This is a genomic window from Hydrogenophaga sp., assembly GCF_031426985.1.
GTDB lineage: Bacteria > Pseudomonadota > Gammaproteobacteria > Burkholderiales > Burkholderiaceae_C > Hydrogenophaga.
In genome coordinates, this window is sequence record NZ_JASJOY010000009.1 from 1 (window position 1) to 57,671 (window position 57,671).

Genomic DNA, 57,671 nt, shown 5'->3' on the forward strand with positions numbered 1-57,671 from the left:
CGTGGGCGATTCGCCGGTGGTGCCGACCACGCCGATGCAGTCGGTGCCTTCGGCGATGTGCCAGTCGATCAGCTTGCGCAGGGTCGGGTAGTCCACGCTGCCGTCGGGGAGGAAGGGCGTGACGAGGGCAACGATGCTGCCGGTGATGGTCTTCATGTGTTCGGACTCGGTTCAGGAGCGCCGCTCGGCGGCGCGATATGCGGGGACGATCCGGCGCGCAGGCGCGAATCGCACATTCTACCCAGCGGCACCCAGCGCAAACCGGGCCGGCAGGGCGTCGTCGGCCGGGCGTTTTCGCACCGCCGCGATGCGCTGCACGAAGCGCTCCGGGGTGTCGAGAAAGCCGTTTTCGTAGGCCACGGTGTGCAGGTCGGCGCAGGCCTGCAGCAGTTCGCCCGGGCGCAACAGAAAGTCGGGCCGCGCGGGCCGGCCCACCGTTTCGTTGCCGGCGGCAAAGGTTTCGTAGATCAGCACGCCACCTTCGGCCACGCTGTCCACCAGGGTGGGCAGCAGCGCCCGCCAGAGGTAGTTGGTGACCACCACGGCGTCAAAGCGCTGGCCCGCAAAGGGCCAGGGACCGTTCTCGATGTCGGCCCGCACCACCAGCGCGCCGCCTGTGGCCTCGGCGGCGATCGGGTCGCGATCCACGCCGACCACGGCGTGGCCGCGCGCGGCGAACCAGCGCAGGTGGCGGCCCTGGCCGCAGGCCACGTCCAGCACCGTGCCGTGCGCGGGCACGAGGGGCGTCCAGCGCTGTACCCAGAGGGAGGCAGTTTCGGTTCGGTGCATGTCAAACAGGCGAGACGGTGGAGGCGTGCATCCAGGGCACCCGTGGAAACGGCTTGGCCGGGCCACTGGGTGCGTCCCCCCTCCGGAACGGGAGGGGGGACGACGCGAAGCGGCGCAGGGGGGTGTTCAAAAACAGCTCCAGAGCTGGTCGGTCAGGTTGACCAGGAAGTCGGGGCGTGTGTACATCGACCAGGCGCCGGCCAGCGCCAGCAGCACCGCTGCCCAGACCAGGCCCTTGACCACCAGCGTCTTCATCACGCCGCCGCGCCCACGCGTTGGGGCCCACGTGCGATGGGCGATTCGCGCACCGGCAGGTTGATCAGCGCCGCGAACACGCCCAGCGCGATCGAGATGTACCAGACGATGTCGTAGCTGCCGGTCTGGTCGTACAGCACGCCGCCCAGCCACACGCCCATGAAGCTGCCGATCTGGTGGCTGAAGAACACGAAGCCGCCCAGCATGGACATGTGGGCCACGCCGAAGATCTGCGCCAGCACCGCGTTGGTGGGCGGCACGGTCGACAGCCACAGCACGCCCATGACGGCGGCGAACACATAGACGCTGGCCGGCGACAGCGGCACGGCCAGGAAGATGCCGATGGCGATCGCGCGGGCCAGGTAGATGAAGGCCAGGATGTGGCGCTTGGCCAGCCGCTGGCCCAGCGTGCCGGCGGCGTAGGTGCCGAACACGTTGAACAGGCCGATCAGCGCCAGCGCGGTGCTCGCCACCTGGGGCGAGAGGCCGTTGTCCTTGAGGTAGCTGGGCATGTGCACACCGATGAACACCACCTGGAAGCCGCAGACGAAGTAGCCGGCCATCAGCAGCTGGAAGCTGCGGTAGCCGAAGGCCTCGCGCAGCGCCTGCAGGATGGTCTGTTCGCGCCGGGGCGCCGCGCCACCCACAAAACCCGGTTCGCGCAAAAACAGGGCCAGCGGCATGATCAGCAGCACCGCGGCGCCGAGGAACAGCAAGGCTTCCTGCCAGCCAAAAGAGCTGATCAGCCAGCCTTCGACCGGCACCATGAGGAACTGGCCGAACGAGCCCGCCGCCGCGGCCACGCCCATGGCCCAGGAGCGTTTTTCGGCCGGAATCTGCCGCCCGATCACGCCGTAGACCACGGCGTAGGTGGTGCCGGCCTGGGCGGCGCCGATCAGCACGCCCGCCGTCAGCGCGAACAGGCCCGGCGTGGGTGAGAGCGCCATGCCCGTCAGACCCAGCGCATACAGCAGGGCGCCCACCAGCAGCACGCGGAAGGCGCCAAAGCGGTCGGCCGCCATGCCGGCGAAGATGCCGAACAGGCCCCAGGACAGGTTCTGGATGGCCAGCGCAAAGGCGAAGTTCTCGCGCGTCCAGCCCATTTGCTGCGTGATGGGCTGCAGCCAGAGGCCGAAGCCGTGGCGCACGCCCATGGACAGGGTCACGATGGCGGCGCCGCAGGCGAGCACCTGCAGGGCCGAGAGGCGGGGGGGCTGGGCAGAAGACATCGGTCGACTGTAGCCAATCCGGCCCGCCGGTGCAGGCGCGGGGGCGACCCGTGGCGATGAATTCGGCGCCCGCCACTGATGCGGCGCGCGCATCAGCTGGTCGGCATCTGTTCATTCATACAGTCTTTGTGCACTGCACCCTACAATCCGCCGCCATGGCTACCCAAACAAACGACTATTCCGAAGGTTCGATCCGCGTCCTCAAGGGGCTGGAGCCGGTCAAGCAGCGGCCGGGCATGTACACCCGCACCGACAACCCGCTGCACATCATCCAGGAAGTGCTGGACAACGCCGCCGACGAGGCGCTGGCGGGGTTCGGCAAAAAAATCAAGGTCACGCTGCACACCGACGGATCGGTGAGCGTGGAAGACGACGGCCGTGGCATCCCCTTCGGCCTGCACCCCGAAGAGAAGGCGCCGGTGGTCGAGCTGGTGTTCACCCGCCTGCACGCCGGCGGCAAGTTCGACAAGGGCAAGGGCGGTGCCTACAGCTTCTCGGGCGGCCTGCACGGCGTGGGCGTGAGCGTGACCAACGCGCTGTCGACCCGGCTGGAAGTGACCTGCTTCCGCGACGGCCAGGTGGCCCGACTGGCCTTCGGCGCCGGTGACGTGATCGAGCAACTGGTGATCGCGCCCAAGGGCGAAGGCGACCGCAAGCAGGGCACCACAGTGCGGGCCTGGCCCGACGCCAAATACTTCGATTCGGCCGTGCTGCCGCTGGGCGAGCTGACGCACCTGCTGCGCAGCAAGGCGGTGCTGATGCCGGGTGTGCAGGTCACGCTGCTCAATGAAAAAACCAAGGACACCCAGGTCTGGCAATACAAGGGCGGGCTGCGCGACTACCTGGCGCAGACGCTGAGCGGCGACCCGGTGATCCCGCTGTTCGAGGGCGAGGGTTACGCCGACGCCAAGGACGACAGCTTTGCCGACGGCGAGGGCGCAGGCTGGGCCGTGGCCTTCACCGAAGACGGCGCGCCGGTGCGCGAGAGCTACGTCAACCTGATCCCCACCAGCGCCGGCGGCACGCACGACAGCGGGCTGCGCGACGGTCTGTTCCAGGCGGTCAAGGCGTTCATCGAGATGCACGCGCTGCTGCCCAAGGGCGTGAAGCTGCTGCCCGAAGACGTGTTCGCCCGCGCCAGCTATGTGCTCAGCGCCAAGGTGCTGGACCCGCAGTTCCAGGGCCAGGTGAAAGAGCGGCTGAACTCGCGCGACGCGGTGCGCCTGGTCGGCGGCTTCGTGCGCCCGGCGCTGGAACTCTGGCTCAACCAGCACGTGGACTACGGCAAGAAGCTGGCCGAACTCGCCATCAAGGCCGCGCAGAGCCGCCAGAAGGCGGGCCAGAAGGTCGAGAAACGCAAGGGTTCGGGCGTGGCCGTGCTGCCCGGCAAGTTGACCGATTGCGAGAGCCGCGACATCGCGCACAATGAGGTCTTCCTGGTCGAGGGCGACTCGGCCGGCGGCAGCGCCAAGATGGGCCGCGACAAGGAGAGCCAGGCCGTGCTGCCGCTGCGCGGCAAGGTGCTCAACACCTGGGAGGTGGAGCGCGACCGCCTGTTCGCCAACACCGAAATCCACGACATCTCGGTCGCCATCGGCGTCGACCCGCACGGCCCGCTGGACACGCCGGACCTGTCCGGCCTGCGCTACGGCAAGGTCTGCATCCTGTCGGACGCCGACGTGGACGGCTCGCACATCCAGGTGCTGTTGCTCACGCTGTTCTTCCGCCACTTCCCCAAGCTGATCGAAGCCGGCCATGTGTACGTGGCACGGCCGCCGCTGTTCCGCGTGGACGTGCCGGCACGCGGCAAGAAGCCCGCGAGCAAGCAGTACGCGCTGGACGACGGCGAGCTGCACGCGATCCTGGATAAGGCCGAAAAAGACGGCGTGGCGCGCGAGAAGTGCCAGATCAGCCGCTTCAAAGGCCTGGGCGAGATGAACGCCGAGCAGCTGTGGGACACCACGCTCAACCCCGACACGCGCCGCCTCATGCCGGTGATGCTGGGCGGTCTGGACTTTGCCGGCACCGAAGCGCTGATCACCAAGCTCATGGGCAAGGGCGAAGCCGCCGCGCGCCGCGAGCTGATGGAGCTGCACGGCGACTCGGTGGAAGTGGATGTGTGACCCATTTCACGGATGCAGGGCTGTCGGATTTCTTGGCATGTATGTGGTTTTTGTCACGCGAGGAAGAGCAACTCTATTGATTTGAAAGCATTTTTTTACTTGGCATGTTTGGTGCTTTGAATCGTTTCGAATTGTTTCGGGTTTACAAACATTCGAGGAGAAGCGTCATGTCATTCAAGAAAAATCTGCTGGCCGGCCTGGTCGTTTTGGGCGCAATGGGCCTTCACGTGCAGGCCCACGCGGCTGCCACCATCATCAATACGAGCGGCACCGTCGCCTTGGGCGTCAACGATCTCGGAAACCTCAACACTTCTGTGGGAAGTGTTGCCGTAAACAGTTCCCTGACCGGGTTGGCCTACAAGTTTCCCGATGGCTCGTTTCGTGATGCCACCTCGCCGGGGTGTTTTTGCGAGGGGTGGGGTGTTTCGGTGAACGGTTCGGTGAGCGGTTACGCCAATGTGACTACCGGTTCCGGCGGGTTGACTCTTTCGAGTTTCTCCTCGACGGGCAACAGCGCCACCTCCATCGTGACGCTGACGTCATTGCCGGGCCTCCAGATCACGCAGGCTTATTCCGAGGCCAACAATGCGCCTGGCGCGCTCTTCAAGGATGTGGTCACCATCACCAACAACACGGGTGCAACGGTGAACGATCTGAAGTTTGTCCGTGTGATGGACTGGGACGTTCCGCTGACCGAGTTTTCGGAGTACGTGACGATCAAGGGTGTCGGGTCGACCACCCTTCTGGAGCGTTCGCACGACAATGGCTTCAATACGGCGGATCCTTTGGGTGGTGATGCTGCGATCAATGGTGCTACTGTCGATGTTGATTTCACGGATGTGGGGCCTGTTGACCACGGTGCCTATTTCCGTTTCAACTTCGGCACGCTGGCGGACGGTGAGAGCTACACCTTCACCACCTTCTACGGTGCAACGGGCAACGAGGCGTCGGCTTTGGCCGCCATTGGCGCCGAAGGCATTGAGTTGTATTCGCTGGGGCAGTCCAACGGGGGTGAGGTTACCGGCGAGCCTGCGACCTTCATCTTTGGTTTCTCTGGCGTTGGGGGCACGCCGGTGGAGCCGGATCCCAATGATGTGCCGGAGCCCGCTTCCTTGGCTCTGCTCGGTGTTGCCCTGGCGGGCTTGGCGGTGTCTCGTCGCCGTCGGGTGGTCTGACCAGGCCTCACGGTTTCCCGGTGTCCTGGACGCCGGGGCCTTTAGACTGATGACTCCTTGCGCCTTGGCGCAGGGAGTTTTTTTTTGGAGAACGTTTCCATGTGCCGTTTCCGCTGGTCGCGTCAGGGCTGGGCTGGGTTGGTTTTGACGCTGTGCATGTCCCCGTCGTTTGCCTTGCCTCGCGTGATCGATCCCTTTCCACGGTCGGCGGACGCTGACACGGTGGTGCCGAAGCAGAAAGCCGGCGCCATCAATGCCTACAACCGGGGTCTCAAGACGTTGTCGTCGGGCGACCTCGGCGCTGCCGAGGCAGCCTTCCGTGAAGTTCTGAGCGTGTATCCGCGCCAGTCCGCGGCCATGCTGGGTCTCGCGGAAGTGGCCTTCAAGCGCCAGCAAGTCGATGCGGCGGGTGACTGGATCGGCAAGGCGCTGGAAGCGGACCCGCAGGATCCGCATGCGTACGCATCCAGTGGGCGTTTCTGGGCGCTCAAGGGGCAGGTGGCCAAGGCCCAAGGTGCTTTCAGGCGGGCGGCGGATCTCGATCCGCAAGCGTTCCGACCGCGCATGGATCTGGCCGATCTGTTGCTGTCGACCGGCAACCCCCAGGACGCGCTCAAGTACTACCTGGAGGCGGTTTCGCTTCAACCAGCGCATGCAGGCGCTCGCTACGGTCTGGGCATGGCTCATCTGCAACTGGGCAGGTTGTCAGAGGCAAAGTCCGAACTGGAGCGCTGCACGCAGATAGAGCCCCGAAACCCGCTGGGTTGGCTGGGATTGGCCCGCGTTCTCGGTGCGCAGGGTTCTCATGATCAGGCGTTGGCGACAGTGGACAAGGCATTGGCCTTGCAGCCAGGGCTGGTGGACGCCTTGGTGGTCAAGGCGGACCTGCTCGTCGCGACCAAGCGAAAGAGCCAGGCCCTGGTTGTGCTGGAGCAGGCCGTGGCGTTGGCCCCCAAGCGAACGGCACTGCTCTTGCAGCTTGCCATGTTGCAGCACAGTGAAGGGGTGCTCGATAAGGCCGAGACCACCTACCGAAAAATCATCGAGCTGGCCCCCAGCCATCCGGTGGCTTACAACAACCTCGCCGATCTGCTCGGCGTGCGCAGTGATCGACAGGCCGAGGCGCTGCGGCTGGCCCAGCGCGCGGTGGATCTGTCGCCCAAGGACGCCAATTTTCTGGATACCAAGGGGTGGGTCCAAAGGTCTACCGGAGATCTGAGGGGTGCACAGAAGACCCTTGAGGCGGCCCATGCCATGAGCCAAGACGATGGGGGCATCCTTTACCACTTGGCGGTGGTGAACGTCGACTTGGGGTTCAAGCAGCAGGCGCGCATGTTGCTGGAAAAAGCGCTGTCGGCCAAGAAGCCGCTCCCGAACCCTGAACTCGCAAGGAAGTTGCTGCTCGATCTCAAATCTTGAGCAGCGCCAGCGGGGGGGCGAGGTGGCCGTTACCGTGGCTCTCTCGCCGCCTTTTTCGGGCCAGGGCCTGACAAGGACCTCAACGCGACGCTCGGGTCTTGCTTGTGATCCGATCCGACGGCCACAGTGTGTTCTTCTGGATCAACACTGGCCTCATCGGCGCCTGTGCCGAGATCCGCAATCGTCTGGGGCCGTTCGATCTGGTGATGCTGGCGATCGATGTCGTCCATCCCGCCTGGGGCGACCTCCACATCGGGCCCGACAACGGTCTGGCGCCGTGCTCAAGGCCAGGTGCCAGATTACCCAGAAACCATCGCCTACGTGCGCAAGGTCACCGACCTGCACCAGCGCCTCAAGCCGGTACGCGCGGTCGACCAGGCCCGCGCCAGGGTGATGCCCGCGGCCGCGCCACCGCCAGCGCCCATTCCCGGACGCGGCTGAGGGAGCGGGCGCCTTCGCGGCCGCTGCCGCCGCTACAGCGACTGGGTGTAGTCCTGAAACCGGCGCGCGATCAGCTCGACCGCCGGCAGCACCGGCACTTCGGCCAGCGTGGCGAAGACCATGGTCGTGGCCGGAAAATCCACTTCCATGGGCAGGATGCGCACCGCCGATGAGCGCTGCTGGCAGGCGGACGCCGGTACCGCGGCCAGCAGCCGGCTGTCCGCGACCAGGGACAGGCCGATGTGAAAGGAACTGGTTTCGATAAAGGGCTCGGGCGGGGTCAGGCCGGCTTGCAGGAATTGGCGCTCCAGTGCCCGGCGGGTTGAACTGGTCGGGGGCAGCAGGACCCAGTCGGCATCGCGGGCCCGTGCCAGCGGCACCTTCTTGAGGCTGGCCAGTGGGTGGTCTCGGGCGGCCACGATCACCAGATGCTCGTCCCACAGTGGTCTCACCGCCAGCCTGGCGATGTCGCGCAGGACCGAGGCGTCTTCCAGAAACCCGACCACCGCGTCCACCCGGCCTTCGCTCAGGTCCCGCAGCAGGCTCTCGACAGTGCCCAGCTCGATCTGAAGCCTGGGCAGGCTGCGGTCGGCGTGCATCGCGCCCACCACAGGGCCCAGGGCGTGAATGCCGACCAGGGGAATGATCCCCAGGCGCACCAGGGGCAGCTCCTTGCGGGCATCGATCGATGCGTGCGCCCTGTCGAGTGCATGCAGGGCGATGCGCAGGCGCTCCAGCACATGCGTGCCAGCAGTGGTCAGCGCGCCACCCTTGGCCGAGCGTTCGATCAGCCTGCAGCCAAAGGCGTGTTCGAGTTCCTGCAGCATCTTGGTGGCACCGGGCTGGCTCATGCCAATGGCTGCTGCGGCGCCGCTCAGGGAGCCGCTGCGCGCCACGCCATCGAGCAGCCGAAGGTGGCGCAGGCGCAAGCGGTCCACGCGGCTGACGAAGACCTCATCCAAGCGCTGTCTGTCGGTGGGGGGCGATTCGAGGGTGGAGGTTTTTGACATATGAATTTGTGATGGATTCATATCAATTCAATAGTTGATCAGTATAGGTGTCGGGCATACGATGCGTTGCATCCTTCGGTCTTGAGGCTGTGGTCCTCCGCCCCAAGACCTCCCTTCAGGACCCACCCAGGAAGCGCCACCATGAACGACCGTCTCATCGTCAACCGCCGCGACATGATCGGCCTCATCGGCGCCGCGGGCATGGGGTCGGTCCTGCCGGCGCAGGCCCAGTCGGACTTTCCCAACCGTCCCTTGCGCCTCGTGATCGGCCTGCCGGCCGGCGGCGCCGCCGACGTGGTGATGCGGGCGCTCGCGGTGGAGATGGAGCGCACGCTCAAGCAGCCGATCGTGATCGAAAACAAGCCCGGTGCCCTGTTCCAGCTGGCGGTGAACGACGTCGCCTCGGCCCCGGCCGACGGCTATACCCTGCTCCATGTCTTTTCCAGTTTTGCGACCGTGCAGGCGGTGCAGAAGCGCTTCGATCTCACCAAGCAGTTCCAGCCCCTGACCGTCCTGGGAGAGACGCCCAGCGTGCTGCTGGTCAATGCCAATTCCCCCTTCAAGACCATGAAAGATCTGGTGGACTACGGGCGTGCAAACCCCGACAAGCTGACCTACGGTACCTTGGGCGTCGGCTCGCTGGAGCACCTCAAGAGCGCCAAGCTGGCCGAAGAGGCCGGCTTCAAGGCACGGGCGATTCCCTACAAGGGCGGGCCGGCCATGGTCAATGCCGTGCTGTCGGGCGAGATCGACTACACCGGGGTCAACATCTTCACCGCCAAGCCGTTTGTCGATTCCGGCCGGATGCGGGCGCTGGCCGCGCTGGACAAGGAGCGGCTCAAGGCCCTGCCGGATGTGCCATCGGTCGTGGAGGTCGGGGTCGGCGTCACCACCACCACCCACATCTGGAGTGGCTTCATGGTGCGCGCCGGGACGCCGGCGCCGATCGTGCAGCGGCTGTACACCGAGACGGTGGCCGCCATGAACACCCCCGCCATGGTGAGCAAGCTCGCACCGCTGGGCATTCAGAACACCACCAGCAAGTCGCCCGCGGAGTTCGGCAAGTTCATCGATTCCGAGGTCGAATGGATGGCGGCCATGAGCAAGAAGCTCGACCTGGACGGCAAGTGATGAGCGCCCGCCAGGACCGGGCGCTGCTGCCGCCCACCACCGCCGCCCTGCACGGCATCGTCGTGCTGGACTTTTCGCACGTCATTGCCGGGCCGTTCGCGACCTACTACCTGGCCGCCCTGGGGGCCCGGGTGATCAAGGTCGAAAACCCCCACCGGGGGGATTCGATGCGCGGCAAGCCGCAGGCGTTCGAGTCGCTCAACCACGGCAAGGAAGTGGTGCAGATCGATCTGGGCACGGAAGAAGGCCGGGCGCGGGCCTGGGCCCTGTTCGAAGCGGCCGACGTGTTCGTGGACAACATGCGCCCCGGCGTGCTGGAGGGCTTCGGCTTCGGCGAAGCGGCGCTGCGGAAAGAGAAGCCCGGTCTCATCCACTGTTCGATCAGTGGCTACGGGCGGCGTGGCGAATGGGCGCATCGCCCGACCTTCGACCACGTGGTCCAGGCCGCCTCGGGCATGACCCTGCTGGCGGGCACGGGCGACGACGGCCCGATCAAGGTCGGGTTTCCGGTGGTCGACAGCGCCTCGGGCATCCTGGCGGCGCTGGCCATCGTCGCCGCGATCCGCCGCCGCGACCTGACCGGCGAGGGCGAGTCCGTGGACGTGTCGATGCTGGGCGCGGCCCTGCAGCTGATGTACCCGATGACGGTGGACGCCATGGCCACAGGCAAGGCGCCGCCGCGGGTCGGCAACGTGGGCTACTCCGGCAGTCCGGGGGCCGAGACCTTCCAGTGCCGTGACGGGCTGCTGGCGCTGGGCGCCAACACGCCACAGCAGATGGTGGCGCTGGCCCGGGTGCTCGGCATCCAGGACCAGGTCGAACCCCTGCTCGCGGGACAGGACAAGGGTTTCGTGTCCGGGCAGAACGGCGTCCAGCTGCGTGCCCTGCTGGTCGAAGCGCTGGCGTCTGCGTCCGCGCCCGAGCTGGAGCAGTCGCTCAATGCGGCCAAAGTTCCGGCGGCCTGGGTCCGTGACCTCGGTCAGGCCGTTCGTGCGGTCGACGAGAACCACCTGCTCGAACCCTGGACCTTGGCCGGTGAGACCACGGTCCGGGTGCCAGGGCTGGGTTTTCAGGCCGACACCCTGTTCGCCGGACGCAGCGCGCCCTATGGCCCGACGGCCGCGCAGGACGCCGCTTCCGCCGCGGCCGCGCTGGCGCCACAACGCAGGAGTGCATGAATGGCTTCGCTGATTGCCCCCAGCCAGGACGGTCTGATGGTCGGCTTCCCGCCGCCGCCGGACAAGCGCATCACCACCGCCAACAGCCACCTGCCCGCGCACCTGGGCTGGCTGGTGCAGAACCCGGGGCGCCTGTTCCCCATCGCGCCGGTTTCGCGTGGCGAAGGGCCTGTCACGCCCCTGCCAGCGGGCGAGTCGGCGGCGTTGGACGCGCTGACGGTGGACGACGGCCAAGGCGCGCGTCTGCCGATGACGGAGATCTGGCAGCGCACCGGCGTGGACGCGATGCTGGTCCTGCACAAGGGCAAGATCGTCTTCGAGCGCTATTTCGGCGACATGACCTCTACCCGCCAGCACGCCTTTTACTCGTGCACCAAGAGCGTGGTGGGCCTGCTGGTCGAGGCCCTGATCCACGAGGGCGCCGTGGACCCCGGCTTGGCTGCTGCGCACTATGTGCCCGAGCTGCAGGATTCGCCGGCCGGCAGTGCAACGGTGCGGCAGTTGCTCGACATGCAGGCGCACTTCATGTTCTCGGACCGGCCCAAGGTCGACGGACAGGTGCAGGTCGACTACCTCATGGGACTGGGGTTCATGCCCCGCCCCCCGGGCTATGCCGGTCCGAACGGGGCCTACGAGCTGCTGATCGGTGCGCGCCCCATGGGCCCGCACGGTGGTGCGTTCCGCTACGACAACGGCAGCACCGACACGCTGGGCTGGATCCTGCGGCGCGTGCGCCAATCCAGCCTGGACGCGCTGGTCGGCCAGGCCATCTGGTCCCGGCTCGGCTGCGAACAGAACGCCGGCTTCACCCTCGATGCCGCCGGCACCGAATGGGCGGGCGGCGGCCTGAGCGCCTGTCTGCGCGACTTCGCCCGGCTGGGCGAGATGCTGCGCGGCCAGGGCCATTTCAACGGCCAGCAGATCCTGCCGCAGGCCATCTTCGAGGCCATCCAGGCGGGCGGCGACCGTGAAGCCTTTGCCGACGGCGCCGGGGTGCCGACCGGAGGCTCCTACCGCAGCCAGTTCTGGATCACCCACGACCGGCACGACTCCTATGCGGCCCGGGGCCAGTTCGGTCAACGCCTCTGGGTGGCGCCCAAGGCCGACCTGGTGATCGCCCAGTTCGCCGCCGATCCGAACCTGGCGGCCCTGGAGCCGCTGCGGCTGCGCGGGTTCCAGGCCATTGCCGACCTGTACCGATAACCGCGGCCCGGCCGCCGGCGTCCGGCGGCCGCTTGCGGTCCGGCGTCCGGTATAAACGCCCGCATGCCCAACGACCTGCTTTTTCCCCCCGGCGACCTGCCCCCCGAACCTGCGACCGAACCCGGCGACGACAGCCTGGCCGCCTACGCGCAACGCGCTTACCTCGAATACGCCCTGTCCGTCGTCAAGGGCCGGGCCCTGCCCGACGTGTGCGACGGCCAGAAGCCGGTGCAGCGCCGCATCCTCTATGCCATGGACCGCATGGGTCTGGGCTTTTCCGGCAACACCGCCGCCAAGCCGGTCAAGAGCGCCCGCGTGGTCGGCGACGTGCTGGGCAAGTACCACCCGCACGGCGACAGCGCGGCCTACGACGCGCTGGTGCGCATGGCGCAGGATTTCAGCCAGCGCTACCCGCTGATCGACGGCCAGGGCAACTTCGGCAGCCGCGACGGCGACGGCGCGGCGGCGATGCGTTACACCGAGGCGCGGCTGGCCAAGATCACCGGCCTGCTGCTCGACGAGATCGACCAGGGCACGGTGGACTTCATCCCGACCTACGACGGCTCGTTCGAAGAACCCAAGCAACTGCCGGCCCGCCTGCCGTTCAACCTGCTCAACGGTGCCAGCGGCATCGCCGTCGGTCTGGCGACCGAGATCCCGAGCCACAACCTGCGCGAAGTGGCCGACGCCTGCGTGGCCCTGATCAGGAACCCGAAGCTGGCCGACGAGGAGCTGCTGACCCTCCTGCCCGGCCCGGACTACCCCGGTGGCGGCCAGATCATCAGCGCCGCCAGCGACATCGCCGACGCCTACCGCACCGGCCGCGGCAGCCTCAAGGTGCGCGCGCGCTGGAAGATCGAAGACCTGGCGCGCGGCCAGTGGCAGCTGGTGGTGAACGAACTGCCGCCGGGTGTGAGCAGCCAGCGCGTGCTCGAAGAGATCGAGGAGATCACCAACCCCAAGGTCAAGGCCGGCAAGAAGGCGCTGAGCCAGGACCAGACCCAGCTCAAGGCCAGCATGCTGATGGTGCTGGACACCGTGCGCGACGAGTCCAGCAAGGACGCGCCGGTGCGCCTGGTGTTCGAGCCCAAGAGCAGCCGCATCGAGCAGGCCGAACTGATCACTGCGCTGCTGGCCCACACCAGCCTGGAAAGCTCGGCGCCGATCAACCTGACCATGATCGGGCTCGATGGCCGGCCGACGCAGAAGAGCCTGCGCCAGATGCTCGAAGAGTGGGTGGCGTTCCGCCAGACCACCATCACCCGCCGCAGCCAGTACAAGTTGCAGAAGGTGCTGGATCGCATCCACATCCTCGAAGGCCGGCAGCTGGTGCTGCTGAACATCGACGAGGTGATCCGCATCATCCGCCACAGCGACGAGCCCAAGCCCGCGCTGATCGAAGCCTTCAAGCTGAGCGACCGCCAGGCCGAGGACATTCTTGAGATTCGCCTGCGCCAGCTGGCCCGGCTCGAAGCGATCAAGATCGAGCAGGAGCTGAAAGAGCTGCGCGAAGAGCAGGGCAAGCTCGAAGACATCCTGGCCAACCCGGCCAGCTTGAAGCGCCTGATGGTCAAGGAGATCGAGGCCGACGCCAAGACCTTCGCCGACCCGCGCCGCACGCTGATCCAGGCCGAGAAGAAGGCCGTGGCCGAAATCAAGGTGGTGGACGAGCCGGTCACCGTGGTCATCTCCAGCAAGGGCTGGGTGCGTGCCCGCACCGGCCACGGCCACGAAGCCGCCAGCTTCGCTTTCAAGGCCGGCGACGGCCTGTACGGCACCTTCGAATGCCGCACCGTCGACACCATGATCGTGTTCGGCAGCAACGGCCGCGTCTACAGCGTGCCGGTCGCCAGCCTGCCCGGCGCGCGCGGCGACGGCCAGCCGATCACGACGCTGATCGAACTGGAAAGCGGCACGCAGCCGCTGCACTATTTCGCCGGCCCCGCCAATGCCACGCTGCTGCTCAGCGGCACCGGTGGTTACGGTTTCCTGGCCACGGTCGAGAACCTGGTTTCGCGCCAGAAGGCCGGCAAGGCCTTCATCAGTGTGGGCGAGGGCGAGACCATCTGTGCGCCCTCGCACGCGATCCATACCTCCGGCGGCCAGCCGCTGCTGCCCGCCACCCACGTGGCCTGTGCGTCCACGGGCGGGCGCATCCTGACCTTCGAGATCGGCGAACTCAAGCTGATGGAGAAGGGCGGTCGCGGCCTGATGCTGATCGACCTGGAAGACAAAGACCAGCTCGCCGGCGCGGCGGCCTACACCCGCAGCATCCGCATCGACGGCATCGGCCGCGGCGGCAAGGAACGCGACGAGACGCTGGAGATCCGCAGCCTCAACAACGCCAAGGCCGCGCGCGGCCGCAAAGGCAAGGCGGCCGACCTGGGCTTCAAACCGGCCCGCGTCACGCGGGTGGAATGATGAGCGCAGACGGCACCGGTCTGTTTCTGATGCTGGCGAGCTTCGCGCTCACCTTCTTTGTCGCGCGCGGCCTGGGCAAGCGCCTCAAGGCCAAACGCGAGGCCGAGCGCGCGAAACAGGCCGAGCGCGATCTGGCCAAACAGAGCCGGCAGGTGCGCCGCGCGGCGACACGCCAGCACAAGTCCTGAGCGGCCAAGCCCCCATGGCGCCCGGGCCGGCGCGCGGCCGCCAGAATGGCGGCTTCTGGAAAGGAATGCCATGAAATCGATGGGCAAACGGGCCGAAGGCCCGCGGCTGGAGCGCATGCAGGCCTCGGCCCAGTGGCGCGGCCAGGGCTTTCACAACGTCTACCCGGTGGCGCCGGGCCTGCGCGACCCGAACGCCGCGTTCCCCAGCCTGAAAGACTTTCTCTGCGGTGGCGAACGGCGCGTGCCCACGTCGCCGCTGCCCGCGACCGATCCGCGCGAAGGCTGGCGCCGGGCGCCGCAGAGCGGCCTGCGCGCCACCTGGCTGGGCCATTCGACGGTGCTGATCGAGATCGGCGGCAAACGCCTGCTGACCGACCCGGTCTGGGGCCCGCGCGCCTCGCCGTCCACCCTGGTCGGCCCCAAGCGCTTCCAGCCCGTGCCGCTCAAGGTCAAGGAGCTGCCAGCGGTGGACGTGGCCCTGGTCTCGCACGACCACTACGACCACCTCGACTACCCGACGGTGCGCGAGCTCAACCAGCGCGAGGTGCCCTTCGTCACCTCGCTGGGCGTGGGCGCGCACCTGCAGGCCTGGGGTGTGCCGGCCGAACGCATCACCGAACTCGACTGGTGGGAAACACACCGCCTGCCGGGCAGCGAGGTCACCGTGACCGCCGCGCCCTCGCAGCATTTTTCCGGCCGTGGCCTGAAGGACCGCAACGCCACGCTCTGGTCCTCGCTGGTGATCCGCTCCGACAAACACAGCGTCTTCTTCAGCGGCGACACCGGCCTGACCGACGCCTACACGGAGATCCGCAATCGCCTCGGCCCTTTCGATCTGGTGATGCTGGAGATCGGCGCTTTCCATCCCGCCTGGGGCGACATCCACCTCGGGCCCGACAACGCGATGAAGGCGCACGCGCTGCTGGGCGGCGGCGTGCTGCTGCCGGTGCACTGGGGCACCTTCAGCCTGGCCATGCACGCCTGGGACCAGCCGGCCGAGGTGCTGCACGCGCTGGCCGAAAAGAGCGGCTCGCCGCTGCTCATGCCCACCCTGGGGCAGGCGGTGGAACCGGCCCATGTGGAGCGCACCGACCCCTGGTGGCGGCGCGTGGAAACGCAGGCCCACCCGGCGGCACCAGCGGCCGAACCCGATCACCCACCGAAGCACCTGCCGAAGGCCCTGCAGTGGCCGCTGGACTGAACTGCCCATGACCAACACCACCGTTTTCGGCCCCCATCTCAAAGGTTTTCCCGCTGGTGGCGCGTCGCTCACGCGCGAACAGATCCCGGCCCAGGGCTGGCAGCTGCTGCGCGGCGACCTGGCGCTGCCGCTGGCGGTGCTCAAGCACAGCGCCCTGCAGCACAACCTGCACTGGATGCGCGACTTCTGCGCGCAGCGCGGGCTGCACCTGGCGCCCCACGGCAAGACCAGCATGTCGCCCGAGCTCTGGCAGCTGCAGCTGGACGCCGGGGCATGGGGCATCAGCTTCGCCACGGTGTTTCAGGCGGCGGTCGGGGCGCGCCACGGCGTGCCGGTGCTGCTGATCGCCAACCAGGTGATCCAGCGCGCGGAGCTGGACGCGCTGGCGTTGCTGCACGCCGAGCGCCCGGCGCTGCGCTCGATGTTCCTGGTGGACTCGGTCGGGCAGGTGGATGCCATCGAGGCCTGGGCCGCCGACCGCGGGTTCAACGGCCGCTTCGAGGTGCTGCTGGAACTGGGCCTCGCCGGACAACGCACGGGCACCCGAACGGCGGACGAAGCCCGGCAGACGGCGGCGCGCATCGCCGCCAGCCCGGTGTTGCAACTGACGGGCATCGAGTGCTACGAAGGCACGACCGCCTACTGCGACCATGCGAAAGACCGCGCCACGGTGCAGGGCCTGATGGATCGCGTGGACGCCATCGCCCGCGAAGCCATCGCCCAGGGCTGGTTCGCGCACGAAGAGATCGTCCTCACCGCTGGCGGCTCGGCCATCTTTGATCTGGTGGCAGAACGCCTGTTGCCCGACCTCGGCCGCCCGGTGCGCGGCGTGCTGCGTTCGGGCTGCTACCTCACGCACGACCACCAGCGCTACACGCGCTACCTGTGCTGCGTCGGCGAACGCCTGAACCTGCGCGAAACCCTCAGGCCCGCGCTGGAGGTGCTGGCCTGCGTGCAGAGCCAGCCCGAGCCGGGCCTGGCGCTGCTGAGCATGGGCAAACGCGACGTCGCCTACGACCTGGACCTGCCGCAGCCCGTGTGGCGCTCGCATCCACCGCACATGGGGCAGGGCGGGGCGCCGCAGCCCGTGCCGGCCCACTGGCGCATCGACGCGCTCAACGACCAGCACGCCTACCTGCGCTTCGACGCCGCGGCGCCCCGGGCCGAATGGCCGCAACTGGGCGACACCGTGGCCAGCGGCATCTCGCACCCCTGCACCACCTTCGACAAGTGGCGCTGGCTGCCGGTGGTGGACGACGGCTACCGCGTGGTGGACGCGGTCTCGACCTGGTTCTGATCCCGCTGCCACGGGGCGCGCAGCCTGCGCGGGGCCCGTGTCGGGCAGCCGGTTTTGAGGCGTCACCTCTAAAAATGCTGCAGCGCAGCAAAAACGCTTGCCATCCTCGGGATAACCCGTAGAATCGCGGTCATGCTGCACTGCAACATAAACCGGTCACCCGGGATGTGTTCAAGGGGCGGCTCTCTCAACCCTCCATTCAAGGAAACCGTCATGAGCAACCCCGCTGAACAATTCGCCGCCGTCCAACAAGCCAACCTGGAAGCCTTCGAAGGCGCCATCGGCAAGGCCTTCACCGGCGCTGAAAAGCTGGTCGAACTGAACATCGCCGCCTCCAAGGCCGCCCTGGGCGAGTCCTTCAACCACGCCAAGGCCGTGCTGTCCGTGAAGACCCCGCAGGAATTCATGAACCTGCAGACCGCCTTCTTCCAGCCCATGGCCGAGAAGTCGACCGCTTACTTCCAGCACGTGCAGAGCATCGCCGCCGAAGGCAGCGCCGACTTCACCAAGCAGTTCGAAGCCACCGTGGCCGACGCCCAGAAGGCCTTCGGCGCTTCGATCGAGCAGCTGAGCAAGAACGCCCCCGCCGGCTCCGAAGCCGCTGTGGCCGCCTTCCAGAACGTCGTGACCCAGGGCCAGAAGGCCGTGGAGCAGACCCAGGCTGCGATCAAGAAGGCCACTGCCCAGGCGCAAGCCAACTTCGCCGCCGCTTCCAAGCAGACCACCGACATGGTCAAGAAGGCTTCCAAGGTCTGATCGACCCTGGTTTGAACGGCCTTCGGGCTGTTCGCCCCCACAAAAGAGGCTCCTTCGGGAGCCTCTTTTGCGTGGGTGCTCCAGAACCGGGTCGGCTCAGATCGCCATCCGGATCGGGGTGTGCGGCGTTGGGCAGGCCAAAGGCAAGACCTGCAGACCCGCAATCACCTGGGGCGTGTTGCTGCCGATGTTCCCTCTGCCGCGCTGCCTCCTGGGGCGCACCTGTACCGGCGCGAGGGGCGGGCGCGGGTTGTTCCGTTCGCGCACACCCGCTGTTGCATCGACCATCCGGGGCCGCGGCGCGCGGGGTGGCCGCCCGCCCGCGCCTGCGAACAAAAGCCAATCAAATCAGCGGCCCTCTCAAAATGAGATTTTCTGAACCGGCGTGGCATGGATATTGACTCGTTGCTCGCGTCCCGGCTTTTTTAGGCGGGACGTTTTCACATCCCATCAACGAGGAGACATTCATGAGTTTGTTGTTTGCACTGGCCATTTCCATTGGTCTGCTGGCGGTGGTTGCCACCTGGCTGTTCCTGGGGCCGCTGGCCGCGTTTCAGATGCAGATCTGGCAGGCCTTTGTGGCTTGGGCGAGCTTTTTCCACAACGGGGGCAAGACCGACGGCCTGGTCAAGACGGTGGTCTGCATGTCGTTTGGCGCGGTGGTGGGCATGGTCTCGGTGATGCTGATCGGGCCACTGGGCGCGCTCGGTGGCCTGGCCGCGCCGGTGGCCGTGGGCATCGGTGCCGCGGTCATCGTGCTGGCCGCGCACCTGCCTGTGCTCTCGACCATCCCGTCCAGCGTGTACGGCTTCGCCACCGTGGCGGGCCTGATTCTGCTGGGCAAGGACATGACGCCGACGGCAGCGATCGTGCCCACCATCCTGTCCATCGTGGTGGGTGCAGCGTTTGGCTGGGTGTCTGAACAAGTGGCCGGCAAACTGGCCAAGCCAGCGGCCTGATTCCGGGCCACAACGCAAAAGAGGCTCCCGTGGGGAGCCTCTTTTGTTGATGCTGTCCGCCGCTGATGGTCGGTTGCTGGCGACCGCAGGCGGTTCACCGACCCTGTGCTCAGGCCAGTGCGGCCGGTGCGGTCTCGATGTCGTGTTCAGCGAAGTGGCCGGTGGGTTCGCGCACCGAGGCCAGGGCCTGCCGTTCGGCGTCGTTGAGCACATCCATCGGTCTGGCGTGGGTCGGTGCGTGGGTGACGACACCCATGCCCATGTGTGGCCGGAAGCTGTGCTGCGCTTGCTGCTCGCCCACCACGGTCAGCGGCTCGTTCCCCACCGCGCGCAGGCGCCTGATGGTGTCTGCCACCGGTGCGTCGTGCTTGTCGCTCGAGATCACCACCACGAAGCAGCGCGGATGGTAGAGCCCCACAACGCAGCGAAAACCGGCCGCGCGGCGTATGCGGGCCGCCATCGTCACCAGGATCTGGTGCTCCAGACCCGGCCCGGCCGATTCCGCCAGTTCGTACAGATTGCTCAGCAGCAGGCACACCACCGTGCATTCGCCGTGCAGCTGGGCGGTGCGCCAGAACGCGTGTTCGATCTGGGCCAGCAGCGCCGAACCGGTGGGCAGGCCGGTGGCGGGTTCCAGTTCCCGGTGCAGGCGCGACAGGCGTGCGAGCTGCCGGCTGGCCCGGTTGCGCTGCAGCACCAGCACGGTCGAGATGAGAAAAAAGGTCACCGTCACCATAGCCGTGAGCAGCCAGGTGCCCAGGCCAAAGCCCGACACCTCGAGCCCGCGCAGGTACATGCCGATGACCATGGCGGCCAGGCAGCCCACGGCCAGCACCATCCAGCGCGCGAGCGGGTCCCCGCGCCTGGCCGAGCGGATCACCGCCACCAGCCCCAGCAGCACGGGCACCATGTTCACGACCGCTGCCACCATGAGCAGGGTGCGGAAGTTTTCGGGGGCCACCAGGCTGCCCAGCACCGCCAGGACCAGGGCCGCCACCAGCACCGCAGCGCCGCCCCAGGCCGTGAGCCGGTGCACCTGTGCGTCTTCGCGAGCCCCGCCCAGCCAGTTGCCCAGGTAATACAGGGCCATGGCGCCCGCCAGCGGCCCCAGGCTGGCCTTGAGCACCATCAGCAGGCGCGCCGGCAGAGCGGGGAACAGCACCTCCGGCAGGCCGGACATCACCACGCAGCTGGCACCGGTGACCAGCACAAAGACCAGGTTGCGCACCGAGGCGAGGTTGCGGTGGCCCGGCACGTCGCCCAGCGCCAGCGCCGCGAGGGTCAGCAGGCCGCCGAGCATGGCCGACCAGACGGCAATTTCAGGACTGGACATGCCGCGATTATGGGTGGGTGCCCTGTAGCCGTCCTGCGCAAGGGTTCCCGCTCCCGCCCTCACACCCACCTCGCGCGAGATCACCGCCACCACCGCGCGCTCCGCTGGTGCCTTGAAGTGAAGAGGCTCCTTCGGGGCCTCTTTGTTTGGGTGGGGCTGCCGCTACTCGTAGTGCGACCACATGCGCAGCACCTTCACGGTGTGCTCATCCTCCAGCACCTGGTACACCAGCCGGTGCTGGATGTTGATGCGGCGGGAATACGCGCCGGCCAGGTCGCCCACCAGTTTTTCGTAAGGCGGCGGGTTCTGGAACGGGTTCTCTGTGATCACCGCCAGCAACTCCTGCGCTTTGGTCTTCAAGCCACTGGCGGCGAGCTTTTGAGCGTCCTTCTGCGCGTGCTTCGCAAAGACGACCGACCAGCTCACCAGTCCAGCTCCGTGGCGCAGCCGTCCACCGGCTCGGCCATGCCTTCCTTGATCGACTCGCGCATGCCCGGCACCGACAGCAGGGTCAGCGTCTCCTGAATCGCCTGCCAGTCTTCGGCCGACACCAGCACCGCGTCGTTGCGCTTGCCCACGATGGTCACCGGCTGATGCGACTCCGCCGCCTGGTCCATCAGGCGGTAGAGATTGGCGCGGGCTTCGCTGGCGGTGAGGGTTGTGGTGGGCATGGTGATCTCCAGATGCTGTGGAGCGTACGTTTTTAGGTACGACTGGTCAAGCTGGAAGTTTTGAGGGCAAAAGGCAAGACCTGACCCTCATGCCCCACTGCCCCACGAAGCCAACGACCATCAGCGGCCCCGCCCGATCTTGTTGTATCTCCAAAAGTCCAACCGAATCCAGCCCGCCCGCGTCCACGATGACTTAACGGCCCAATCCCCCATTTTGGGGGGTATACCTACCCCTTGCCACTGGCGTGATCGTCGCTCCTAGGCCGTTCTACGAGGTCGATTTTCGATCACTGCGGAGAATAGGCTCAATAGATGAATGCACTAGCGGCATTGATGACAGACACGTTGTGCCTACAAGTCCAAAAGTGAAAGCTTCGTTTCGATAGCTTGAAAAAGTGAATAGACAAAATCCCTTCTGGGGCTGCCACTCTTGCACTCGCCGTAGGCGCGAGGCTCACTGTAACGCCGCCCCTGATACCTGAAAATCTGTAGCTCCTCCAACCCTTTCAAGTCGTGCAGTTGAAAATCCACTCTTGATAGCATTACTGGAATAGAAGTGGCCCTTCCTTCTCCGACATAACGAGGGAGTTCATTTTCGCCAATGAATCCGGAACTGAGAAATGCTGGACTGACAAGAAGCAGCCCCAAAGTGCATCTATCGCGAGCGTCCAAAATTTGCTTCTGCCATTGATCGCCAACCACAATAGCTGAATCCATCCACTTGACATATTCGTATGTCTTTGAGGGGCGAAGCATATCCATCAACTCATCGACAAAGCTCTCCGCAAGCTGCTGGTTCTTGTGTGCATAGGAAACAAAAAACTCAACACGCTTCCTATTCGAATTGGAACCTTTCGCCACATCAATCCTTATTGACTTGCGGGCTTGTCTTCTGACTTCATTTCAACTTTTGGCTCAGGCCGCCCAAAAGAATCCGGAATTCGAGCGAAGATTTCACCTGTAACTCCCGAGTAGAAGATTATTCCCAAGATATTTCCTGTCAAATACTTGCCTTGAATTGATATGTCATTCGGCTTATCGCGTGTCGGCTCTGAGTAGAAAAAGTCATACACGATATAGGGGTCTGCCAACCGCATGACCACAAGAGCCTTCAACGCGGGCAGTTCCTTGGCAGCACGCGCATTTTCTAAGTTGAACTGCGCTGCGGGCACGGGATTTGAGTAAAACAGATCCCGTTCGAAAGTCAAAAACGGTATCCGATTTACTGCAATACCTAGTCGCGTGGAGCTGGTTTTTTCCACCGTCACCTTTGCGCCATATGCATTGCTGCCCTCATAAGTGCTTTTGGAGTCAATTTTGAAATCCAAATCAAACCGATCCAAGTCTCTGCTCTCGCGCCTATTGGTTTGGTAGTCTGGGGCACCAATCCCATTCATTCGTGACTCCTTAGGGAGTGCAAATAGGCGAACTTCGCTGGTATCCGCATTGAAGTCATATCCCAGCCCGTCCCTATATCGCCCGCCCTTGGGAACCGGAACAACAAATGCAAACGTGTCTTCTACGCTTGAATCACCTAAAAACTTGGCCGTAAGTGCCGCTGCCTTTCTGGCGTTGTAGTCAGCAGTAGACTCAAACTCGCTTTTTTTCGCGCCAGTCATCTTTTCTATTGAGTCAACAACTTTCGCCACCGGGAAACCCACATACCCTGGATCAATGCGACCACTTTCCAACATACTCATCGAAAACTTGATGGCAGGAGGTTTCGGCGGGGCCGGTTTCACCAATGCGACCGGTGCTGACGCCGGTTTCGCGGCCTCTTCTTTTTTCTGCTCCTGCTTCACTGGCGGCTTCTTCTTTGCCGCAGGCTCCGTTTGTGCCAGCGTCGATCCAGCCAGCGAAGCGAGTATCGTCAATACAACCCATTTCATCATTTGCACTCTCCCGTTAGTTTGAGGTTCTTTTCCAAAAGCGCAGACTCCCTGCGACCATCAAGCGACCAAGCAAATCGGTAGCCTATTTTACACCAAGCCCTAGGCAAATCTCATCGCCCTCGTCCATTGAGTTCCTACGTGCCGCCTCATGGCGTGCATCGGCCATTCAACGTTCAATAAGTTGGTAATAAGTTGGGGTCAAATAAGTTGGGGTCAAGTCTTGCCTTTTGCCTCAGGCTGCAATGGGGAACCAATCGCGTAGAAGAATCCACCCGCCACATGGTGCAGGCTTCGCAGTGCATCGGATGCGCTCTCGAAATGCCAGCGCCCGCCGGAAAACACCCGGTCATCGGCACAGGCGCTGACCACCTCGGCCAGGATCAAATCGTGCGGTCCGGCCACATGCGCGGTGGCGGGCAGCACGCGGCACTCCATCCAGACGATGGCGCCCTGCACCAGCGGGCAGCCGGTTTCAGGGCCAGACTCGAACGCCACGCCGCAGCGTTGCAGCTTGTCCGGATGGTCCTTGCCGCTTTCGCCGCCGACGGCGCGGGTCAGGTCGGCCTGGGCGACGCAGGGCACGCAGACGCTGAGCACGCCGCTGGCGTCGATGAGTTCGCGGGTGAGCGTGGCTTTGTCGATGACGACCGCCAGCTTGGGCGGGTCGAAGTCCAGCGGCATGGCCCAGGCCGCGGCCATGACGTTGATGCGGCCGCCGTGCGCGCCGCCCACCAGTACGGTGGGGCCGTGGTTGAGCAGGCGGCTGGCCTTGTCGAGCGGGACGGGTTGCATGGCCATGTCCTCGCTCCTCCCTGAAAGACGGTGGGTTTACGCCAGTTCGGCGATCAGTTCGATTTCGACACAGGCGCCCAGCGGGATCTGCGCGACGCCGAAGGCGCTGCGGGCGTGGGCGCCGGCGTGCGGGCCGAAGACTTCACCCAGCAGTTCACTCGCGCCGTTGGTGACCAGGTGCTGTTCGGTGAACGTGCCGGTGCTGTTGACCAGGCTCATGAGCTTGACGATGCGCTTGACGTCGTCCAGCGTTTTGCCGGCGGCTTTGCAGGCGGCGTCCAGTGTGCCCATGAGGTCGATGGCGATGGCGCGGGCGGCCAGCTTGCCTTCTTCGGTGGCCATGGTCAGGCCGAGCTGGCCGACCCAGGGCTTGCCGTCTTTCTTGGCGATGTGGCCGCTCAAGAAAACGAGGTTGCCGGTCTGCACGAAGGGCACGTAGGCGGCGGCGGGCACGGCGACGGGGGGCAGGGCGATGCCCAGTTGGTTCAGCTTGTCATAGACGCTCATGAGGGGCTCCGGTGAGGGGGTGAAACGGGTGCGGGCCATTCTATCGACGGGGTGCGCGTCGGCCTGCGGCGAACGGGCCTGCATCAGCGGGATTCATGGCGACGATGCGGTGCTGTCCAGGGCACCGCCGGGCCGGCTTTGCCGGACGGCCAGTGCCGCCCCCTGGAAGGGGGTAGCGCGAAGCGCTGCGGGGGTGGGTCAAGCCAGCGAAGCCAGTTCGCCCGGCGGCGCGACGGTGACGGCCACCGAGAGGCGGTGGTTCGCGCCGCCCTGGATGACGCCGCGCATGGGCGAGACGTCGGAGAAATCGCGGCCGGTGGCCAGCTGCACGTAGTCCTCGCCCGGGCTGCCCCAGCCGCAGCGGTCGTTGGTGGGGTCGAAGTGGAACCAGGCGCCGGCGTCGCGGTCGTCGTCTGCCTCAGCGCCTGCGGGCAGCGGTGCATAGACCGACACCCAGGCGTGCGAGGCGTCGGCGCCGATCAGGCGCGGCTTGCCCGGCGGCGGCTGGGTGAGCAGGTAACCGCTCACATAACGCGCGGGCAGGCCCAGGCTGCGCAGGCAGCCAATCATGATGTGGGCGAAGTCCTGGCAGACGCCCTTGCCCTGTTCCAGCGCGGTGAGCGCCGGGGTGTTGACCTCGGTGCTGGCGCTTTCGTATGTCAGCTCGGTGTGGATGCGCGTCATGAGCGCACGGGCGGCTTCGAGCACCGGCAGGCCGGTGGCAAAGGCCGGGCGGGCGAAGGCGGCGAAGGCGTCGTCGCGCGGCACGTGTGGGGAGGCGAAGAGGAATTCGCACGCCGCGTCGTAGGGCGCGCCCTTGCGGTAGTGGACGTGGTTGCGCACCCTCTCCCAGCTCTGGGTCCGCCAGGCGGGGCTGTCGGGCAGGGACGCAGGGGCGCGGGTCTCGACCAGGCTGTCGGCGTCGACGCGCAGGGTGTCGTGGGGCGCCTGCAGCGAGAAGAAGGTGCGCTGGTTGCCGAACACGTCGGTGGTCTGGCTGCGGGCCGCGGGCTCGGGCGTGACGCGCAGCGTGTGCGCGAGCACGCGCTGGCAGGGTGTGTCCACCGGCGAGACGTGCACCATGTGCTGCGCCATGTTCACGCTGCTCTGGTAGCCGTAGGTGGTGGTGTGCAGAACCCTGAGCAACATGATCAGCCGCCCACGGTTTTGTTGGCGCGGTCCGCGTGGCTGAAGTGCAGGCGGGTGATCTCTTCGGAGAGCTGAACCGACGCGGCCTCGCAGTCGTCCAGCAGCGCTTCCAGATCGCCCCAGTGGCGTTCGCCGTTGGCGTGGCGCTGCCAGTTGCTCAGCTCGGCCAGCACCCAGGTGTCGGGGTCGGGCAGGCCCTGGGCCAGCACGGCGTCCTGCACGGTGGCGGCCTGCGCCAGCTTGGCCAGGCGCGAGCGCAGGGTCTGCACCACCCAGGCCAGCGAGCGCGGGTTGTCGCGGTCCATCACCAGCAGGTCCACCAGGGCCACCATGTCGCGGCGCTGCTGGTACATGGCGTGGAAGGTGATGGTGCTGTCGAACAGGGCGACCACCGCCTCGAAGCCGATCGGGTCGAGCAGGCAGCCGGTTTCCAGGCTCAGCCGCAGCGCGCGCGCCAGCGTGGCGATGCGTTCGATGTGGCGGCCGATGGACAGCAGGCGCCAGCCGCTGTCGCGCACCATGCGGTCGGTCTGCGCGCCGGTGATGGCCGAGAGCAGTTCGCTCGCGCCCTGCAGCGCGGCCAGGGCCTCGGCGGTGCCGTATTCGGCGTCGGCCGCCATCGCGGCGCAGTCGCGCGCGAACTCGGCCTCCACGCGTTCGATCAGGTTCCAGTTCTCGGGCGACAGGCGCTCGCGCACCTGCGAGGCGGCCGACTTGAGCGCACGCAGGTTGAAGCCGACGCTGCAGCTCTGGCCGTACAGCGGCGAGCCCGGCGCCGGCGACAGCCCCGCCATGAGCGAGCGCGCAAACACGCGCGAGGCCTGTTCCGCCGCCGGCACGTCGGGCAGCACCAGCGCGTTTTCCTGCGCGGTGGCCGAGAGCCAGGCCATCAGCGGTTTCGAGTTGGGTTCTTCGCCGCCCAGGTGGTTGAGCACGATCTGGGCGAGGCGCACCGCGTTTTCGGCGCGCTCGGTGTAGCGGCCGAGCCAGAACAGGTTTTCCGCCGCGCGGCTGGTGACCGGGCGCTTCTGGTGCGCCAGTGCCATGGTGCTGGGCGCGCTCTGCAGCAGGCTGGTGTGGTCCACCGGGCCGTCGGTGAGCACCCAGCAGTCGGCGCTGCTGCCGCCGCGCTGCATGCTGGCCATCAGCTGCCCGCGCGGCGCCAGCCGCACCAGGCCGCCGGGCAGCACGCGCCAGCTCTGCGGGCCGTCGGCCAGGGCGAACACGCGCAGCATGGACGAGCGCGACACCAACCGTTCCTCGGCCCAGGTCGGCGTCTGGCCCAGCGGCAGCCAGGCCTGCACGGTGTAGTCGTCGGGGTGGCGCGCCATGCGGCCGGACCATTCGTCCAGCTCGCGCGCGCTCAGGCTCTGGCCCATGCCGGTGTCCAGGCCAGAGCGCGGGTAGGTCGGCTTGATCACGCTGCTCTTGAGCAGGGGCAGCACCTCGCGCAGCGCGGCGTCTTCGCCGCACCACCAGGTGGCCAGCGAGGGCAGGGCCAGTTCTTCGCCCAGCAGGTGGCGGCTGATGGCGGGCAGAAAGCCCAGCAGCGCGCTCGATTCCAGCGGCGCCGAGCCCGGCGCATTGGCCAGCAGCAGGTTGCCCGCGCGCAGCACCTGCAACAGGCCGGGCACGCCGAGGGTGGAGTCGGCGCGCATCTCCAGCGGGTCCAGCCACTCGTCGTCCAGCCGCTTGATGAGGGCGTGCACGGGCTCCAGGCCGCTGAGCGTCTTGAGGTACAGGCGCTGGTCGCGCACCGTCAGGTCGCTGCCCTCGACCAGTGTGAGGCCGAGGTAACGCGCCAGGTAGGCGTGTTCGAAATAGGTTTCGTTGTAGGGGCCGGGGGTCAGCAGGGCGATGCGGGCGTTCTCGCCTTGCGGCGCCATGGCCTTGATGCCGTCCATGAGCGCGCGGTAGCTGGCGGCCAGGCGCTGCACCTTCAGGCCGGCAAACGCCTTGGGAAACTGGCGCGCGATGGCGATGCGGTTTTCCAGCAGGTAGCCCAGGCCCGACGGTGCCTGCGTGCGCTGGCCCACCACCCACCAGCGGCCATCGGGGCCGTGGGCCAGGTCGAACGCCACGATGTGCAGCCAGGTGCCGCCGACCGGCTGCACGCCCTGCATGGCGCGCAGGTAACCCGGGTGGCCCTGCACCAGCGCGGCCGGCAGCATGGCCTGGCGCAGCAGGGTCTGCGGGCCGTACAGGTCGGCCATCATGGCGTTGAGCAGGCGCGCGCGCTGCAGCACGCCGGCCTCGATCTGCGCCCAGTCCTCGGGCGGGACGATGGTGGGCAGCAGGTCCAGCGCCCAGGGGCGCTGCAGGCCCTTGGCGCTGTCGGCGTAGACGTTGTAAGTGACGCCGTTGTCGCGGATCTGGCGCTGCAGGTTGTCGGCGCGGCGGTTCAGGTCGGCCAGGCCCTCGGTGCCCACGTGCTCGAAAAAGCGCGCCCAGTGCGGCGCCAGCGCCTGCGGGTCATCGCCGTCGCGCAGCTCGTCGCGGTGGCCGGCGTCGGCCGGCATCGACAGCGACAAAGCCCAGTCACCGGGCGATTCGGGACTGAGCTCGTCGAACAGGGAGTCTCTGGATGCTTCTGGGGTCACGGGCTGGAAGTATGCCCCTGGCGCGTCCTTCGGTGGGCGCCCCGGGGCATCGGGCTGTTGCATCCGTCACCGCGCGGTCGGCACGTCAGTGCCTCAGGTCGAGCGTGAACGGAAACTCGCGGCTCGGCGTGGCGGCCGCCACGACCATCTTGCCCGGGGTGTGGCCCATCTGGAAGAAGCGCGACAGGCGCCGGCTTTCGGCCTCGTAGGCGTTGATCGGGAAGGTGTCGTAGTTGCGGCCGCCGGGGTGGGCCACGTGGTACTGACAACCGCCCAGCGAGCGCTGCATCCAGGTGTCCACGATGTCAAACGTGAGCGGTGCGTGTGAGGGAATCGACGGGTGCAGCGCCGACGGCGGGCTCCAGGCCTTGTAGCGCACGCCCGAGACGAAGTCGCCCACGGTGCCGGTGGGCTGCAGCGGCACGGCGCGGCCGTTGCAGGTGATCACGTAGCGGCTGTCGTTGTAGCCGCTCACGCGCACCTCGATGCGCTCCAGCGACGAATCGACGTAGCGCACGGTGCCGCCGGGCGCGCCTTCTTCGCCCATCACGTGCCAGGGTTCCAGCGCGCTGCGCAGCGTCAGCTCGATGCCGCGCGCGGCCACCTGGCCCACCAGCGGGAAGCGGAACTCGAAGTGCGGTTCGAACCAGGCCATGTCCAGCGGGTAGCCGAAGTCGGCCAGGTCGGCCAGCACGTCCTCGAAGTCCATGCGGATGAAGGTCGGCAGCAGGAAGCGGTCGTGCAGTTCGGTGCCCCAGCGCGTGAGTTTCTGGTTGAACGGCTGCTGCCAGAAGCGCGAGACCAGCGCGCGCAACAGCAGCTGCTGCGCGATGCTCATGCGGGCGTGCGGCGGCATTTCAAACGCGCGCAGTTCCAGCAGGCCCAGGCGGCCGGTGGGGCCGTCGGGCGAGTACAGCTTGTCGATGCAGAACTCGCTGCGGTGGGTGTTGCCGGTGACATCGATCAGGATGTTGCGCAGCGTGCGGTCCACCAGCCAGGGGGGCATGTCCTGGCCGTGGCGCTGGCGGTTCTGCTCGATCTGCGCCAGCGCGATCTCCAGCTCGTACAGCTGGTCGTTGCGCGCTTCGTCCACCCGCGGGGCCTGGCTGGTGGGGCCGATGAACAGACCGCTGAACAGGTAGGACAGCGAGGGGTGGTTGTGCCAGTAGGCCACCAGGCTGCCCAGCAGCTCGGGCTTGCGCAGGAAGGGCGAGTCCGCCGGCGTGGCGCCGCCGAGCACGAAGTGGTTGCCGCCGCCGGTGCCGGTGTGGCGGCCGTCCGTCATGAACTTCTCGGCGCACAGGCGCGTCTGGTAGGCCGCGTCGTAGAGGAACTCGGTGCGCTCGACCAGTTCGTCCCAGCTGCTGCTGGGGTGGATGTTGACCTCGATCACGCCCGGGTCGGGGGTGACCTGCAGCAGCTTCAGGCGCGGGTCGCGCGGCGGCGGGTAGCCTTCGAGCACCACCGTCATGCCCAGCTGTTCGGTCGTGGCCTCGATGGCTGAGAGCAGGTCCAGGTAGTCTTCGAGCCGCTGCATGGGCGGCATGAACACGTACAGGTGTTGGCCCTTGCCGCCGCTGGCCTTTTCGGCCTTGGGGCCGTTGGCGCGCTGCGGGTCGCGCGCTTCCACCACCAGGGCGGTGCGCGTCAGCCAGGCGGCCGATTCGCCACGTTGCGGAACCCGGGCCAGCAGGGCCTGCGCGCGCGCCGTGCCGGGGCCGGGCTGAGCGGGCTGTCCGTCGACGCCGGCATCGCCGGTGCCGTAGTCAGACCCTTGCATCGACACCACGCCACCTTCGGCAAAACCCCCGCCCATGGTGTGCGGCGCGACCTGGTGTTTCACGGTGGCACCACGGGGCAGCGGCTCGCGCGGGGTGTGCGGGTCCTGTTCGATGTGGTACGGGTAGTCCCCGGCCGAGACCCAGGGCAGCGAGTCCAGCGGCAGGCGGTAGCCCATGGGCGAGTCGCCCGGGATCAGGTACATGCGCTCGTCGCGGAAGAACCAGGGCCCGGTGGACCACTGGGTGCCGCTGACGCGGTGGTAGCTGCTCTTGCCATCGTGCGACAGCGGGCCGGCACCGTCGGCCTGCAGCGGCAGCACAAAGCCCACGGTGGCGTCCAGCCCCTGCGTGAACACGCGGCGCAGGCGCGCACGTTCGAGCTCGTCGTCGAGCTTGCTGTCGAACGGGTCCACGTTCACCGGCAGGCGGCGTTCGCGCCACAGGTAGTACCAGGTGTCTTCGTAGCCCGGGGTGATGTATTGCGTGGACAGGCCGAGCTTGCGCGCCAGCGTCTGTGTGAAGCGCTGGGCGTCGTCGACGCTGTAGTGGGCCGGGTCGCGTTCGTCGGCCAGCAGGGCCGGGTTGTGCCAGCAGGGCTCGCCGTCGGCGCGCCAGAAGACCGAGAGTGCCCAGCGCGGCAGCTGTTCGCCCGGGTACCACTTGCCCTGGCCCATGTGCACAAAGCCGCCGCTGCCATAACGCTCGCGCAGGCGGCCCAGCAGTTCGGTGGCGTAGCCGCGCTTGGTCGGGCCCAGGGCGTCGGTGTTCCACTCGGCGGCGTCGCGGTCGCTGGTGGCCACGTAGGTCGGTTCGCCGCCCATGGTCAGGCGCACGTCGTGCTTGACGAGGTCGGCGTCCACCTGCTGGCCCAGGGCGACCACGCCGGCCCACTGCTCTTCGGTGTAGGGCTTGGTCACGCGCGGCGATTCGTACACGCGGGTGACCGACATGTGGTGGCTGAACGTCACCTCGCACTTGTCCACGCCGCCTTCGACCGGCGCGGCGCTGGACGGCTGCGGCGTGCAGGCCAGCGGGATGTGGCCCTCACCGGCCAGCAGGCCCGAGGTCGGGTCCAGCCCGATCCAGCCGGCACCGGGCAGGAACACCTCGCACCAGGCGTGCAGGTCGGTGAAATCTTTTTCGGGGCCGCTGGGGCCGTCGATGCTTTTCACGTCGGGCGCGAGCTGGATCAGGTAGCCCGAGACGAATCGCGCCGCCAGGCCCAGGTGGCGCAGCAGCTGCACCAGCAGCCAGCCCGTGTCGCGGCACGAACCGCTCTTGAGCGTGAGCGTCTGTTCGGGCGTCTGCACGCCCGGCTCCATGCGGATGGTGTACGAGATGTCGCGCTGGAGCATCTGGTTGATGTCCACCAGGAAGTCGATGGTGCGGCGCTTCTTGACGTCGACCTTCGCGAGGTAGGCCTTGAGCTGATCGGTCAGCGGCGCGGTGGCCAGGTAGGGCGCCAGTTCCTGCTGTTGTGACGCGTCGTAGCTGAAGGGGAATTCTTCGGCCCGCGGCTCCAGGAAAAAGTCGAACGGGTTGTGCACCGCCATTTCCACCACGAGGTCGATGGTGACCTTGAACTCGGTGGTCGGCTCGGGGAACACCAGCCGCGCCTGGTAGTTGGCGAACGGGTCCTGCTGCCAGTTGATGAAATGGCCGGCCGGCTCGATGCGCTGCGAATACGACAGCACCTTGGTGCGGCTGTGCGGCGCGGGGCGCAGGCGGACCACCTGCGGGCCGAGTTTGACCAGACGGTCGTACCGATAATGGGTGATGTGGCTCAGGGCAACGTGGATGGCCATGCTCGGGGACTTTCGACAGGGGGGACAACAATGACGACGCGGGCGCCCGTGCGCACGGCGTGGCTGCGACACACTCTAGCAAGAGCCGCGCCACTGCATGATGACAAACCCTACGCCGCGCAGGTGGCGTGCCGGCCATGAGCCCGGCGGGCCGGTGGCTGGCCCTGTGGCCCGGCTGGGTGCTGGGCGTGGCCCTGCAGTTGCAGCAGACCGTGCTGTGGCCGGCCTCCCTCTGGGCGGCCTTGCTGGCCGGGGCGCTGCTGGTGCTGGGGCTGTCGCGGTGGCTGCGGCGCGGGGCGTGGCTGGTGGTGCTGCTGGCCGGCGCCCTGGCCGGCGGCGGGTTCACGGGGCTGCGGGCGGCGCACTTCGCCGCCCAGGCGCTGGACCCGGCCCTGCAGGGGCTGGACATCGAGGTCAGCGGCCAGGTGGCCGAGCTGCCGCAGCGCAGCGCCGAGGGCTGGCGTTTCGTGCTGGATGTGGAGGCCGCCCAGCGGCTGGGCCAGCCCGTGCCGCTGCCCGGGCGCCTGCAACTGGGCTGGTACCTGCGCGGTGCGGCCACCGACGCCGGCCCGGCCCCCCGCGCCGGTGAACGCTGGCGCCTGACGGTGCGCCTGCGCAGCCCGCATGGCCACGCCAACCCGCACGGTTTCGACCGCGAACGCTGGCTGTGGGAAAACGGCATCGGCGCCACCGGCTATGTGCGCAACGGCCCGCGCGACCCGGCGCCGCAACGCCTGGCCGCCGCTGGCTGTGGGCTGGAAGCTGCGCGCCAGGCGGTGAGCGAACGCATCCGCGCACGCGTGGCCGATCCGCGCAGCGCCGGCGTGCTGGCGGCCCTGGTGGTGGGCGACCAGAGCGCCATCGACAGCTGGAGAATGACATTAAAGACATTTCCTGTTTATCGAGGGAGATATCTCTCAGCACACCACTTTGCTGACATTAAAGTTCTTGCATGACTTTCGGATGTACGCCGCTTCGCGTGACATTAAAGTCTTTGATTGATACCCGAGTCGAGGCCTTCGATGGGCTGCTTTATGGTTCGTCTACAGAGCTTCATGCGAATCCAGACACAGTAGAAACTCAGCGCTGGTTGGGATGTGAGCGCCGCGTAGGTCACGAGGCTAATTTTTCGATTGAACGAAAACTGCGTTCAGACGTGACTCACCATCGGCGTTCTACGGGTGATTGACTCCTATGCCTTAGCACTGCCGCCATCCTTGAAACCAGCTGCACAACTTGCTAGCTGCGCCATGAGTTTCTTGGCCTCAGGGTCTTCATTTGCGCGGTTTCACGAGCTTCTGGCTCATCGAGGACGAAAAGAAGAAGATGCTCCTATGTTTATCCGGGCGCCCGTGGGTGGCGGACAGGAGCTCTTTGTTGCTCGTCGTCTGGCCCGAGCCACCTTTCTGAATGCCACAGTGGCTACCCGACACGACTCGTCAACGAAGCATCCGTCTGTCTCTTGGGTCTGACTCTCTGACGAGCTTGTTGCTCGCGTCGTCATCGGCTACGAAGCTTAGAACTTGACGTCGCGAACCTTGACGTCTGCGAAAGCCTTGCCAGCGGCGTTAGCGCTGAAGAGGTTCTTGTTCTTGGGGTCCGAAACTGCGGCAAAAGTGCGCAGAACGTTCACGGACACGCCCGTTTCGCGCGAAAGAGCCGCCAAGTCCACGACGGCTTCCCTTGCGGGAGCAGCTATGGCGGGCGCAAGAGGAATTTGGCGGTGAGAACACATACTCGAAGGCGTACCGCTGAGTGGGGCGTTCGTCAAGCAAGAGGGTACGTCCAAGCGCATACCGTTTTTTCTCAAGCACACCCAGTGCCTTGAAGTAAGCGTCAGCTTCTCATCTCAGATAGAAGGTCGAGCACCTTTTGCATGCGCCCCGTGCGAACCAGCTTTGAATAGTGCCGAATGACGTTCACATACGGAATGCCGCCAATGTGCTCGATATCGACCCACCTCGCGTTTGTGTGCAGTTTCGTGAGGATGAGGTCGACTATCAGTCGCAAGTTCGCTCGCACTCGCAGTTCACGAGGGGTCAGTTGCAATACGTCAAGCACGCATGGCCACTCCTCATCGGTGAGAGAGATTGCACCGTTTTGGTGCGTTTTTGGTTGAGGTAGCTGCTTAAGTGCTTTCGCAACAGAGCGCTCCTTTCTGGTGCAAGACATTCGCACAGTGTTGACGTGAGCCTCGCCAGAAACAGCATCAAGAATGTCTTGTTCGATGCGGTTCACGTTGCACCATGTAACCAGAAGCTGGCTCCCCATCGTCTTGCCCTGCACCGACATGTGAACACGCAAGTCGGGCAACTCTAAAGCAAGGCGACCACGCATTGCATGTCGATGAACACTCTCCGCGAGTTTCCGAGCAGAGGGATTGAAGTAAAGCCACGACAGCAAGTTCGCAGGGTCCAGCCTTCCCTGGTTTTCCCGATTGGTCCACTTGGCCACAATCTCGACCGTGTCAGTGCTGTGCTTGCACGGCACGCACAACCTGTCCAAGGCTTGCGGTTTGAAAAGTTCTGGAAGTAGGTCTCGACTCGGTCTGAACAACCCTCGCATCAGTGCCAGTGCCGGTATGTACAGCTCTAGGGCACCGTATTGCAAGAGATAGACCACGTGTCGAGATGTGTCGCAACTGGTCGCGTCGAACCCAAGCGCGGATAGGTACTCATCGGCAGAAATTGGAACAAGCTCTTTCAGCTGCACGTTCTTCAGAACGATATTCTTCCCCTTGAAAAGGGGGAGTCCACGTTGGTCAAGTTTTTCTGGTCTGACAGGCGTTCTACAGCCATTGGTGACCACACCCGCGACTAGCTGCCCTCCAAGAGCCTCAATGCCTTCTGCCCACTCCAAATGCCGCTCCTATTGCAAGTCAGCGGCGTGTAGGTCATGGTTTTATCTACGAGGACTAAGTCCTTGATTGAAAGCGACGCCTCCCTGTCAAGACGCGGGATGGATTGCAGGCTCAGCTGTTGTCGCTGTTCGAAGAAGCTGAAGATTTTCTGAGTCGAGCCGACGGCAATCCCCATCTGGACGGAGTGCGTTGGCGCCAAAAATCTCGTCCTCCGAGCTGCCGTTCGGACTGTGAGGACTCTCGAAACGCCCGTATCAGTTCCTTGCAAAGAGGCAACCTATAGCTGCCGTGCTTGTAGATTGCACGGATGCCTGCACGCTCGAGTAAGTCCTTCACTAGCAAACGAGTGTTGGCTTTCCTGGCGCGCTCAAGTTGCTCTGTCATGCGCTTGACTGCAATCGCGTCCAAGAGACCGTAGTCCTTCTTACGATAGGTGCGTCGCTTTACTCTTGGCTCAGTTGAAGAGGCTTTCGTTGCTCCTTGCAGGAACACCTCGAGGAGTAGGTGCCTCACGACGGATGTTGGTGACTTGCATCCTGGGCGTAGCAGCAAAGCTGGCCATGCACGGTGCATTTCAGGCCCCATCGGGGAGCGCATTTGAATGAGCACGTCGTCGCCGAAATGAGACTGCACTGCGCTCGACAGGGCTCCAGTCGCAAGAATGCCGCTGCGGTGCACAAAGCCGGCAGTTCTTGCTGAAATTTCGTAGTCGGCTCTCCAGTGGGCACTAGGCCGACTCGACAACAATTGTTGGCTCTTGTGTGCGAGTGCCAGCAGGTCGCCTTCGCTGAGTTGCGTCCTGCATGCGCTAACCGCACAGCGGTCTACATCCTGAGGAAGAAACAATGATTCTGCAGAGGACGTGATGACTGTGCGGATATCGGAATCAATCAACCGACGCTTGTGTTTGCTGCAGACGAGCACGGTCGGTAGCTGATGAGTTCTGTGCCAGTAGCTCTCTCCATGAACCTCTTGGTCCTCACCTAGGCACTCAGGGCAGTACCGACGCGTAGAGACAATTTGGGTCACGTTTTGGACCATCGCTACAGTGGATGCGCTTTCGACATCCCTTTTCGCCACAAGTCTCCTCGCCAGTCGGAACGATTCGCGTCGAGGCAGGAACGCAGTGACGTATGGAAAAACCGTGTGCTCGAAAAGCAATCTAGCGGGGGTTAGCCCACAAAGCGGGGCAAGTTTCGAGATTGCTGGGTCAAGCAAGAACGAGCAACTTGTTCGCTTGGTGTCGACGCCATGTATCCAGCGCAGGAACGCTTTGAGCGGTAGTCCAAAGCGAATGCGGCCTCGCAGCAAAATGCTGCCGACCACCTCGTCTGGATAAGGCTTCGGCAGGAGTGGCATCAGGTGGCGTCGAGTAGCTCTTCCAGAGACCTGACGAGGCCCTCAGTGCGCAAGTGCTCGAGAACCTTGGTTCCGTTGAACTGCGCAACTTTGACCGCATACCGAAGGTCCCCCGGCCGACCCGTTGGTTCTGGCTCGACCATTGCCTGTTCCCTAGTTTTCGCGCTGCGATTCTTGGCTTTGGATGGCGTTGTGCGAGGAGTGAGCTTGGCAATGCCTTGCTGAGTCGCCTCAATCAGGCTCTTAGCAGTTCCTGCAGCCGCGACCTCCGTCGCAGCGCCCACTGCCTCTGCAGCGTCAAACCCACTCGCGGCGAGTGCTGTTGCCACTTGTGCGACAAAGCCAGGGGTATCGGGTTTGGTTGTGTAAGCCCTACTCGTACGAGAGCGGGCACGGCTCTGTATGTCTGTCAGCAGGGTGTCCATAGAAAGCGGACGAATGTCAGAGTACAGGGCCAGCTGTGCAGGGTCATCGTTCCGAAGCGCGTCCATCATCGGGTGCATCAGCTTGAAGTCGCGCTTGTAGACGTCCAACATCAATTCTTTTGAGAGCACCTCGGTGCCGTCAAGAATCGCGCGTGCCTGCATGGCAGCGAACATCTTGATGGCTGTGTCGAGCACGCCCTGACAGCACCAATACATGTTGGCGAGGAGTTCTTCCGTTAGCGGAACAGGGTGCTTCGTCCACTGGTATTGCCAGAGCACTTCGAGGAACTCTCTCCACTCACTCTGAACTCTGCCGTCTTCGAGGATAGTTGCCTCTTTGAGTCGGTCCCAGTGCTCTCCGCCAAAGCCAGAGACTCTGCGCGACTTCCGAAACTCAAGACCAAAGAGGTCCTCGGACTTGTTTGTGCCGATGAAGACGATAGGCAAGTTCAGGACATTGGAGAGCGTGACGAGCTCGGTCATCACCGTGTTCTGTGTCTTTCCGCTGTTCGTCAGGTTTTGGACTTCATCGCATATGAGCATGCCGACACAGTGCATGTGCAGAATTCGCTCCAGTCTTGGGATGAGCTTTGCCACGGTCGGTCGCCCCTTCATTCCGAACTCATCCAGGTAGTTCGCGCCTGGCACGAGCTTGTCAATGGCGCGAAATACTGAGTTGCAGAAGCCGGTCAGCGATTCACCGTCACTCGGCAGTTCTATGTGCAGGACCGGAATCTGATAAACGTGCAGCTCCTCGTGGTAGATAACTTTTGGCAATCGCGCGGCCCATCGCTTGGTTAGCCGGGTTTTTCCCATGCCGCTGATTCCCATCAAAAGCATGGAGAGTTGCTGACCCTCAGCGTCGTAGTCGTCGCTGGCATCTTGCTCGAAGCACGTTTGCCTGGCCTCGTACAGAGATTGCATCCGACGTACGTACTCCGGTGTTGCCGGTGCCCGACCGACGTAGCCGTTGCGTAGCATTGAATCAAGCTCAGATGTGAACGCGACGTGTCGTTCTAGCGGGACCATGAAGTTCGACAGGCGCTTGAGCATCTGCAGTCGCTCAGCTACGGAAAGGTTTCGCTGTTCAGGGCAGAACGCAGGTGTAGATGAGTACGCTATCAGCGCTTGCTCGGGCTCGAGGGCTTGGGGTAGCGCTTCAATCAGCGGATTTCCCATGAAGTGGGGAACTGTGGCTGGCTTGTAGCGCGCATCCACGCAGTGCGGACTGAGTTGTGCTCGGACGTTCATGCAATATCTTTCAGACGCTCACGCGCGAGCTTCGTGCGTTCGGCGATGGAGAGGGAGGCTTGTTTGCCCATATGTGATTGAGTCGAAGTAGTCGCCGGAACAGTTGGCTTGTTGGCTTTGAACTGCGCCAGGTCCAGTACCTCCGCGCTTGGGGTGTCCATTGGTGGCGGCTTAACGAGCGCGGCAGTCACCTGACGTTCCGCACTGAGGTCTCGGGCACGAGCTTCTTTGGTGTCCGCGCGGCGGGCAGAACGACTTTTTTTGACGTTGGCTCCAGTGAGAGCAGCTTTGGCTTGCTTGTTGGTCGGGTCCACAGTGGCGTGATAGTCAGCGGTCGCCTGTAGCCGAGTCTGAGTGACTTCCGGCGCCAACTTTTTGCGTAGCCATTGGTAAGCCTCTACCTCGGCGAACGACCTGCCTCGGTGCACTTCAGTGCGAGGGGAGAGTTGGCAGAGAACCAGGCTTCCGCTACCGCTTGGGTTCACCAAATAGATGTTGTTCACCAACCGATGGTCGTATCGAACTTCGACGCTGAAGCGCTTTTTTCGTGCCTGTGTGAACCAACCCCTCGCTAAGGCGTGGTCGCAGGTGTAAAGACACCCTTTGAACTCGATACCGTGTTCTGTGACTGAGGCCGAGCCGCTTGGCAGAAGCTGCTGGCGAACGTGTTCTTCGGTGTATCGAGTCAACACTCCGGAACGTCTGGCGATGTCGCGGTTCCATATTGCAATCGGAGTTGGTACAAAGCCTTCTCGCAAGTCCGCCATCGAGAGCTCGTAGTCGGCGACAGGCGTGCGGTTGTGTTTGATGACGAGGGCCAGAATCACTCGCGTGAACTCGTGCAGGTTCAAACATGCGTCTTTTTCGTAGTGCTTACCTTGGCGACGCTTGGCGTTCTCTGGTGGGTCCATGCCAGGCGTCCCATCCTGCAAGGTGGTACGAACCTGCTTGAAGTCAGACTCGACCACAGGCTTCCACTCCCCACGTTTTGACGGCACGTACAGGACTTTGGTCGTTAGCCTATTACCAAACTGCTCGCCAGCTTTCGTGTTCCACTCCCCCAAGTCAACAAGGACCTTGCCTGGAAAGACCGTGTGGGCAGGCCAATCCGCTGGGTCATACTCAAGACCGTACTCGTTGCACAGCTCCTGTTTGTCTTTGCTGATGAAGAGAAGTGCTTGCTTAGCGCAAACCCAGCTAGGGTTTTCCAATCCAACGTACACGCCAGTGATGAGACGTGAAAATCGGTCCACGATGAGATAGATGGTTGCCTTCCCGACAATGCTCTGCACGTCATCCATCGCGACCAGGAACACATCTGCAATGGTCGCATCGCACTCAAAAATGTCACCTACCCCTTGGCAGTCCTGACTGACCGTTCCGAGCACCGGACGGTGTTCACGTTCGAATTCCTTGTCGCCTTTGCGGCGACGTAAGAGGTCCTCCAGCGCGTAGTGAGTCTTCAAGTAGTACCGAAACTGCCGAAGGCTCGGTCTGCTGCCTGGCCCGCGCAAGTACAGCTGGCCATTTCCGTCGATGAAGTTGTAGTGGTTGCGTAGCAGGAAGTCGTACGCCTGGGACAGCAGAATCCTCTCGTCGTCCAAGTAGTGCATCTTCAGCACGGCTTCAAAGACGTCGAGGTCTGCCTGCTTCAGTTGATAAGTCTCGGTTCCATTCTCGGGGCGTGCCCCGCGACCGGCTGTAACGCTACCCTCGGTTCTGCCGCAGCGGGAAAACGCAGGCAAGAGTGCCGATTCGCACTGTCCGCCTTGCCAGTACATGCGCAGCCACTTGTACAGGCTAGGTAGGGAGACCCCTGCCGCTTTTGCGTGCTGTTGCAATACGCGGCTCCTCGTGCCCTCGTCGTACAACTCCCGCACCCTCGTCAGCAAGGGCCAAAGTGCATTCTTTGCGCGGTCTCGGGCCCTCAGTGCTGCGCTCGAGACATGCGCTTCGTTCAAAGAGTTCGTTTGCGGTTGTGATTCAAGCCCTGAAATCGTTGACCACACAACGCACCGCGGTTGAGCAAGCTTGTCGTTGATGTCAATCACCCACGCTTGGTCTTGGGCAACGTCCGCCTCGAGTAGGCGGTAGGTCGTACCTTCAGTGACGAATAGGTCGTTCTTGAAAATCACCGCATACCTCCTGCGAGTCGCTTGAACTGTGTCTCGGTTTCGACCTTGAAGCGTCCGATAGGCTGCTGCGCTGGATGTTCACTATTGAGGTCGAATGTCAGCTCCTTACGTTTGGCGAGGATGTACGCGGCGCGCAGCCCCGTGCCTTCGGGTGCGCCGTGCGCGTTGTCGAACTCAGCACAGACCTGTGAGAGAGTCTTGTTTGGAGACGCGGATACAGCGAGGTTTGCGTGTCGACCCAGCCGACGAGCCATCTCGTCGAAGTAGCCTGGGTTCGGTTCGATTTCGTTTGGCTTGACCCTGGCCCTTTCGAGCAAATCTAGGTTACGTACCTTCTTCTGCGGCAGGCTTGAGTCGAATACCAAGTGATGCTTCACGTCCATGAGTTCTAGTGCGGTACGCTGAATCTCAAGTTTCTCCATTTGTCGGACGTCTTCCGCGTCGCTGTCAGACTTTGCGTTGAATGCTTCCACCACTGTCTGTCCTCCACGGCGAAGAGTGACCAGGAAGTCGCCAGTCATTACGGTGGGTACGTTGGTACCCGGGTAGTAGGGGTGTTTGATGCCGAGTTTGCGAGCGACGTCCTGTGTCAGGTCACGGTCAAGCGCGAACTGCTCGTTGATGTCCAGGACTGCGTCCGACCACTCGAGCATGAGAAACAAGCCGTACTCGATGTTTGAGAGCAGGTGTACATCCCGTCCGAAGCGGGTCCCGGGAACGAGGTGTTTGCGACCCTGACTGCTGATGTCGCGCACGTGTATCCACGGCTTGTAGTCGGGGCCGCTGCCTGCCCCAATCCCGCTTGCGATGAGTGAAGCGACTTTCGCTTCTGTCCACTTTCTCGGCATATGTTTCCAAGTTCCTGTTGCTGCCGCCCTCGACAAAGAGGAGCCACCGCGTATAGGACTACGTCCGCTTGGGTCGACAGCAACTCCACGGAAGGGAAACTAATGCATTGAATAAAATGTGTAAATATCGTATACGATGCTTATCGCAAAAATGGCATCGTAAAAGATACAAAAGTCGCTTATGAGCGACAAATATGTTCCTGAAACAGAAAAATCTGCTAAGCACCGTGGGCAAGCTGCGGTCGCGCAAGCCTGGGAAGCAGAGGCGAAAAGCATCCTCAAGGCCGAGCTGGCCAGGCGTGACGTCAGCTACAAGACACTTGTCAAACAGCTCGCAATGCTTGGCATAAGCGACGACGAAAAGGCCATCGCGAACCGCATCAGCCGAGGCAAGTTTCAGTTCACGTTTTTCTTGCAGTGCATGCGAGCAATAGGAGTCGTCGAGGTCGATTTGAGGGACCGGTCTCGTTAGTTCAGAGGCTCCGCAAAGGCTGGTAGTCCTGTTTGTCTGATGCTGTTAATATATACAGTATCAAAGGAGCAAAGCTATGCCGCGTGAGTACCGGTTCATCCCTCGTGTCTCAATGAATCGACCGCCTCGCTGGTTGGCCCGCGTATGGGCTTGGTGCTGAGCAGCGAGCTCACTTCACCTGTTCCCAGAGGTGCTCGGTGCTTTGCAGCGTTGTCCTTGTCCGTCGACAGGGCGTGCCGGTCCCACGATGGCAGCTCGGCTCTCTTCCGGCACACGTCGGCAGGCTCGTCGTCCGTGAGGAGCATCAACCCGACCTTGGCCACACGGCACGTGTGGCCGAGCTACTCAGTCAACCCGAGTGCGCCAGGTTGTATCGGCTCTACGACGTCGTTCTCCTCGGCACCCAGGGTACGTGGCTGACTCTCTCTGGCTACGAGCGCGAGGACCGCGGAGGAAGCTATGCGGACTTCGCGCAGACCTGGTACGTGACGCCAGCGTCCAGAGCATGAGTCCGACCTAGCTGCAGTCAGGCCTTAAAGTGCGTTAGTACAAGCTACTTTCGGGAGGGCACATCATGACACCACGGTTCACTCGTGCACTGGCTCTGGCCGCTCGCGCTCACGAAGGGCAAGTCCGCAAAGGCACCCCTATTCCGTACATCACTCATCCCGTCGCGGTTGCGGGCTTGGTGGCTCAGTACGGCGGCGATGAAGACCAGCAAATCGCGGCGCTTCTGCACGACGTGCTGGAGGATGGCGGGCCACAGTTCGCGAAGGAAATTGAGACCGAGTTCGGACTGAGGGTGCTTTCTATCGTTGAGGGCTGTACGGACGGGACCCCTGACGCCGCGGGGGAGAAGGCTCCTTGGGCTGACCGAAAAAAGGCCTATCTCGAACACCTCGCTTCTGCGGGAGAGGACGTTTGGATGGTCAGTGGCTGCGACAAGCTCAGCAACGCTCGCGCGATTCTGGACGACCTAGTAGCAATCGGGCCAGGCGTGTTCGAGCGCTTCACAGCGAAACGTGACGGCACGCTCTGGTACTACCAGTCCTTGTCGAAGGTGTTCACTGATGCTGAGGCTCCGATGTGCGAAGAGCTCGCGGCAACCGTTTCCAGAATCGAGGCGCTCGCAGCGGATAGCGTTTCGTAGGCAAGCTACAAGATGGGCACCAAGGAAACGCCGATACGCGGCCCCTCAAGACCAAGCCCGCTGCTAGCAATGGCGGCGGCTGTGCACACATGGCGAGCCTGGTTCCCGGCGCGACGCGTAGAGGCCGGCTGGCGCCCTGTCAACATTGACAGGCACCTCGCTCAACTTGCCCGCTTACGCGCCGAATAGAAGAGCTGTCATTCACCAAGGGAGGAATCAATGACAGCAGTGAAAAAAGCAGCCCAACCGAAGCAAGTCAAAGCCGTGGCCACCAAGGCACCTGTGCGCAAGGCGGCAAAGGCCCCGGCCATCAGCCCGGAGCTGGCACAACTCGTCGAGCGTCGAGACCACTATTTCAGCGTGTTGCGACACGCCATCGATTCAGTTGAGAAAGCAGGCAAGACCGCACACGGGGCCGCTGTCGCGTACGTTATTCGTTACGGAGAGCTCTACAGAGATGCAAACGAATACGCGAGCTACTACCCCGTCGCTGACCGCCTGAAGCGGCTGTTGCGCAAAGAGAAGCGAATCATCGACCTGCTTTCAAATGGCAAGGAAGGCTGGGAGCCCTTTTCAGCGATTCCTACAGATGTCAAGCTCGCAGTGAAGAACGCTGCAATCAGAGCCAAAAACGAAGCGGACGACAAGAAGCGCATTCAGGCTCGAGTCCGGGCCAACGCAAAGGCCCTTGCTGAAAAGGCAAAGTCAAAGAAGTAAGGCTGTAGCACGTGAGCTCGGCGATGGAACGGGGCAAACTCGTCGATGCTCATGGTTCAAGGCGTTTGCATAGAGGACCTTTTGAAAGTACTTTTTGCAAACCGTTTGGAAGCGCTATGCCGCCAACTGATGCCCAAATCGCATCGGCTGGCGGTCGCGCAGTATGGCGTACAGCCCCTGGACACCCCTCGGGTCCGGGTTGAGCCAAGCGTCCAAATTCTCTGGCCGCAGGGGCACAACACACCGGTCATGCCCAGCCGCCGCAACCTCTGGCGGTGGCTCATCCGTGATGAGCGCGAATGACACCAGGTCGTTCTCCCCGTCAGCACTCCACCGCGACCACAGACACGCCAGGAGCAACTCTTGGGGCGGGTCTGCTTTGAACTCGACCACAACGGTCTTTGGCGTCTCCCCTGGTGCGAGCGCACGGCCCTCCGCCATGTGCAGTGGCACGTTCTCGAAAAACGCACTCGTCACCACAACGCCGTGGGTGTAGCCGAACTGGCCACGCCAGAACCCTTGTAGGTTGTCCAGCCTGGCGTTGTATGTGCCAGGGAACTGCGTGTCGTACGACGCGGGCTTGCCAGCCGGTCGGCATTGATACCGCATCGGAAGCACCTTGCGATGACCCTCTCTACCGACCATCACCGGCGCGTAACTCCCCGGGAAAATTCGCGTGTCTCCCGCTTGGAGCGAGAGGTTGCTCAGTCCTTCCAGTCGTTCGCTGATTGCAGTAATCTTTGATTGCGCGATGCGCCGACTCTCAGACGCCGTCTTGGTGACTTTGCGTTCAAGCGAGTGCTCCGCGGTTGCAAGTCGTTCTTGCTGCTTGACGAGGTCCTCTTTGAGGGTGACCTGCAACTGGGCGTGGTACTGCTCGACAAGCGCCCACAGCCTTCTACCGTCTGGACTTTGGTCAGCTGCGACTGCTGCATCCAGCGCCGGCGGAATAGACACCTTTGCGCCCTGAGTCCTGGACCAGAGTAGGTCGTGAAAATCGCTTATCGACAGGTCCGCGCCGTACTCGCGAACGTACCGTCTGTAGTCCGACCAGACCCTTGCCGAGTAGCACACGAGCTATGCCCTAAAAGATTGAGAGGAACAGTTTGCCAGCAAAGTCGGGAAGAACGGCAAGTGGAAGTACGGCCCTCAGTCAGCGCTTCTTGATGGGTACTTGGGCGAACGCCTGTTGCGCTGCTTCTGCTGAGAACAGGTGTGCGTTTGCTGGGTCAAATATGCCCTGCAGCGTTTGCAACATTTCAGCTGTGAGGTTTGCCTGCTCTTTGTCGTAGAGGCCGAGCTCCTTGCTTGCGCCGACCATCTCTGCCAGCCCCTGTGTCTGACGCTTGCGTCGAGCAGCTTTGTACCCAAGCACTTCTGCGCGAGGGATTCGCTCCTCGCCTTCCTCAGTTCGACGAACGACACCCCATAGCCCAGAGCTGACCAAGGTGTCGAGTTCTCGCAGGTCTTTGATTGCAAGCTCAGCGACCGCGAGCTCAACATCAACACCTGGCGTGTCCTTGCCGAGCGCAAGCAGTTCATCTCGCCATGCACCCCACTGTTCGAGCGAGCCGAAGGGACCAGGGTTCGGTGGAAGCAGATGCATCGCTATGCCTTCAGAGAACTTGTTTTCCAAGCTCGCGGAGCTCACCTAAGAGTGGAATCAGAAGTCTCGCGAGGATGTTCTGCGGAAAAGGATTGCCGGTTCTGCACGCGTCGCGCCAACCCTCCGGAGAGAACACCACGAGGTTGATGGGCCTACCAATCGTGCGGCCCGTCGGCTTGTAGTGCGCCTGCGCCCTGAGCGTCGACAACCCAGGTGCGATGACCAACAAATCGATGTCACTTTTGGGGTGGAGCTCGCCTCGAGCAGCAGAACCGAACACCGCGGCCACTACCACGTCGACTTCGAGACCCTGCAACCGCTCCCGAAGCAGGCTCAACTGCGCCGGGCTCAGCTGACCAAGTGACAAATCCATCGCTAAACGTGTGAGAGATGGACGCCACACATCACCAGCGTGAAACCAACTACGCCCAGCACGAGACTGACCGCCGCAATAGTCGTCAGCGCACTCTGCTCAGATGCGAACCTGCGAGCGAGCCAAGACCGTTTTTGCACGTCCCCGTGCGCTTCAATCAGCTGACGTTGCTGCTCATCCATTCCTGAATCCTGGTCAGGTTGAAAACAATCCGGTCGTCTGGGGCTTTGCGCCAGAACGTGCGATGCGGCCAAGCACCCGTGCGGATTTTTGCTCTCACGGCGTCGTCCGTGTAGCCCGTGTACTCCACCACAACGCAGATTAAGACCCACCGGTCAGTCGGGTCGAACAGCCGGCCAGGTTCTGGCCGGCTGGTGAACTTTGGCTTCGCCTTCTCTTCTTGCATGCAGTCCTCGCGTACATGTTCGAACGGGACTGTGCAGGACTAGCTGCGGTACAGGAGGCTTTACCCCGCGTGTACCTCAGTTTTCAGTTGCTGGAGCTGCTACGGTCGATTGAAGCGGTGCGCGGCCACCGGCTCCACCTCATCTTGAAGACGTGGGGAGCGGGGCCTCAAGAGACTCTGCAATCCGAGCGTGCATCAACGCAGTGGGATGCGCGATGCCAGCCAACCAATCTAACCGCACTCGACGTGCCTTCGAGTCGTATCGAGCGCTTGTGAGAAGCGCATCGTTGGCATATCGCATCCCTCTCCGCTGCTCGATGTCATACGGTTTGAAGTCGGAGATGTTCCCCCACGGGGGTGACCTCTTGCTGAAGACGTACTCACTGCTTGCGGGCCAGTAGGCCCAGCGAACTCGGTCCGCTATAGGACATTGCTCACCTAATCGGTCGCACTCGGCACTGCCAGCACATATGCCGCGAGACCTAAACACTCCAGTGGAGTCGGACAGAACCCATAGGTGCTTCGTCGCTGCTGCAACCTGCGCCGACTGAAGTTTGGGCACATACGAGCTCTGGACTTCCAGTAGTCGCTGAGGGATTGCTCCGTAGAGCGCTCCTGCATGAGTGAACGGCAACTGTGCGGCAATCAGACTTTGTACAGGCCGATTCGCATCTCGGGTCCTCCCGTTACAGGAGCTAAGCTCCGCTTCATGGCTCTCTACCTCATGCGCCCTAGATACCGGGTCCGGGTATTGCAACATCCGAATGGATGCTTTGCTCGACTCAAGCCCGAGACGAGTGAGGCCTTCGTCTAGCAAGGCATACACCTCAGGCAATTTGTCTATGTAAGGGCTGGCTTCTTGAGGGCTCACGGGGGAGAGAACCTTAAAAAGTCCGTGGTTGACGATAGTTGCTACAAGCTGAGCAGCTACTGGAACACCCCGATACGTCAACAGCGGCGGGTGAAAAACATGCTTCACAACACCAGCGAACCTGGCGTCATTTCCCCCAAACTGAACTAGTACCTCGGCAGGCAGCACAGGATTCGAACAGGAACGAATACTGAACGTGCTCTTGCTACTGCGGTAATTCTCAAGAAACAAGCCAAGCCCCTGTTGTAGCTCGCGCTTTTCTGTCTTCATGGATTGCCCCTCACAGAGGGCGCTCGCCAAAGCGTGCTGCTGCGATGCTCGCACGTAGGTAGTCTTACTTTTGGCCGTTACACCAAGGTTGCCGGGTGGGTTTTGCTGGGGAAGCAGAAAACCGTCAAGTACTTCTGCGCCAGAGCAAGCAAATGACATGAACTGGACTACGGTGTCGGGCATCGTCAATGCTTGCCGCATGGCATACAAAGATGGCCAAGACAGTACCGACCTGTGGCAGGTTGGGTCCAACCATTGCGCGGACTTCTTTAGAACTACATGTGCGGGATAGCCAGGGTCAACTGCCCAGTCATGAGGGGGTTGATATTTCAGCTTAGTGTTTAGCTGGGCAGGATAGTCGGGGTTTCCCTCGCCAGAGGAAAACGAGTCCCCTAGGGACACGATTAGCCGGCTCTTTGGTTCTACCGTCGTTCGGACGACCTTTGCGTCAGAGGAGCGCACTGCTTCAAGCTCATATCTCTTTCCAATTTCAACCTCAAAACGCGGGCTCTTGGAGCACGTACCCATCTCGGAGATAGAGGTAACGCCGCTGACTGGCGTCAGCGTCCATCGGCAATCAGCAGAGCCCCATTCGGTTCGACCAATTATTTTGGCCGTTCGACTCAGGACCCTAGATACATCGTACCTCTGGGTCTTTACGTCCCAAGCTGAATCCTCTAGGTGCCGCACGTTATCGCGGTAGTTCACTTGGGTCAGTCTCGTTTCTATGCCTGCCCCGGCGCCTTTCATCTCAGACAGTAACGACTCGAAGGCTCGTTCAGAAAAAAGTGGGAAGCGGTTCACCACTTCCCACGATAGTTGCGCATGTAGGCCGGTACTAAAGCACCCCATGACCAAGGTCATGAGAACTGACTTTTGCATATTGCCTCCGCAGAGAGCTCTGTTCAAGGTGGATGGAGATACTCCTCCGAACCGTGCAGTACAGCCATCCCCCATTTGAGGGAATCCGCTGAACGGAGACCAGCTTGGTACTGCTGGGAACTGGAGTCCGGCAAGCCCAGCTAGCGTCACCTACCAGCTAATTTCTACTTAACGGAACTAGGGGAGTGGTGCGGGCTTCTGGCAATACCTGGCAGCCGACCTCGTTGGAGACGCTGTGGACGCCGTACTCTCTTTATGAAGCGCCACCGCTCCTAGTCGGCGCATCAGGTCGCTGTGCAAGACCCCAAATTTTCGCCGCCACCTCAAAGTTATCCACACCGTCGATGTCACGCGTCACAAAGTCAAGCTCAATCAATCCTTGCGTAGGCGAGTTGGTCCAGTAGTGACCCTTTAGCCGCTTTCCGGCTTCGTGTAGCTTCAACTCGCCGGCCCCTGAAGTTTTGGAACTCTTCCCTTGATAGAGCTTACTCAGCTCATAGATGTAGCCGATTCGCGTGGCTTCAGTTTTCGAGTTCTGTAGCAGGGCTTCGACCTTGGACTCCCCATCCTGGTTTTTCGTGAATGACTCAATTGAGAGAGTCAAGTAGGTCTGTCGAATAACAAACGCTATCTCAATTTGAGGCGGTGGAGCACCTTTCTTATCGTCGTAGTTTGAGTCAAGATTCCCAAACCACAACCCATGAACAATCGGTCGGCCAAGCCACTTCGCGAGCTTGGGGGACGTCCAGGTCATGCGGGAGAAGAAACCGAAGGCCAACGCAGAAATTGACAACGCGGTGGTGACCCCTTGCCAAACGGCCGCCCACTCGGAGGCCCCAAACGCCGCCCAGCGCAATAGACCTATCAATGCAGCAAGGACAACAGTTACGCCTGCGAAGAATTTCAGCAAACGTTCGAGCTCGGGGTATGTCAGGCTGAGAAGGTTCATTTGACTTTGACGGTATGTACTTGGGCACCACGTTCGAAAAGCGTCAGCACATCTTGGTTGGTCAAGAGGCCAACACATTCAATTCCTTGAAGCCTTGAAACGAGTTGGGCAGTCATGTGCCGGGCGCCCATCGGCGAGGCCCCTTCCGATTGAGAGAACTCGTGAGGTATCCCTGGCGACAGGAACTGACACAGATGCGTTAGCGCCAGGCTGTGCGCGTCAACGAAGTGGAACCCATCGTGCCAGGCAGACGCCCTGCCAGAGACCTTCGCAAGGGTTATCGCCACGCTTTCTGCCCCTGCAACCGGCAACCCCAGACCTGTTGGAAGCGACTGGCCAAGTGCCAGATGCGGCAAGTGCGCCAGCGACGTGTAGAACACGACACCCAGGCCAGTGAAGTCTCGGGGTTTGCGTTCTGCCACCCGCAGAAGCAAATCCAACACGCGTTCGCGGACCATTTTCATTCCCTACCGTTCTTGTGACTTGCTATTTACCCCACCGGCGCAAGACACCGGCGGGGTCCTCAATATCCTGCGCAAACCTCAGAGCGTCATCTGAGCGCCGTGTTCGGCCAACCACTGCTCATGCCGCTGCCACCCAGGAAGCTCTTGCTCGACGAGCCACCAGAACTTCGAAGAGTGGTCCCGATGAACCAAGTGCGCAAGTTCGTGCACCACCACGTAGTGCAGAGCCTCCACGGGCACGGCAAGCGCTTTCCAATGGAAGTTCAATGTACCTTTTTCGGAGCATGACCCCCAACGGTGGCCCAACTCCTGAATGCGAACCTGGTTCGGGGAGACGCCCATGGACTTGGCGTGTTGCGCCACCATCTCAGGAATTCGCTTGAGACCTTCTTGGCGGTAAAACCCCTTTAGCAGAGCCTCGGCTTGCCCCCGCTTTGCACGGTCCAGAGCGAAGACATCGCCAACGCGCTCCACGGACCGCTGCATGTCGGACCGAAAGTCCAGTCGATGCGGTTGGCCAAGGAAATAGACGGTCTCCCCAGAAACGAATTCTTTGGGAACTGGCTGAGGATTTAGTGCAGCCCATCGGGCCTGCGCGCGATAAACCCAGTTGCGCTTTGACTGGACGACTTTCTCGATGCGCTCATTGGAAATCGCCTGGGGCGCCTTGACCAAGACACTGCCATCTCGCTCCAGATAGATGCCGACAGTACGTCGGTTCGTACGCTCAACCGCATACGTTACGTCCGCCGCGCTTGTGTGTGCCATCTCAGGACAAGACCTCATTGCTCCGAACCTTGGCCAAGGCGACCAGGTCTCGGGCCCAGGAATCAGCGCTGTTCAGGGCTACATCCACGCCGGTGCATAGAAGCCGATTTGTGATTTCCCCTTGTAGCTCGCTGACCTTCACTGGGTTATTCCAGAAGCCCGGCGCCTGCAGCTCATCAACCAGGAGTTCAACCAGGTCATTGCAAAGCGACTTGAGATTGGCTTTCTCCTCTGCGCTGAGCTTCGTACCTTCGGGAACCTTGACCATGAGTGCTCGATAGAACGGAGCGGCCTTAGGCGACACACCATCTTCGGGGCTCGGTCGTTTCGCTTTCGTCTCTTCAACCAGGAGGGTCAGTTGCTTGGCTTGCTCTTCCCAGTTGTCTTTGTACTTCTTGATGATGGCTTCAAGCTTTTCAGATAGCGGACCATAGAAACCAGGGTCTTCATCTAAGTGGACCGTGATGTGTTTGCGCAGCGCGTGCTCCATGTGAGACGCCTTGGCTCGGCTAGAGCGCTCGTCTTCTGCCTTCTTCGAGAAGTTAGCCTGCAGTAATTCGACAGGTGGCACTTTGAGGTCGATGCCCAAGCCAACAAGGTGCTCGTTTACCAGACGCTTGACTTTCTCACCCGCTGACCCAAGGTCTAGGGTGCCATCCTTGAATCGCTCGCGTGCCTGGGCCTTGAGCCAAGCCAAACGCTTCGCAGGGACTTCGTACTGAATAGCACGGGGGTCCGGCATTACGGTGTTGAGAGCTTGCAAGAAGAGCGTGAGCAGAACGTTGAACGTCTCTCGCTCCTTGGGCTGCTCGATGACATCCATCAAGACCTCGAAAACGAGGTAGTCGTCCTCTGCTGGAAGCTTCTGTGACGCCCAGTCATAGATTTGCTCCACCTTGTGTTGGCGAAAGAATGCGGCCAGCCGCTCAAAGGTAGCCTGCAGCCGGACAAACTCATCGTCAACTGACCGGAAGCACGAAAGGAATTCATCGACGTCTTCCCCGGCATAGATATCGAGAGCATCACGAAGATGCTTGGTCAGCCCGATGTAGTCAACGATGTAGCCCACTTTTTTGCCAGGCGCTTTACGGTTCACGCGGGCGATTGCTTGAAGCAGGGTGTGCTCCCGAAGGGGCTTATCGATGTACATCACCTGTTCGATAGGGGCGTCAAAACCCGTCAGAAGCATGTCGCAAACACTCAGAAAGGCAAGGCCTGTCTCTGGCTTGCTTAGGTCGAAGCGTTTGAGGAAATTGGTGATGGCATCGAGCTCCTTGGCTTCTTTGCGCGCCTCGACGATGACCCCAAGCGAGTTCGTCCCATCCTCGGAAACGATTGCCGCGGCTTTCAAGAACTGCAGGCGGGCCTGGATGGCTGGGTCAGCTGATGGTCGCTTTGCGTATCGCTCGGTGTAGGCTGCCAACGCCTTGCCAATGGCGTCACGGTACCGGATGGCCGCAAGCTTTGAACTGGAGACCACCTGAGCTTTGAACCCGTCGGGCAGGATGTTCTCCGCATAGTGTTTGACGATGTCCTTGGCGACATCGGCAATCCTTCCCTCGGCCTCAAGAATGTCATCCCGGCCACCATATTTCTGCTTGATGGCTTCCAGCTCTTCTTCAGTGCGGTCAGCGAAGAGGTCTTCGAACTTCTCGTCGAACTCGTCCTTGTGGGATAGAGCTGTGTTCGTGGTCTTGCCGATGTAGACGATGGGTAGCACCGCCTCGTCGTCTTGTGCTTCCCGCAGGCGATAGGTGTCGATGAGCGACCCAAAGCGCGCCATCGTCGTTTGCTTGTGGCGCTTGCTGATGAGCGGGGTACCAGTGAATGCAATCTTGATGGCGTTGGGGAAAGCCACAGCCAAGTTGTTGCCCAGGTCTCCGTACTGCGTTCGGTGCGCTTCATCGATGAAGACGATGATTCGGTCAGAGTCGTTCACTTCAGGGAACGGCTTGAGCACCGGGACTCCGACCGGAATACCCAGTGCCTGCTTGACCGAGGCAGGCAACTGTTCCGCGCGCTCCTGGAATTTATGGACCATCACCAGGTACAGCCCGGAGTCTTTGCCTTGGAGCCTACTTTGTAGGTCTGGGCGGTTCGCGATGGTCACGACTTGCTCGCCCGTCAGTGCCGCGGTTCCGCCCAATTGCTCTTCAAGGTCGGTTCGGTCGTTCACCATGACGACCTTCAAATCGAACAGGTCTTTGCTGGTGCGAAGCTTCCTGACAAAGAACACCATCGTCAGGGACTTCCCTGAACCTTGCGTGTGCCAAATGACGCCTCCTCGAGCGGCTCCTGACCCAGCTCGAATACGCTCCAAGGACTTGAGGATTGCGCGGTACTGCTGATAGCGCGGCACCACCTTGATAAGGGATTCTCCCTTGGTGGTGAAGAGGACAAAGTTCAGCAGCAGGTCGACCAAGGTTTCCTTGGGGAGCATCCCTTGTACGAGTACTTCTTGCTCGCGCGGCGCGCCGCCCAGGGGTGGCGTGAACTGTGCGTACTTGACCGGCATGATGGACTTCCACTTCTGGAAGTCGTCAGGGTCAGTCGTGATAGAGCCGTAGGCTGCTTCTGTTCCAGTGGTCGCGAGCAGGAACAGGTTGGTGTGGAAAAGTCGTTCTTCACCCTCCAGTTTTTGACCTTTGGTGTCCGATGAGCGCCGCTCCGAGTAGCGCATCAGCTGCGTCCTGGCTTCCTGCAGCGGCACGCTGGTGAACTGGTTGGCTTCCTTGCATTCGATGACCACAACGGGCATGCCGTTGATGAACAGAACGACGTCTGGACGAATGTGCTCCTTGACCTGCCCCGGGGTATCGATGCGGAACTGATTGATGGCGTGAAAAGCGTTCGCCGTCGGATTGTCAAAGTCTATTAGTCGGACCGTGACGGACTCTTTGCCGCTTGCCGTCTCACGGTCAACTGGAACGCCTTTGACCAGTAACTCGTAGACCGTTTTGTTGGCCTCCACCAAGGTGCCTTTTGCGCCAGCGATGAGGTCGTAGATGCTTTCGAGGTCGCTGTCCGGCAACCATTCAGCACCAGACGCATCGCGGTTGATGCTCTTTACCGCGCCAAAGAAAACGTCTTTCAGCAGGACGTCTCGGAACGAGTGCCGAAGGCTCTTTGCTGGGTCACCTGGAAGTCCCTCTCCCTGGTCAATGACAGACCAGTCAAGGTTTTTCAGTTGCTGCAGCAATGGCAGTTCGACGAGGACTCTTTCGGACATATGACGACAGGCTCAGGGGTAGTAGGTGTATTGCATCGTTCTAGGCTACAGGGTGTAGCGACTCGACTGCAGATGCCGTGACTGCTCCAACGAACAGACCATTAGGGAATGTTGTTTGCCCTACGATAACCATCAACATCGCGTGCAACTGATGTTCTGACTGATTGAAGATGTCCCTCATCTTTCCCAAATCAGTACCTGACGGTGAGGGACACGGCTCAGGGTGGGAGTGCCAATCCCCAATGTAGTGGAGCCCGTCTTTAAAGAGGCGTGCGATGTCCTGGCGTTCAGCTTCTCGGTCTGGCCAAAACCCGAATCTTGTGCGGCGCGAGCGACCACTCGTTACGGTCGCGACCTCGACCACAATCGCGCCCTCCTCGAAACGTGCAAAAAGCTGGCCGCCTATCTCTTTCGCGAGGAAGGTGCGCTGCCTGTTGCTCGACAACACGTCAAGACAGGAGGTGCTGAAAACGTACGTTTGACCTTGGAAGGCGTACTTCACGGTAGCTCTTCCAAATCAGATGACAAACTGATAGCGACGACTGTCGCCCAACTCATTGATACGGGAAAGCCAGCTAGCTCTTAGCGACAGCCCGTTACGGGAAAAGTCGTTTACATCGCCTACCCAAACACGGTGTACAGAGTTGGTGACGCGGCCCAACAGCGCGTCCAGCGCGAGCTCACCAATGAGAGATGTGCTGTTGAGTGAACTGAGAGATGAGTAGGGTTGATAGAACGCGCCACAGGAAGGCTCGCGAGGCAACCCTGGCGCAGTGTCCAAATCTGCGACCGGCTCAGATAGGAGACCACGCTCGTCAGTGAGGTCAGATAGGCGGCCGCTGGCTGGATAGCAGAAAACCGCATGTGCAGCCGCTCCGAACGGCTCCATCCATCCAAACAGGACTGGCGGCATCTCATCTGTAGAGAGCAGTGAGTCAAGGTGATGGTTGCTAGCAGGCTCCCCCGTCACTGAAATCACGAGGTCAGCCCCTTCAAGCTGAGCGCGATGCTTCTGAGCCCAATCCTCCCATTTGGAGGCGACTCCCACTACCTCTGCATCGGGAAAGCTGCGCTTGATTGCGGATTCAAGTGCGACAGCTTTGGCATACCCTACATCGTGGCCTCCGAGAACGTGCCGTCCCACGTTTTGCCAGGACAGTACATCGGCATCAATCAGAGTCAGCTTCCCTACACCAGCCTGCGCCAGGTGTACCGAAAGCTGCCCGCCGATGGCACCACAACCCAAGACGACGACGTGAGAGGATTTCAAGGCTGCCGCCGCTTCTCCTGCAGTGCGGTTGTGTAGAAATTCGCGGTGAACTTCGGTCACCTTAAAGTGAGGGAATCGAGTTGGAACGAGGCAGAGCGCCTGTAGCCGAGAGCGTACTTTGCCTTTTGAGCCTTGTCGAAAGCCCGGTATCCCAGAATGCCTGAGGCCCGGCATCCGTACTTGCTTAGGGGTGAGCAGCATGGCCCCCAAGTACACGCGAGCATTTTCATGCTCGAACGACAAAACGATTGGAAGACTCTTTCGAGCGCGCCACCGGGACACTGCCATCGAAAGTTCAGCAGAGGCACCTGCGTCTTCGACAAGATTGACGAGGTCTTTCATCGTCAATGGGTAACGCTCAGGGTGAAGCGGCGCATCGAGCTGAACAACCAGGGCGGGCTCAAACGTTCCTGCGTAGCGACGTTGGCCTGACTTTGCCCAGGAATTGAGTACATCTTTGGAGCTGGCCATCACAAAGTGCCCGCTCACTTTGTCAACTGCAGAGGTCCAGACACAGTGACCTGAAGGTGGTCGCTCTGCCAGCCACCCTTCATTGGGCGAACGCTCAACCAAGCTCCAGTAACTTTGGGCCTCGCTGTAAAAGTCGTTTTCGTTTTTGCGAGCCTCTCCCTCCTCAAGAAGAGTCACTGCGTCGCCTACCAGCTGAGTGACATGCGCCAGGCCAACTGGTAGCGTGAATGGGCTACCAGCCGGGACCATGCAAAGATGGCCATCGCTCTCGACGTGGGGATACGAGATTCCATTGATGGCGTCCGGAACTGCTACCAGGGGAAGCGACCAAGGAAAGTTCTCGTCGACTGCCACTAAAAGGTCGCGAGGGTCATTTGGCAAGGCACCGGGTAGGCGCCACCCCGCAATGAGCCCTCGCCGGCTGGGAAACCGCTTTTTAAGGGTCTCGAGGTTAATCGCAGACGCTGATGGCCACCAGTCCACAAGTTCTGTGTGAAGCTGTTTCACAGCTTCTAGTTGGCCAAGGGTATCAGGCATATTGGCCCGCACCTCCTCTTTTGTCGACTGCCTGCCTGGGCTCAGCTGGCAGCTTCCCGGAGCTTCCTGAGCCGCTGTTGTCCTCAAGCTCCTTGATTCTTTTGTCCCAATAGTCTGTGTAAAACACCGACTTCAGCGCCTTCAACGCCATCAGTTCGTCACAGTCATGGCGGTCAATTTTTGAAAGTTCGTCGATAGCGCCCTTCAGCTCGTCGCGCATTTTGCGAATCCTTGAAAGGGTTTGCTCCGTAGTGATTTCTTCTTTCGGGTCTACGGGGCGATAGACGTTTTCTTGAAGCAGCAGGCGATTGCGTATTGACCGCATCACAACCAGCAGCGCTTGGTCGTCTCTGTTCACTTTCCCTTGATGCGGGTATGCCTCGTTGGCAAGTACAGAGATGATGAAGCCACTGGGCATCGCCCAAGAGCTTCGACTCTTCGACCAGTACTTGAGCAATCGAACGATGCGTCGAAGCTGGCGACCGTTGGTTTCGTCGGGACTCTTACTTGTGACAGAGTCATTGAACCAGTTTGTGATGTCTTCGGGGGCTGACGTTTTCCAAGCGCCTGCAGACGCAAGTTCCTTCTTGGTGTTTCCGTCTTCCTCGAAGGTCCGATAAACGGGAATATCCACGTGAAACCCGTCGTTGTAGTACACGCGAACGCAGTTCTTCCGGACTTCCGGGGGGGTGTTGAACTCGTCTTTGACCGACAGCGCTTTGCGCACCATCTCTTTGGCGTCATTGGCAGACTTGTCACCCTCTCTTGGGCCCTTGAGAGAGGAGCGAGAGAAGACAGCACCGTCATCAATGTCGGAGGTGTCTACTTCCGACTGCACCATGGTGCGCATCGCATAAGAGCCCTGCTGAACGAACTCCTCTGGTTGCGGGTCCTCATTGGAGGTAAGACCATTTTTGAGGCGCTTCCTGTTTGCATCACGGCGGTCTCTTGCCGTCTGAAGTGATGCGTCATCCACGAAAACGCGCTCGTTGTGGAAATCGGTCAAGTGCTTGTTGGCGTCGTAGCTCATTGTTTATCCTCCCTCAGCTGATTCAAGTTAGAAAACATGTCCAAGACCATCGCATGCTCAGCGCTTGACTGAGGCGAGTTGGTCAGTGCACTCATGTTCAGGTCTGTCGCTCGTTGGCCGAGCATTTCAAGTACATCAAGTGACTTTTGGTCGTTTGCGTCCAGTGCCAGGTGTTTTGACTCTTCACCTGAAACGTGGGGCTCCAACAACCGATGCAGAGATACGCGGTCGCTCATGGCCTGAACAATCTTGCTGGCCAGGTACGGGTACACAGAAGCTTGGGCCTCTAGCGACAGGGTCACGATGTCACTGCCGCCTCTCCATTGCCAAGAACCTCGCGGTGCGTCGACCACATTCAAGGTTCTTGCCTTGTTTCCGGCGCACGTGCCAACCGAAAGAATCTCAATTTTTTGCCCTGGCGCAGCAAACTCGAGTGCTTCCACCAAGCCCACAAGGACTGGGTTGTTTCCCCATAGACCTCCATCCACGAACAGGTGTGGTGCTGAGACACCAGGGTTCGGCGACTTGACCGCATGCATCGGGAAGAACACCGGAGCGGCTGCCGATGCCATGCAAACATCAACCAGTTTGTAGTTGTTGTCGCGCGTCAGGCGCGCCCCATGTGGAGTCTTAAACACCCAAGCTCGTTGTGACTCTGCATCGATGGTTGGAACGCAGAGTGCAATATTCCGGCGCCTGAACATCTGCTCAAGTGTTTCTTCCTTGAGGACCGGTTGGAGCGCAGTGCGGAGGGGAGCGGATTCGTTTGCGGGCGAGAACAAGTTGTGGAGTACCCAGCCCAACGTGCGCATCTTCGTGCTGAAGCATCCATCCTGCAGCGGCATCGGTCGCTGGAAAATCGAAACAGCTTTCTCTCGGTACAGGCGACTCACGTCCTCTAAGGCGACCCCTGCTGCAAGCGCAACAGCCAAGATGGAGCCTGTACTCGTCCCAACGATGAGGTCGAAGTTAGCCCCCAGGTCCAAGTGTTCTTCCTGAGTTTTTCCGCTCAGTCTGGCCACTCTAACGGCCATCTGCTGAAGCACAGTCGCGGTGTAAACACCTCGGATGCCTCCACCGTCCAGACACAGAACTCGATATGGCTTATTGGTCATGGTTGACGATGGTGGTTTGACGTTGCGCGGGTGGGGTTAGTAGCTTGCTCAGCAAGCCTTGCTTCTGTAGCTTGAGCTTTGCTAGATGAGCCTGCTCCTTTTCCAGTTGCGCATCGATAGAGTCAATGAGTTCAACCACACGCAACTGCTGTCCCAAGTCAGGTAACGGCACTCGAAGCGCTCGGATTGTCGGTAGGTTCAAGCCAGCCTTGGCTCCACCATCGTTAAGTCGTGCAATTTGGTTTGAGCCAAAGGGACTCGCAAACGCATGTGCGACCCATCTTGGATGGACTCTCTGGTCCGAGAGCCGAGCAAGTGCGATGTGCTGATTCACATAGGCTTCACCAAGCCCTGGAGGAACGGACGCAACGATTCCTAGGTCTGCAGTGATGGAGATAAGCAGGTCCCCTTCTTGAAGGCGGGTTCGAGCTCCCTCCCCGCCCTCGGGGACTTGCACTCGCACAACATCATCGAAACGAAGGTTGGGGTGTTCGCGAGTCAGGTTGCCAATTCGAAGGAAAAGCGCGCCTTTTTCGGAGTAGTAGCTAGCCCACCCACGTGAGCCTGAAGTGACCTGCTCACACAAGGTACCCAGCGAGCAGCTTGGGGATGTGTCTGCAAGAGGCAGTAGCTGTTCGAAAACAACACCTGAACGAAGCACTTTGAGCTTTGCCGTCTGTTCGGTACACACCTCAATCTGCGCATCCATCGCTGACAGCAAATCAGCGATGCGTCGCTGCTCATTCTGGTCTGGAATTTGGACTGGAAACGCTGAGGCTGTTCGCCAGTCTGTGCGCGGCATCTTGGTTCCAAAAGACGCTGCTACGCAATATTCAGAGAACTCAGGCAACCCTACTACGTGGTATGCGTAGCGCGGGTCAACGCCGGGCTTTGCTCGAAAGGCCAGC

50 protein-coding genes (1 of these 50 running past the window's edge) are annotated in these 57,671 nt (G+C 62.3%); 17 read left to right on the forward strand and 33 right to left on the reverse strand.

Annotation, left to right across the window (positions count from 1 at the left end):
• From RMP09_RS01145 to RMP09_RS01160, 4 genes are all read right to left on the reverse strand, one after another.
• Positions 1-156: dihydrodipicolinate synthase family protein (locus tag RMP09_RS01145; RefSeq protein WP_310564251.1), on the reverse strand; the 156-nt coding region annotated here is incomplete at its 3' end.
• An 81-nt stretch (positions 157-237) separates the two neighbouring features.
• Entirely contained in the window at positions 238-789 is a 552-nt protein-coding gene (locus tag RMP09_RS01150; RefSeq protein WP_310564172.1) for a class I SAM-dependent methyltransferase, read from the reverse strand.
• 126 nt (positions 790-915) lie between these two features.
• Complete coding sequence (locus tag RMP09_RS01155) at positions 916-1,044, reverse strand: hypothetical protein (RefSeq protein WP_310564173.1); 129 nt, start codon at positions 1,042-1,044, stop codon at positions 916-918.
• Positions 1,044-2,273 carry an MFS transporter gene (locus RMP09_RS01160; protein WP_310564174.1) on the reverse strand — a complete coding sequence of 410 codons (1,230 nt, stop codon included), beginning with the start codon at positions 2,271-2,273 and terminating at the stop codon, positions 1,044-1,046. Before RMP09_RS01160 ends, RMP09_RS01155 begins: the two co-directional genes overlap by 1 nt.
• Positions 2,274-2,428: 155 nt before the next feature.
• Here RMP09_RS01160 and RMP09_RS01165 point away from each other — a divergent pair, with 155 nt between their 5' ends.
• From RMP09_RS01165 to RMP09_RS01180, 4 genes are all read left to right on the forward strand, one after another.
• On the forward strand, positions 2,429-4,396 hold the full coding sequence (locus tag RMP09_RS01165) for a DNA topoisomerase IV subunit B (RefSeq protein ID WP_310564175.1): 1,968 nt from the start codon (positions 2,429-2,431) through the stop codon (positions 4,394-4,396).
• A gap of 167 nt (positions 4,397-4,563) precedes the next feature.
• Complete coding sequence (locus RMP09_RS01170) at positions 4,564-5,571, forward strand: PEP-CTERM sorting domain-containing protein (protein ID WP_310564176.1); 1,008 nt, start codon at positions 4,564-4,566, stop codon at positions 5,569-5,571.
• Positions 5,572-5,670: 99 nt separating this feature from the next.
• Positions 5,671-6,990 carry a tetratricopeptide repeat protein gene (locus RMP09_RS01175; RefSeq protein WP_310564177.1) on the forward strand — a complete coding sequence of 440 codons (1,320 nt, stop codon included), beginning with the start codon at positions 5,671-5,673 and terminating at the stop codon, positions 6,988-6,990.
• Positions 6,991-7,281: 291 nt separating this feature from the next.
• On the forward strand, positions 7,282-7,431 hold the full coding sequence (locus RMP09_RS01180) for a hypothetical protein (protein ID WP_310564178.1): 150 nt from the start codon (positions 7,282-7,284) through the stop codon (positions 7,429-7,431).
• A gap of 32 nt (positions 7,432-7,463) precedes the next feature.
• On the opposite strand, the gene RMP09_RS01185 is transcribed toward RMP09_RS01180, so the two are convergent.
• Positions 7,464-8,393, reverse strand: coding sequence for a LysR family transcriptional regulator (locus RMP09_RS01185; RefSeq protein ID WP_310564179.1), 930 nt, complete (start codon positions 8,391-8,393; stop codon positions 7,464-7,466).
• A 189-nt stretch (positions 8,394-8,582) separates the two neighbouring features.
• Here RMP09_RS01185 and RMP09_RS01190 point away from each other — a divergent pair, with 189 nt between their 5' ends.
• From RMP09_RS01190 to RMP09_RS01230, 9 genes are all read left to right on the forward strand, one after another.
• Positions 8,583-9,572 (forward strand): tripartite tricarboxylate transporter substrate binding protein, encoded by a 990-nt coding sequence (locus RMP09_RS01190; protein ID WP_310564180.1) that lies wholly within the window; start codon positions 8,583-8,585, stop codon positions 9,570-9,572.
• Positions 9,572-10,750, forward strand: a complete 1,179-nt coding sequence (locus tag RMP09_RS01195; protein WP_310564181.1) for a CoA transferase — start codon at positions 9,572-9,574, stop codon at positions 10,748-10,750. The genes RMP09_RS01190 and RMP09_RS01195 overlap by 1 nt, the downstream gene beginning before the upstream one ends.
• Entirely contained in the window at positions 10,751-11,953 is a 1,203-nt protein-coding gene (locus RMP09_RS01200) for a serine hydrolase (RefSeq protein ID WP_310564182.1), read from the forward strand. It begins immediately after the preceding gene.
• Positions 11,954-12,016: 63 nt separating this feature from the next.
• Positions 12,017-14,374 carry a DNA topoisomerase IV subunit A gene (gene parC / locus RMP09_RS01205; protein WP_310564183.1) on the forward strand — a complete coding sequence of 786 codons (2,358 nt, stop codon included), beginning with the start codon at positions 12,017-12,019 and terminating at the stop codon, positions 14,372-14,374.
• Positions 14,371-14,562, forward strand: a complete 192-nt coding sequence (locus RMP09_RS01210) for a hypothetical protein (RefSeq protein ID WP_310564184.1) — start codon at positions 14,371-14,373, stop codon at positions 14,560-14,562. Before parC ends, RMP09_RS01210 begins: the two co-directional genes overlap by 4 nt.
• Positions 14,563-14,632: 70 nt before the next feature.
• Entirely contained in the window at positions 14,633-15,763 is a 1,131-nt protein-coding gene (locus RMP09_RS01215) for an MBL fold metallo-hydrolase (protein ID WP_310564185.1), read from the forward strand.
• Between the two features lie 7 nt (positions 15,764-15,770).
• On the forward strand, positions 15,771-17,060 hold the full coding sequence (locus tag RMP09_RS01220; protein ID WP_310564186.1) for an amino acid deaminase: 1,290 nt from the start codon (positions 15,771-15,773) through the stop codon (positions 17,058-17,060).
• A 213-nt stretch (positions 17,061-17,273) separates the two neighbouring features.
• Positions 17,274-17,816, forward strand: coding sequence for a phasin family protein (locus tag RMP09_RS01225; protein WP_310564187.1), 543 nt, complete (start codon positions 17,274-17,276; stop codon positions 17,814-17,816).
• Between the two features lie 467 nt (positions 17,817-18,283).
• Complete coding sequence (locus tag RMP09_RS01230) at positions 18,284-18,775, forward strand: DUF1097 domain-containing protein (protein ID WP_310564188.1); 492 nt, start codon at positions 18,284-18,286, stop codon at positions 18,773-18,775.
• Between the two features lie 109 nt (positions 18,776-18,884).
• Here RMP09_RS01230 and RMP09_RS01235 read toward each other — a convergent pair whose 3' ends face one another.
• The 10 genes from RMP09_RS01235 to RMP09_RS01280 all read right to left on the reverse strand — a co-directional run bounded on the left by RMP09_RS01235 (position 18,885) and on the right by RMP09_RS01280 (position 31,305).
• Positions 18,885-20,108, reverse strand: coding sequence for a hypothetical protein (locus RMP09_RS01235; RefSeq protein ID WP_310564189.1), 1,224 nt, complete (start codon positions 20,106-20,108; stop codon positions 18,885-18,887).
• 162 nt (positions 20,109-20,270) lie between these two features.
• Positions 20,271-20,534, reverse strand: coding sequence for a Txe/YoeB family addiction module toxin (locus RMP09_RS01240; protein ID WP_310564190.1), 264 nt, complete (start codon positions 20,532-20,534; stop codon positions 20,271-20,273).
• Positions 20,531-20,779 (reverse strand): type II toxin-antitoxin system Phd/YefM family antitoxin, encoded by a 249-nt coding sequence (locus tag RMP09_RS01245; RefSeq protein WP_310564191.1) that lies wholly within the window; start codon positions 20,777-20,779, stop codon positions 20,531-20,533. Before RMP09_RS01245 ends, RMP09_RS01240 begins: the two co-directional genes overlap by 4 nt.
• 351 nt (positions 20,780-21,130) lie before the next feature.
• Positions 21,131-21,640, reverse strand: coding sequence for a toll/interleukin-1 receptor domain-containing protein (locus tag RMP09_RS01250; RefSeq protein ID WP_310564192.1), 510 nt, complete (start codon positions 21,638-21,640; stop codon positions 21,131-21,133).
• A gap of 8 nt (positions 21,641-21,648) precedes the next feature.
• Entirely contained in the window at positions 21,649-22,671 is a 1,023-nt protein-coding gene (locus RMP09_RS01255) for a hypothetical protein (RefSeq protein ID WP_310564193.1), read from the reverse strand.
• Between the two features lie 213 nt (positions 22,672-22,884).
• Positions 22,885-23,463, reverse strand: coding sequence for a flavin reductase family protein (locus RMP09_RS01260; RefSeq protein ID WP_310564194.1), 579 nt, complete (start codon positions 23,461-23,463; stop codon positions 22,885-22,887).
• 36 nt (positions 23,464-23,499) lie between these two features.
• Positions 23,500-23,970, reverse strand: a complete 471-nt coding sequence (locus RMP09_RS01265) for a RidA family protein (RefSeq protein WP_310564195.1) — start codon at positions 23,968-23,970, stop codon at positions 23,500-23,502.
• A 198-nt stretch (positions 23,971-24,168) separates the two neighbouring features.
• Positions 24,169-25,119, reverse strand: coding sequence for a transglutaminase family protein (locus RMP09_RS01270; RefSeq protein WP_310564196.1), 951 nt, complete (start codon positions 25,117-25,119; stop codon positions 24,169-24,171).
• Positions 25,120-25,121: 2 nt separating this feature from the next.
• A complete protein-coding gene (locus RMP09_RS01275) occupies positions 25,122-27,782 on the reverse strand; it encodes a circularly permuted type 2 ATP-grasp protein (RefSeq protein ID WP_409559664.1) in 2,661 nt (886 codons plus the stop codon).
• Positions 27,783-27,804: 22 nt separating this feature from the next.
• Positions 27,805-31,305: a transglutaminase family protein gene (locus tag RMP09_RS01280; RefSeq protein ID WP_310564198.1), complete on the reverse strand. Its 3,501-nt coding sequence runs from the start codon at positions 31,303-31,305 to the stop codon at positions 27,805-27,807.
• A 137-nt stretch (positions 31,306-31,442) separates the two neighbouring features.
• On the opposite strand from RMP09_RS01280, the gene RMP09_RS01285 reads away from it, so the two are divergent.
• On the forward strand, positions 31,443-32,261 hold the full coding sequence (locus RMP09_RS01285; RefSeq protein ID WP_310564199.1) for a ComEC/Rec2 family competence protein: 819 nt from the start codon (positions 31,443-31,445) through the stop codon (positions 32,259-32,261).
• Positions 32,262-33,141: 880 nt separating this feature from the next.
• Here the strand turns inward: RMP09_RS01285 and RMP09_RS01290 are convergent.
• The 5 genes from RMP09_RS01290 to RMP09_RS01305 all read right to left on the reverse strand — a co-directional run bounded on the left by RMP09_RS01290 (position 33,142) and on the right by RMP09_RS01305 (position 40,183).
• Positions 33,142-34,164, reverse strand: coding sequence for a hypothetical protein (locus RMP09_RS01290; protein WP_310564200.1), 1,023 nt, complete (start codon positions 34,162-34,164; stop codon positions 33,142-33,144).
• Positions 34,165-34,276: 112 nt separating this feature from the next.
• Positions 34,277-35,524: a TniQ family protein gene (locus RMP09_RS24015; protein WP_409559665.1), complete on the reverse strand. Its 1,248-nt coding sequence runs from the start codon at positions 35,522-35,524 to the stop codon at positions 34,277-34,279.
• Positions 35,524-37,200: an ATP-binding protein gene (locus tag RMP09_RS01295; protein ID WP_310564201.1), complete on the reverse strand. Its 1,677-nt coding sequence runs from the start codon at positions 37,198-37,200 to the stop codon at positions 35,524-35,526. The genes RMP09_RS24015 and RMP09_RS01295 overlap by 1 nt, the downstream gene beginning before the upstream one ends.
• The gene (locus tag RMP09_RS01300; protein ID WP_310564202.1) at positions 37,197-39,335 is read right to left on the reverse strand and encodes a Mu transposase C-terminal domain-containing protein; all 2,139 of its coding nucleotides are present in this window, start codon (positions 39,333-39,335) and stop codon (positions 37,197-37,199) included. Before RMP09_RS01300 ends, RMP09_RS01295 begins: the two co-directional genes overlap by 4 nt.
• A complete protein-coding gene (locus tag RMP09_RS01305; RefSeq protein WP_310564203.1) occupies positions 39,332-40,183 on the reverse strand; it encodes a TnsA endonuclease N-terminal domain-containing protein in 852 nt (283 codons plus the stop codon). Before RMP09_RS01305 ends, RMP09_RS01300 begins: the two co-directional genes overlap by 4 nt.
• Positions 40,184-40,364: 181 nt before the next feature.
• Between RMP09_RS01305 and RMP09_RS01310 the strand changes: the two genes are divergently transcribed.
• The 3 genes from RMP09_RS01310 to RMP09_RS01320 all read left to right on the forward strand — a co-directional run bounded on the left by RMP09_RS01310 (position 40,365) and on the right by RMP09_RS01320 (position 42,522).
• Positions 40,365-40,655: a DUF6471 domain-containing protein gene (locus RMP09_RS01310; RefSeq protein ID WP_310564204.1), complete on the forward strand. Its 291-nt coding sequence runs from the start codon at positions 40,365-40,367 to the stop codon at positions 40,653-40,655.
• Between the two features lie 574 nt (positions 40,656-41,229).
• The gene (locus RMP09_RS01315; protein ID WP_310564205.1) at positions 41,230-41,805 is read left to right on the forward strand and encodes an HD domain-containing protein; all 576 of its coding nucleotides are present in this window, start codon (positions 41,230-41,232) and stop codon (positions 41,803-41,805) included.
• Positions 41,806-42,024: 219 nt separating this feature from the next.
• Entirely contained in the window at positions 42,025-42,522 is a 498-nt protein-coding gene (locus tag RMP09_RS01320; protein WP_310564206.1) for a hypothetical protein, read from the forward strand.
• Positions 42,523-42,636: 114 nt separating this feature from the next.
• On the opposite strand, the gene RMP09_RS01325 is transcribed toward RMP09_RS01320, so the two are convergent.
• The 13 genes from RMP09_RS01325 to RMP09_RS01380 all read right to left on the reverse strand — a co-directional run.
• Positions 42,637-43,596, reverse strand: coding sequence for an SOS response-associated peptidase family protein (locus tag RMP09_RS01325; protein ID WP_310564207.1), 960 nt, complete (start codon positions 43,594-43,596; stop codon positions 42,637-42,639).
• 79 nt (positions 43,597-43,675) lie between these two features.
• Positions 43,676-44,158, reverse strand: a complete 483-nt coding sequence (locus tag RMP09_RS01330; RefSeq protein WP_310564208.1) for a hypothetical protein — start codon at positions 44,156-44,158, stop codon at positions 43,676-43,678.
• Entirely contained in the window at positions 44,139-44,501 is a 363-nt protein-coding gene (locus RMP09_RS01335; protein ID WP_310564209.1) for a nucleotidyltransferase domain-containing protein, read from the reverse strand. The genes RMP09_RS01330 and RMP09_RS01335 overlap by 20 nt, the downstream gene beginning before the upstream one ends.
• A gap of 157 nt (positions 44,502-44,658) precedes the next feature.
• Positions 44,659-44,907 carry a hypothetical protein gene (locus tag RMP09_RS01340; protein ID WP_310564210.1) on the reverse strand — a complete coding sequence of 83 codons (249 nt, stop codon included), beginning with the start codon at positions 44,905-44,907 and terminating at the stop codon, positions 44,659-44,661.
• A gap of 2,276 nt (positions 44,908-47,183) precedes the next feature.
• The gene (locus RMP09_RS01345; protein ID WP_310564211.1) at positions 47,184-47,879 is read right to left on the reverse strand and encodes a hypothetical protein; all 696 of its coding nucleotides are present in this window, start codon (positions 47,877-47,879) and stop codon (positions 47,184-47,186) included.
• Positions 47,876-48,343, reverse strand: a complete 468-nt coding sequence (locus tag RMP09_RS01350; RefSeq protein WP_310564212.1) for a hypothetical protein — start codon at positions 48,341-48,343, stop codon at positions 47,876-47,878. Before RMP09_RS01350 ends, RMP09_RS01345 begins: the two co-directional genes overlap by 4 nt.
• 78 nt (positions 48,344-48,421) lie before the next feature.
• Entirely contained in the window at positions 48,422-49,129 is a 708-nt protein-coding gene (locus RMP09_RS01355; protein WP_310564213.1) for a SprT family zinc-dependent metalloprotease, read from the reverse strand.
• A complete protein-coding gene (locus RMP09_RS01360; RefSeq protein WP_310564214.1) occupies positions 49,113-52,340 on the reverse strand; it encodes a type I restriction endonuclease subunit R in 3,228 nt (1,075 codons plus the stop codon). The genes RMP09_RS01355 and RMP09_RS01360 overlap by 17 nt, the downstream gene beginning before the upstream one ends.
• Before the next feature lie 40 nt (positions 52,341-52,380).
• Entirely contained in the window at positions 52,381-52,842 is a 462-nt protein-coding gene (locus tag RMP09_RS24020; protein ID WP_409559666.1) for a Mov34/MPN/PAD-1 family protein, read from the reverse strand.
• Positions 52,843-52,857: 15 nt separating this feature from the next.
• The gene (locus tag RMP09_RS01365; protein WP_310564215.1) at positions 52,858-54,618 is read right to left on the reverse strand and encodes a ThiF family adenylyltransferase; all 1,761 of its coding nucleotides are present in this window, start codon (positions 54,616-54,618) and stop codon (positions 52,858-52,860) included.
• Entirely contained in the window at positions 54,611-55,648 is a 1,038-nt protein-coding gene (locus RMP09_RS01370; protein ID WP_310564216.1) for a nucleotidyltransferase, read from the reverse strand. Before RMP09_RS01370 ends, RMP09_RS01365 begins: the two co-directional genes overlap by 8 nt.
• The gene (locus RMP09_RS01375) at positions 55,645-56,763 is read right to left on the reverse strand and encodes a CBASS cGAMP-activated phospholipase (RefSeq protein ID WP_310564217.1); all 1,119 of its coding nucleotides are present in this window, start codon (positions 56,761-56,763) and stop codon (positions 55,645-55,647) included. Before RMP09_RS01375 ends, RMP09_RS01370 begins: the two co-directional genes overlap by 4 nt.
• On the reverse strand, positions 56,753-57,671 hold the 3' portion of the coding sequence (locus RMP09_RS01380; RefSeq protein WP_310564218.1) for a restriction endonuclease subunit S. Its footprint extends 287 nt past the window's final position; the window shows 919 of its 1,206 coding nt (coding positions 288-1,206); its start codon lies beyond the right edge, outside the window — the gene reads right to left on this strand; it ends in the stop codon at positions 56,753-56,755. The genes RMP09_RS01375 and RMP09_RS01380 overlap by 11 nt, the downstream gene beginning before the upstream one ends.

Coding starts and splice junctions, on each gene's coding strand:
- RMP09_RS01195 (WP_310564181.1), top strand. CDS start 9,572: ATGAGCGCCCGCCAGGACCGGGCGCTGCTGCCGCCCACCACCGCCGCC.
- RMP09_RS01155 (WP_310564173.1), bottom strand. CDS start 1,044: ATGAAGACGCTGGTGGTCAAGGGCCTGGTCTGGGCAGCGGTGCTGCTG.
- RMP09_RS01170 (WP_310564176.1), top strand. CDS start 4,564: ATGTCATTCAAGAAAAATCTGCTGGCCGGCCTGGTCGTTTTGGGCGCA.
- RMP09_RS01335 (WP_310564209.1), bottom strand. CDS start 44,501: ATGGATTTGTCACTTGGTCAGCTGAGCCCGGCGCAGTTGAGCCTGCTT.
- RMP09_RS01270 (WP_310564196.1), bottom strand. CDS start 25,119: ATGTTGCTCAGGGTTCTGCACACCACCACCTACGGCTACCAGAGCAGC.
- RMP09_RS01305 (WP_310564203.1), bottom strand. CDS start 40,183: ATGCCGAGAAAGTGGACAGAAGCGAAAGTCGCTTCACTCATCGCAAGC.
- RMP09_RS01165 (WP_310564175.1), top strand. CDS start 2,429: ATGGCTACCCAAACAAACGACTATTCCGAAGGTTCGATCCGCGTCCTC.
- RMP09_RS01160 (WP_310564174.1), bottom strand. CDS start 2,273: ATGTCTTCTGCCCAGCCCCCCCGCCTCTCGGCCCTGCAGGTGCTCGCC.
- RMP09_RS01260 (WP_310564194.1), bottom strand. CDS start 23,463: ATGCAACCCGTCCCGCTCGACAAGGCCAGCCGCCTGCTCAACCACGGC.
- RMP09_RS01210 (WP_310564184.1), top strand. CDS start 14,371: ATGATGAGCGCAGACGGCACCGGTCTGTTTCTGATGCTGGCGAGCTTC.
- RMP09_RS01370 (WP_310564216.1), bottom strand. CDS start 55,648: ATGAGCTACGACGCCAACAAGCACTTGACCGATTTCCACAACGAGCGC.
- RMP09_RS01315 (WP_310564205.1), top strand. CDS start 41,230: ATGACACCACGGTTCACTCGTGCACTGGCTCTGGCCGCTCGCGCTCAC.
- RMP09_RS01255 (WP_310564193.1), bottom strand. CDS start 22,671: ATGATGAAATGGGTTGTATTGACGATACTCGCTTCGCTGGCTGGATCG.
- RMP09_RS01375 (WP_310564217.1), bottom strand. CDS start 56,763: ATGACCAATAAGCCATATCGAGTTCTGTGTCTGGACGGTGGAGGCATC.
- RMP09_RS01285 (WP_310564199.1), top strand. CDS start 31,443: ATGAGCCCGGCGGGCCGGTGGCTGGCCCTGTGGCCCGGCTGGGTGCTG.
- RMP09_RS01225 (WP_310564187.1), top strand. CDS start 17,274: ATGAGCAACCCCGCTGAACAATTCGCCGCCGTCCAACAAGCCAACCTG.
- RMP09_RS01355 (WP_310564213.1), bottom strand. CDS start 49,129: ATGAGGTCTTGTCCTGAGATGGCACACACAAGCGCGGCGGACGTAACG.
- RMP09_RS01265 (WP_310564195.1), bottom strand. CDS start 23,970: ATGAGCGTCTATGACAAGCTGAACCAACTGGGCATCGCCCTGCCCCCC.
- RMP09_RS01245 (WP_310564191.1), bottom strand. CDS start 20,779: ATGCCCACCACAACCCTCACCGCCAGCGAAGCCCGCGCCAATCTCTAC.
- RMP09_RS01150 (WP_310564172.1), bottom strand. CDS start 789: ATGCACCGAACCGAAACTGCCTCCCTCTGGGTACAGCGCTGGACGCCC.
- parC (WP_310564183.1), top strand. CDS start 12,017: ATGCCCAACGACCTGCTTTTTCCCCCCGGCGACCTGCCCCCCGAACCT.
- RMP09_RS01360 (WP_310564214.1), bottom strand. CDS start 52,340: ATGTCCGAAAGAGTCCTCGTCGAACTGCCATTGCTGCAGCAACTGAAA.
- RMP09_RS01345 (WP_310564211.1), bottom strand. CDS start 47,879: ATGAACCTTCTCAGCCTGACATACCCCGAGCTCGAACGTTTGCTGAAA.
- RMP09_RS01220 (WP_310564186.1), top strand. CDS start 15,771: ATGACCAACACCACCGTTTTCGGCCCCCATCTCAAAGGTTTTCCCGCT.
- RMP09_RS01235 (WP_310564189.1), bottom strand. CDS start 20,108: ATGTCCAGTCCTGAAATTGCCGTCTGGTCGGCCATGCTCGGCGGCCTG.
- RMP09_RS01175 (WP_310564177.1), top strand. CDS start 5,671: ATGTGCCGTTTCCGCTGGTCGCGTCAGGGCTGGGCTGGGTTGGTTTTG.
- RMP09_RS01295 (WP_310564201.1), bottom strand. CDS start 37,200: ATGAACGTCCGAGCACAACTCAGTCCGCACTGCGTGGATGCGCGCTAC.
- RMP09_RS01275 (WP_409559664.1), bottom strand. CDS start 27,782: ATGCAACAGCCCGATGCCCCGGGGCGCCCACCGAAGGACGCGCCAGGG.
- RMP09_RS24015 (WP_409559665.1), bottom strand. CDS start 35,524: ATGCCACTCCTGCCGAAGCCTTATCCAGACGAGGTGGTCGGCAGCATT.
- RMP09_RS01350 (WP_310564212.1), bottom strand. CDS start 48,343: ATGAAAATGGTCCGCGAACGCGTGTTGGATTTGCTTCTGCGGGTGGCA.
- RMP09_RS01200 (WP_310564182.1), top strand. CDS start 10,751: ATGGCTTCGCTGATTGCCCCCAGCCAGGACGGTCTGATGGTCGGCTTC.
- RMP09_RS01310 (WP_310564204.1), top strand. CDS start 40,365: ATGAGCGACAAATATGTTCCTGAAACAGAAAAATCTGCTAAGCACCGT.
- RMP09_RS01365 (WP_310564215.1), bottom strand. CDS start 54,618: ATGCCTGATACCCTTGGCCAACTAGAAGCTGTGAAACAGCTTCACACA.
- RMP09_RS01215 (WP_310564185.1), top strand. CDS start 14,633: ATGAAATCGATGGGCAAACGGGCCGAAGGCCCGCGGCTGGAGCGCATG.
- RMP09_RS01190 (WP_310564180.1), top strand. CDS start 8,583: ATGAACGACCGTCTCATCGTCAACCGCCGCGACATGATCGGCCTCATC.
- RMP09_RS01340 (WP_310564210.1), bottom strand. CDS start 44,907: ATGCAAGAAGAGAAGGCGAAGCCAAAGTTCACCAGCCGGCCAGAACCT.
- RMP09_RS01230 (WP_310564188.1), top strand. CDS start 18,284: ATGAGTTTGTTGTTTGCACTGGCCATTTCCATTGGTCTGCTGGCGGTG.
- RMP09_RS01280 (WP_310564198.1), bottom strand. CDS start 31,305: ATGGCCATCCACGTTGCCCTGAGCCACATCACCCATTATCGGTACGAC.
- RMP09_RS01320 (WP_310564206.1), top strand. CDS start 42,025: ATGACAGCAGTGAAAAAAGCAGCCCAACCGAAGCAAGTCAAAGCCGTG.